Origin of the sequence: Micromonospora sp. NPDC049203, from assembly GCF_043197215.1 — a bacterium.
Classification (GTDB): Bacteria; Actinomycetota; Actinomycetes; order Mycobacteriales; family Micromonosporaceae; genus Micromonospora.
Genome location: NZ_JBICSV010000011.1, coordinates 110,943 through 166,567 on the forward strand (window position 1 = coordinate 110,943; position 55,625 = coordinate 166,567).

General features: G+C 72.9%; 53 protein-coding genes and 1 pseudogene (2 of these 54 cut by a window edge). 18 read left to right on the forward strand and 36 right to left on the reverse strand.

The genetic code is table 11. From position 1 onward, the window contains the following. Nucleotides 1–245, reverse strand: the beginning of a protein-coding gene (locus ACGFIA_RS24950; protein WP_393262375.1) for a PASTA domain-containing protein. The gene continues 532 nt to the left of window position 1, outside the view; the window shows 245 of its 777 coding nt (coding positions 1–245); the start codon lies at nt 243–245; its stop codon lies beyond the left edge, outside the window. Nucleotides 246–342: 97 nt separating this feature from the next. Beyond that, entirely contained in the window at nt 343–1,005 is a 663-nt protein-coding gene (locus ACGFIA_RS24955) for a PASTA domain-containing protein (RefSeq protein ID WP_357382262.1), read from the reverse strand. Between the two features lie 103 nt (nt 1,006–1,108). On the opposite strand from ACGFIA_RS24955, the gene ACGFIA_RS24960 reads away from it, so the two are divergent. Beyond that, on the forward strand, nt 1,109–2,494 hold the full coding sequence (locus tag ACGFIA_RS24960) for a hypothetical protein (protein WP_393262378.1): 1,386 nt from the start codon (nt 1,109–1,111) through the stop codon (nt 2,492–2,494). Between the two features lie 298 nt (nt 2,495–2,792). Here ACGFIA_RS24960 and ACGFIA_RS24965 read toward each other — a convergent pair whose 3' ends face one another. Both ACGFIA_RS24965 and ACGFIA_RS24970 read right to left on the reverse strand, forming a co-directional pair. Beyond that, a complete protein-coding gene (locus ACGFIA_RS24965; protein WP_357382258.1) occupies nt 2,793–4,271 on the reverse strand; it encodes a glutamate--cysteine ligase in 1,479 nt (492 codons plus the stop codon). Between the two features lie 254 nt (nt 4,272–4,525). Further along, on the reverse strand, nt 4,526–5,107 hold the full coding sequence (locus ACGFIA_RS24970) for a YceI family protein (RefSeq protein WP_357382256.1): 582 nt from the start codon (nt 5,105–5,107) through the stop codon (nt 4,526–4,528). A 101-nt stretch (nt 5,108–5,208) separates the two neighbouring features. Between ACGFIA_RS24970 and ACGFIA_RS24975 the strand changes: the two genes are divergently transcribed. Next, entirely contained in the window at nt 5,209–5,700 is a 492-nt protein-coding gene (locus ACGFIA_RS24975) for a MarR family transcriptional regulator (RefSeq protein ID WP_357382254.1), read from the forward strand. Between the two features lie 239 nt (nt 5,701–5,939). Here the strand turns inward: ACGFIA_RS24975 and ACGFIA_RS24980 are convergent, their stop codons facing one another. The 8 genes from ACGFIA_RS24980 to ACGFIA_RS25015 all read right to left on the reverse strand — a co-directional run bounded on the left by ACGFIA_RS24980 (nt 5,940) and on the right by ACGFIA_RS25015 (nt 19,290). Further along, nucleotides 5,940–8,474 (reverse strand): ATP-binding protein, encoded by a 2,535-nt coding sequence (locus tag ACGFIA_RS24980; RefSeq protein ID WP_393262382.1) that lies wholly within the window; start codon nt 8,472–8,474, stop codon nt 5,940–5,942. A 101-nt stretch (nt 8,475–8,575) separates the two neighbouring features. Further along, nucleotides 8,576–9,724: an acyl-CoA dehydrogenase family protein gene (locus tag ACGFIA_RS24985; RefSeq protein WP_357382250.1), complete on the reverse strand. Its 1,149-nt coding sequence runs from the start codon at nt 9,722–9,724 to the stop codon at nt 8,576–8,578. Nucleotides 9,725–9,842: 118 nt separating this feature from the next. Further along, nucleotides 9,843–11,375: an acyl-CoA carboxylase subunit beta gene (locus tag ACGFIA_RS24990; protein WP_393262385.1), complete on the reverse strand. Its 1,533-nt coding sequence runs from the start codon at nt 11,373–11,375 to the stop codon at nt 9,843–9,845. 194 nt (nt 11,376–11,569) lie between these two features. Then, complete coding sequence (locus ACGFIA_RS24995; protein ID WP_357468582.1) at nt 11,570–12,490, reverse strand: hydroxymethylglutaryl-CoA lyase; 921 nt, start codon at nt 12,488–12,490, stop codon at nt 11,570–11,572. A 42-nt stretch (nt 12,491–12,532) separates the two neighbouring features. Next, on the reverse strand, nt 12,533–13,897 hold the full coding sequence (locus ACGFIA_RS25000) for a biotin carboxylase N-terminal domain-containing protein (protein ID WP_357468687.1): 1,365 nt from the start codon (nt 13,895–13,897) through the stop codon (nt 12,533–12,535). 77 nt (nt 13,898–13,974) lie between these two features. Next, nucleotides 13,975–14,589, reverse strand: a complete 615-nt coding sequence (locus ACGFIA_RS25005; RefSeq protein ID WP_357382246.1) for a helix-turn-helix domain-containing protein — start codon at nt 14,587–14,589, stop codon at nt 13,975–13,977. Nucleotides 14,590–14,660: 71 nt separating this feature from the next. Continuing rightward, nucleotides 14,661–17,504, reverse strand: coding sequence for a hypothetical protein (locus ACGFIA_RS25010; RefSeq protein ID WP_357468586.1), 2,844 nt, complete (start codon nt 17,502–17,504; stop codon nt 14,661–14,663). Further along, the gene (locus tag ACGFIA_RS25015) at nt 17,497–19,290 is read right to left on the reverse strand and encodes an HSP90 family protein (protein WP_393262390.1); all 1,794 of its coding nucleotides are present in this window, start codon (nt 19,288–19,290) and stop codon (nt 17,497–17,499) included. Before ACGFIA_RS25015 ends, ACGFIA_RS25010 begins: the two co-directional genes overlap by 8 nt. A gap of 133 nt (nt 19,291–19,423) precedes the next feature. Here ACGFIA_RS25015 and ACGFIA_RS25020 point away from each other — a divergent pair, with 133 nt between their 5' ends. Next, entirely contained in the window at nt 19,424–19,942 is a 519-nt protein-coding gene (locus tag ACGFIA_RS25020) for a SigE family RNA polymerase sigma factor (protein WP_357478208.1), read from the forward strand. Beyond that, a complete protein-coding gene (locus ACGFIA_RS25025) occupies nt 19,939–21,132 on the forward strand; it encodes a hypothetical protein (protein WP_357478211.1) in 1,194 nt (397 codons plus the stop codon). Before ACGFIA_RS25020 ends, ACGFIA_RS25025 begins: the two co-directional genes overlap by 4 nt. Nucleotides 21,133–21,187: 55 nt before the next feature. On the opposite strand, the gene ACGFIA_RS25030 is transcribed toward ACGFIA_RS25025, so the two are convergent. The 4 genes from ACGFIA_RS25030 to ACGFIA_RS25045 all read right to left on the reverse strand — a co-directional run bounded on the left by ACGFIA_RS25030 (nt 21,188) and on the right by ACGFIA_RS25045 (nt 26,491). Further along, nucleotides 21,188–22,090: a sulfurtransferase gene (locus tag ACGFIA_RS25030; protein WP_393262393.1), complete on the reverse strand. Its 903-nt coding sequence runs from the start codon at nt 22,088–22,090 to the stop codon at nt 21,188–21,190. 89 nt (nt 22,091–22,179) lie between these two features. After that, nucleotides 22,180–25,113 carry a hypothetical protein gene (locus ACGFIA_RS25035; protein WP_393262396.1) on the reverse strand — a complete coding sequence of 978 codons (2,934 nt, stop codon included), beginning with the start codon at nt 25,111–25,113 and terminating at the stop codon, nt 22,180–22,182. Nucleotides 25,114–25,271: 158 nt separating this feature from the next. Continuing rightward, nucleotides 25,272–25,718 carry a hypothetical protein gene (locus ACGFIA_RS25040; protein WP_357382232.1) on the reverse strand — a complete coding sequence of 149 codons (447 nt, stop codon included), beginning with the start codon at nt 25,716–25,718 and terminating at the stop codon, nt 25,272–25,274. A 2-nt stretch (nt 25,719–25,720) separates the two neighbouring features. After that, the gene (locus ACGFIA_RS25045) at nt 25,721–26,491 is read right to left on the reverse strand and encodes an SGNH/GDSL hydrolase family protein (RefSeq protein ID WP_357382230.1); all 771 of its coding nucleotides are present in this window, start codon (nt 26,489–26,491) and stop codon (nt 25,721–25,723) included. Nucleotides 26,492–26,744: 253 nt separating this feature from the next. Here ACGFIA_RS25045 and ACGFIA_RS25050 point away from each other — a divergent pair, with 253 nt between their 5' ends. Beyond that, on the forward strand, nt 26,745–28,229 hold the full coding sequence (locus tag ACGFIA_RS25050; protein WP_357474924.1) for a hypothetical protein: 1,485 nt from the start codon (nt 26,745–26,747) through the stop codon (nt 28,227–28,229). A 19-nt stretch (nt 28,230–28,248) separates the two neighbouring features. Continuing rightward, complete coding sequence (locus tag ACGFIA_RS25055; protein WP_357478215.1) at nt 28,249–29,652, forward strand: PQQ-like beta-propeller repeat protein; 1,404 nt, start codon at nt 28,249–28,251, stop codon at nt 29,650–29,652. 50 nt (nt 29,653–29,702) lie between these two features. Here ACGFIA_RS25055 and ACGFIA_RS25060 read toward each other — a convergent pair whose 3' ends face one another. From ACGFIA_RS25060 to ACGFIA_RS25080, 5 genes are all read right to left on the reverse strand, one after another. Further along, nucleotides 29,703–30,812 (reverse strand): hypothetical protein, encoded by a 1,110-nt coding sequence (locus ACGFIA_RS25060; RefSeq protein WP_357474919.1) that lies wholly within the window; start codon nt 30,810–30,812, stop codon nt 29,703–29,705. Further along, complete coding sequence (locus ACGFIA_RS25065; protein WP_357382221.1) at nt 30,809–31,339, reverse strand: SigE family RNA polymerase sigma factor; 531 nt, start codon at nt 31,337–31,339, stop codon at nt 30,809–30,811. Before ACGFIA_RS25065 ends, ACGFIA_RS25060 begins: the two co-directional genes overlap by 4 nt. A gap of 111 nt (nt 31,340–31,450) precedes the next feature. Further along, on the reverse strand, nt 31,451–31,966 hold the full coding sequence (locus tag ACGFIA_RS25070; protein ID WP_393262402.1) for a putative immunity protein: 516 nt from the start codon (nt 31,964–31,966) through the stop codon (nt 31,451–31,453). Beyond that, a complete protein-coding gene (locus tag ACGFIA_RS25075) occupies nt 31,963–32,514 on the reverse strand; it encodes a putative immunity protein (RefSeq protein ID WP_357382217.1) in 552 nt (183 codons plus the stop codon). Before ACGFIA_RS25075 ends, ACGFIA_RS25070 begins: the two co-directional genes overlap by 4 nt. Then, nucleotides 32,511–32,846, reverse strand: coding sequence for a hypothetical protein (locus ACGFIA_RS25080; protein ID WP_357474910.1), 336 nt, complete (start codon nt 32,844–32,846; stop codon nt 32,511–32,513). The genes ACGFIA_RS25075 and ACGFIA_RS25080 overlap by 4 nt, the downstream gene beginning before the upstream one ends. A gap of 95 nt (nt 32,847–32,941) precedes the next feature. Between ACGFIA_RS25080 and ACGFIA_RS25085 the strand changes: the two genes are divergently transcribed. Further along, nucleotides 32,942–33,745 carry a DUF5753 domain-containing protein gene (locus ACGFIA_RS25085; RefSeq protein ID WP_393262406.1) on the forward strand — a complete coding sequence of 268 codons (804 nt, stop codon included), beginning with the start codon at nt 32,942–32,944 and terminating at the stop codon, nt 33,743–33,745. Beyond that, nucleotides 33,736–33,930, forward strand: coding sequence for a DUF397 domain-containing protein (locus tag ACGFIA_RS25090; RefSeq protein WP_357382213.1), 195 nt, complete (start codon nt 33,736–33,738; stop codon nt 33,928–33,930). Before ACGFIA_RS25085 ends, ACGFIA_RS25090 begins: the two co-directional genes overlap by 10 nt. Here the strand turns inward: ACGFIA_RS25090 and ACGFIA_RS25095 are convergent. Together ACGFIA_RS25095 and ACGFIA_RS25100 are read right to left on the reverse strand one after the other, a co-directional pair. Next, nucleotides 33,905–34,678, reverse strand: a complete 774-nt coding sequence (locus tag ACGFIA_RS25095) for a class I SAM-dependent methyltransferase (RefSeq protein WP_393262409.1) — start codon at nt 34,676–34,678, stop codon at nt 33,905–33,907. The two genes, ACGFIA_RS25090 and ACGFIA_RS25095, sit on opposite strands and share 26 nt — an antisense overlap. After that, nucleotides 34,678–35,052 carry a VOC family protein gene (locus ACGFIA_RS25100; RefSeq protein ID WP_357474898.1) on the reverse strand — a complete coding sequence of 125 codons (375 nt, stop codon included), beginning with the start codon at nt 35,050–35,052 and terminating at the stop codon, nt 34,678–34,680. Before ACGFIA_RS25100 ends, ACGFIA_RS25095 begins: the two co-directional genes overlap by 1 nt. A 173-nt stretch (nt 35,053–35,225) precedes the next feature. Between ACGFIA_RS25100 and ACGFIA_RS25105 the strand changes: the two genes are divergently transcribed. The 4 genes from ACGFIA_RS25105 to ACGFIA_RS25120 all read left to right on the forward strand — a co-directional run bounded on the left by ACGFIA_RS25105 (nt 35,226) and on the right by ACGFIA_RS25120 (nt 38,615). Beyond that, the gene (locus ACGFIA_RS25105) at nt 35,226–36,995 is read left to right on the forward strand and encodes a proline--tRNA ligase (protein WP_393262413.1); all 1,770 of its coding nucleotides are present in this window, start codon (nt 35,226–35,228) and stop codon (nt 36,993–36,995) included. A gap of 55 nt (nt 36,996–37,050) precedes the next feature. After that, nucleotides 37,051–37,470, forward strand: coding sequence for a CBS domain-containing protein (locus ACGFIA_RS25110; RefSeq protein ID WP_357382205.1), 420 nt, complete (start codon nt 37,051–37,053; stop codon nt 37,468–37,470). 66 nt (nt 37,471–37,536) lie between these two features. Continuing rightward, nucleotides 37,537–37,962: a SufE family protein gene (locus tag ACGFIA_RS25115; protein WP_357382203.1), complete on the forward strand. Its 426-nt coding sequence runs from the start codon at nt 37,537–37,539 to the stop codon at nt 37,960–37,962. 20 nt (nt 37,963–37,982) lie between these two features. Then, complete coding sequence (locus ACGFIA_RS25120; RefSeq protein WP_393262418.1) at nt 37,983–38,615, forward strand: DsbA family protein; 633 nt, start codon at nt 37,983–37,985, stop codon at nt 38,613–38,615. A 36-nt stretch (nt 38,616–38,651) separates the two neighbouring features. On the opposite strand, the gene ACGFIA_RS25125 is transcribed toward ACGFIA_RS25120, so the two are convergent. The 4 genes from ACGFIA_RS25125 to ACGFIA_RS25140 form a co-directional block, all read right to left on the reverse strand. Then, nucleotides 38,652–39,200 carry a YbaK/EbsC family protein gene (locus tag ACGFIA_RS25125; RefSeq protein ID WP_357382314.1) on the reverse strand — a complete coding sequence of 183 codons (549 nt, stop codon included), beginning with the start codon at nt 39,198–39,200 and terminating at the stop codon, nt 38,652–38,654. Between the two features lie 59 nt (nt 39,201–39,259). After that, a complete protein-coding gene (locus ACGFIA_RS25130; protein WP_355509530.1) occupies nt 39,260–39,457 on the reverse strand; it encodes a hypothetical protein in 198 nt (65 codons plus the stop codon). Between the two features lie 36 nt (nt 39,458–39,493). Continuing rightward, the gene (locus ACGFIA_RS25135; RefSeq protein WP_393262421.1) at nt 39,494–40,273 is read right to left on the reverse strand and encodes an SDR family oxidoreductase; all 780 of its coding nucleotides are present in this window, start codon (nt 40,271–40,273) and stop codon (nt 39,494–39,496) included. 287 nt (nt 40,274–40,560) lie between these two features. Next, the gene (locus ACGFIA_RS25140) at nt 40,561–41,937 is read right to left on the reverse strand and encodes an MFS transporter (protein ID WP_393262424.1); all 1,377 of its coding nucleotides are present in this window, start codon (nt 41,935–41,937) and stop codon (nt 40,561–40,563) included. A gap of 193 nt (nt 41,938–42,130) precedes the next feature. On the opposite strand from ACGFIA_RS25140, the gene ACGFIA_RS25145 reads away from it, so the two are divergent. Then, nucleotides 42,131–46,600: an HAD-IC family P-type ATPase gene (locus ACGFIA_RS25145; RefSeq protein ID WP_357474883.1), complete on the forward strand. Its 4,470-nt coding sequence runs from the start codon at nt 42,131–42,133 to the stop codon at nt 46,598–46,600. Here the strand turns inward: ACGFIA_RS25145 and ACGFIA_RS25150 are convergent. Together ACGFIA_RS25150 and ACGFIA_RS25155 are read right to left on the reverse strand one after the other, a co-directional pair. Then, nucleotides 46,597–47,544, reverse strand: a complete 948-nt coding sequence (locus ACGFIA_RS25150; protein ID WP_357474927.1) for an L-threonylcarbamoyladenylate synthase — start codon at nt 47,542–47,544, stop codon at nt 46,597–46,599. The two genes, ACGFIA_RS25145 and ACGFIA_RS25150, sit on opposite strands and share 4 nt — an antisense overlap. A gap of 114 nt (nt 47,545–47,658) precedes the next feature. Next, the gene (locus ACGFIA_RS25155; RefSeq protein WP_393262428.1) at nt 47,659–48,255 is read right to left on the reverse strand and encodes a helix-turn-helix domain-containing protein; all 597 of its coding nucleotides are present in this window, start codon (nt 48,253–48,255) and stop codon (nt 47,659–47,661) included. Nucleotides 48,256–48,320: 65 nt separating this feature from the next. Between ACGFIA_RS25155 and ACGFIA_RS25160 the strand changes: the two genes are divergently transcribed. Next, entirely contained in the window at nt 48,321–48,911 is a 591-nt protein-coding gene (locus ACGFIA_RS25160) for a dienelactone hydrolase family protein (RefSeq protein ID WP_357474877.1), read from the forward strand. 3 nt (nt 48,912–48,914) lie between these two features. Here the strand turns inward: ACGFIA_RS25160 and ACGFIA_RS25165 are convergent, their stop codons facing one another. The 4 genes from ACGFIA_RS25165 to ACGFIA_RS25180 are packed head-to-tail and all read right to left on the reverse strand — an operon-like array spanning nt 48,915 to nt 50,884. Further along, on the reverse strand, nt 48,915–49,595 hold the full coding sequence (locus ACGFIA_RS25165; RefSeq protein ID WP_357474874.1) for a hypothetical protein: 681 nt from the start codon (nt 49,593–49,595) through the stop codon (nt 48,915–48,917). 41 nt (nt 49,596–49,636) lie between these two features. Continuing rightward, on the reverse strand, nt 49,637–50,212 hold the full coding sequence (locus ACGFIA_RS25170; RefSeq protein WP_357500333.1) for a hypothetical protein: 576 nt from the start codon (nt 50,210–50,212) through the stop codon (nt 49,637–49,639). Next, complete coding sequence (locus ACGFIA_RS25175; RefSeq protein ID WP_120572498.1) at nt 50,196–50,582, reverse strand: VOC family protein; 387 nt, start codon at nt 50,580–50,582, stop codon at nt 50,196–50,198. The genes ACGFIA_RS25170 and ACGFIA_RS25175 overlap by 17 nt, the downstream gene beginning before the upstream one ends. Further along, a complete protein-coding gene (locus tag ACGFIA_RS25180; protein ID WP_357382310.1) occupies nt 50,579–50,884 on the reverse strand; it encodes a helix-turn-helix domain-containing protein in 306 nt (101 codons plus the stop codon). The genes ACGFIA_RS25175 and ACGFIA_RS25180 overlap by 4 nt, the downstream gene beginning before the upstream one ends. Nucleotides 50,885–50,935: 51 nt before the next feature. Between ACGFIA_RS25180 and ACGFIA_RS25185 the strand changes: the two genes are divergently transcribed. Beyond that, entirely contained in the window at nt 50,936–51,472 is a 537-nt protein-coding gene (locus ACGFIA_RS25185; protein ID WP_357478243.1) for an ATP-binding protein, read from the forward strand. Between the two features lie 162 nt (nt 51,473–51,634). After that, nucleotides 51,635–52,006, forward strand: a pseudogene (locus tag ACGFIA_RS25190) (LPXTG cell wall anchor domain-containing protein); the annotation flags it as partial. Nucleotides 52,007–52,089: 83 nt separating this feature from the next. Here the strand turns inward: ACGFIA_RS25190 and ACGFIA_RS25195 are convergent. Next, on the reverse strand, nt 52,090–52,509 hold the full coding sequence (locus ACGFIA_RS25195; RefSeq protein WP_393262432.1) for an ester cyclase: 420 nt from the start codon (nt 52,507–52,509) through the stop codon (nt 52,090–52,092). Between the two features lie 374 nt (nt 52,510–52,883). Between ACGFIA_RS25195 and ACGFIA_RS25200 the strand changes: the two genes are divergently transcribed. Next, nucleotides 52,884–53,243: a hypothetical protein gene (locus tag ACGFIA_RS25200; RefSeq protein ID WP_357382179.1), complete on the forward strand. Its 360-nt coding sequence runs from the start codon at nt 52,884–52,886 to the stop codon at nt 53,241–53,243. 51 nt (nt 53,244–53,294) lie between these two features. Here the strand turns inward: ACGFIA_RS25200 and ACGFIA_RS25205 are convergent, their stop codons facing one another. Next, a complete protein-coding gene (locus ACGFIA_RS25205) occupies nt 53,295–53,522 on the reverse strand; it encodes a hypothetical protein (RefSeq protein WP_357382177.1) in 228 nt (75 codons plus the stop codon). 851 nt (nt 53,523–54,373) lie between these two features. Beyond that, nucleotides 54,374–55,390 carry an HNH endonuclease gene (locus tag ACGFIA_RS25210; RefSeq protein ID WP_197494956.1) on the reverse strand — a complete coding sequence of 339 codons (1,017 nt, stop codon included), beginning with the start codon at nt 55,388–55,390 and terminating at the stop codon, nt 54,374–54,376. A gap of 154 nt (nt 55,391–55,544) precedes the next feature. On the opposite strand from ACGFIA_RS25210, the gene ACGFIA_RS25215 reads away from it, so the two are divergent. Then, nucleotides 55,545–55,625: the 5' end (the start) of a hypothetical protein gene (locus ACGFIA_RS25215; RefSeq protein WP_157539151.1), read on the forward strand. 513 nt of this gene lie beyond the right edge of the window; 81 of the gene's 594 nt are visible here — the first part of the coding sequence; the start codon lies at nt 55,545–55,547; the stop codon falls past the right edge of the window.

Consider the following 55,625-nt stretch of genomic DNA (forward strand, 5'->3'; position numbering starts at 1 on the left):
GCCGGCCGTGGTGGCGGCACCCCGGCCCGGCCGGACCAGGCACCCACCGGTTCCTGCGGAGTGGTGGCGTCGAGCGGACGGCCCGGCGCCGGTGGCCCGCCCGGTCCGGCCGGGCCGCCGGGCAGCGGGCGGGTGGCGTCGCCCGCGTCCTGGGGCAGCGGGCGGGTGGCATCGCCCGCATCCCGGGGCAACGCCCGGGTCGCGTCCGCGTCACCGGCGGGTGGTTCCTGACGGTCGTCGCTCATGGCACGTCCTTTCCCCACCGGGACGGGGCGCACGGCCCTCGATCGTCCACCGTAGCGGGCCCCGGCCCGCCCGGCCGGGATCAGCGCGCCGCGCTCGTCAGGGAGTCGGCGACGGGGACGCCGTCGGCGACGTGGACGCCGTGCCGCCGCAGGTGAGCGTGACCTGGTCGTTCCACCGGGCGGCGCCGCCCGCCACCGGATCCTGGGCCGTGACCGGACCCTCGCGGCCGGTGGCGTACCGGGGATAGAGCCCGGCGTCCACCAGATCGTCTGCGGCGTCGGAGCAGGACAGCGCGCCCACGTCGGGCACGGCGACAGCCGGCGCCGGGCCGGAGACCCACACCGTGACGGTGATGCCGCGCTTCACCGGGGTGCCGGGCGCCGGTGAGGCGCGCTCCACCGTTCGTCCGGTGCCCGTACCGAAGACCAGTCGCCAGCCGAGCCGGCGCTCGCGCAGGTCCCGGCGGGCCTGCTCGAAGTCGGCACCCACCACCTCGGGCACCGTGAGCCCGGCCGGTGCGCTCGTGCGCGTACCGGTGGGCGAGGCGGTGGCGGTCGGCGACGCTGAGGCCGACGTGGGCGTGGCACCGACCGGTGGTGTGGTGCCGGGCGCGGCCTGGCGCTCCGGTTCGCCGGCCAGGATCCACCCGACGCTGGCGCCGATCACCGCCAGCAGGACCACGGCCAGGCCACCGCCGAGGAGCAGCCTGGGCCGCCCCGGCCGGGTGCCGTCGTCTGCCGGTTGCCGCTCGTCCGTCATGTTCCCCCGCCCGATCATCGACGACCGTATCCGTTGCCGCCAAGCGGTCACGGTCCGTCGCTACGACTCGCCGCGCCGACCTCGGGACGTTACGCTCCCCGGCATGGTCAGACGGGGCTGGGGAGGATCGACAGCCGCCGCGCTCGGCGTCGCCGCCGGCGCGGGCGCCGCGCAGCTCGGTTTCGGGTACGGGCTGGGCATCATCGACTGGTCGCCGGCCGGTGCGGTACGGGACGAGGCGGCGTGGGTGGCGAGCCTCGCGTGGGCGACCTGGATCGCGGCGACCTCGGTCATCGTCGGTGCGGTCTGCGCCCAGCGCCTGCGCGGCCACGACGAGGAGCCCCAGGGCGCGCTGCCCCGGCTCGGCCTGGCGCTCGCCGCGGGTGCCGGCGCGCTCGTCACCGTACTGCTGGTGGCGGTTCCGGCGCGGGCGGCCCGGGTGCCGGACGTCTCCTCGCCGCAGGCCGTCGCCGCCGCGTACGCGGGCGCCGGGCTGGTGCTCGGCGTGCTGCTGGCCGTCTGGGCACTGCACACCCGTGCCGCCGCCACCAACCTGATCGCCACCACCGGCTGGCTCTGGCTGCTCGCCGTGGTGTCCGTGGTGGACGGTGTGGTGGCCGGCCGTGGCCTGACCACCGCCCAGCTCGGCATCTGGCAGATCAGCGCGGACCGTGGCGCGTTCTGGATCCGCGACTACTTCTACTGGCCCGGTGCGCTGCTGTCGGTGCTCTCCGCCCTGGTGATCGGCCTCGTGGCGGCGCGGCGAGCCGCCCGCGCGCCGGAGATCCGGGTCGGCGCGGCGGCCTCCGGGGCGGCCGGACCACTGCTCGTCGCGCTGGCGTACCTGCTTGCCGTACCGCGCCTGGCCGGGATCGCCGCGGAGCAGTTGTCGGCCCATCTGATCGCCCCGTACGCGGTGATCGCCGGTGTCGGCGGCTCGATGGTGATGGCCGCGCTGGCCCAGCGCTCCGAGCGTCGTGGCACCGAGCGGACGGCCGTGCCCCGCCAGCGCACCGGCGAGCCGGACCCGATCAGCGCGGAGGCCGAGCCGGTCAGCGCGGACCCGGCCGCGCCGGACGCGCCGCCGGACAGGTCGGCATTGGCGTCGGCCAGGTCGGCACCGGACCGCTCAACGTCGGCCACGTTGACGTCGGACCGGTCGACGTCGCCGCCCTCGGACGAGGCGGCCGGGCCGGCACCCGACCCGTCGCCCGTTCCGAGCCGGGATGCGGCGGCGCAGGACGGACCGGACGTGACGTCCGCCCGGACCGAGTCGGAGCGGGGTCGCGTGACCCGGTCCACCAGCACCGGCCGCCGCAGCCGAGCCGTCCCGCCGCAACGGCAACCCGAGACACCGCTCGGCCCCACCCGGTCACGCGACGAACCGTCCACCGACGAGCCGGACCCGACCGGCCCGTCCCCGTCGGCCTCACCCGGCCCGACCGACCCACCCCCTGCCACCGGAACCCCCCGCCGCCGGGGCCGTTGACCCTCACCGCGATCTTGGAGTTGTGGTACCTCACAGACCTCGCATTCGGGAGGTTCGAGGCGTCACAAGTCCAAGATCGACGCACCCAGTCCCCGCCCGCCGAGATCTTGGTATGAAACGGCCCCCATAGGGGCGCTCTTCTACCAAGATCTCCACCGATCCCAGCCGCACCGACGTCACCCCACCACTCCCGGCGATCTTGCAGTTCCGGCCCTCGTCAACTGCGCGAATCGGGCAACACGAGGGCCGCAAGTGCAACATCGCGGGCTGCGGGGGACGCGCGGCGGGGCGGGGGGAGTCAGTCGACCGGCCAGGTGTGGACGGGCTCGTTGCCGCGCTGGAGTTCGGCGTACCGCTTGACCATGTGGTGCAGCGCGGCCTCCCGGTCCAGGCCCCGGTGCCGCTCGGCCGTCCACACCGTCTCGGTCTGCCAGACCGCACCGTTGCGGCCGGTACGGCAGCGGCCCTCGATCACGCCGAGCAGGCGGTCCCGCTCGGCCGGGGCGACACCGAACCGGTCCAGCCCTTCGGCGGCCACCGGGAGCAGCGTGTCCAGGACGAGCTTGGTGACCGGCACGTCGCCGAGCCGGGGCCAGTGCAGGACCGCCTCGATGCCGCGCCGGGCGGCGGCGTGGAAGTTCTCCTCCGCCGAGCTGAACGTCAACTGGCTCCAGATCGGACGGTCCGACTCGGCGAGACCCCGGGCCAGCCCGAAGTAGAACGCCGCGTTGGCGAGCATGTCGACAACTGTCGGCCCGGCGGGCAGCACCCGGTTCTCCACCCGCAGGTGCGGGCGGTCGTTCATGATGTCGTACACCGGGCGGTTCCAGCGGTAGACGGTGCCGTTGTGCAGTCTCAGCTCACCGAGCTGGGGCACGCCACCGGCGTGCAGCACCTCGACCGGGTCCTCCTCCTCGCAGATGGGCAGCAGCGGGGGGAAGTAGCGGACGTTCTCCTCGAACAGGTCGAAGATCGAGGTGATCCAGCGCTCGCCGAACCACACCCGGGGGCGTACGCCCTGGGCCTTCAGCTCGTCCGGGCGGGTGTCGGTGGCCTGCTGGAACAGCGCGATCCGGGTTTCCGCCCAGAGCTGCCGGCCGTAGAGGAACGGCGAGTTGGCGCCGACGGCGACCTGCACGCCGGCGATGGCCTGGGACGCGTTCCAGTAGTCGGCGAAGCTGTCCGGCGCGACCTGGAGGTGGAACTGGAGACTGGTGCAGGCGGCCTCCGGCGCGATCGAGTCGGTGTGCGTACGCAGTCGCTCGACGCCGTTGATGTCCAGCTCGATGTCCTCGCCCCGGGCGCCGACGATCTGGTCGTTGAGGACGTGGTACCGCTCGTTCGTGGAGAGGTTGTCGGCGACCAGGTGGCGCTCGGTGAGCGTGGGGAGGATGCCGACCATCATGATCGTCGCGTCGGACTTGGCGGCCCGCTCGTCGGCGCGGCTGAGGCTGCTGCGCAGGTCCTGCTCGTAGTCGGCGAAGCCACTGCCCTCGATCAGCCGGGGCGAGGCGTTCAGTTCGAGGTTGAACTGTCCCAGCTCCGTCTGGAACAGCGGGTCGGCGATGTCGGCCAGGATCTGGTCGTTGCGCATGGCCGGTTCGGCGGCGGCGTCGATGAGGTTCAGCTCGATCTCCAGCCCGGTCATCGGGCGGTCGGCGTCGAAGCCGAAGTCGTCGAGCATCAGCGCGAAGACGTCCAGGCACCGCCGCACCTTCTGCCGGTAGCGGACCCGATCCTCGCGGGAGAAGGCGCCCTGCTCGACGTCTCTGCCCATGTGTCCTCCCGGCGCCGGTGCGACGGAACCGTACCGTTCCGCAACGCATTGTGAACCATTCGCGTGATGGGCGTAAGTGCGCCCGTGCCGTCGTCCTGCTGGACGGGCGACAGGTCTGCACCTGTACCCCGTCAACGCCGTCACCAGCACATCCGTCCGGAGAACTTCACGTGACGATTCGCACCGCCGGGGCGTACGCGGGAAGGGCCCGCACCGTCGGCGGACGGTGCGGGCCCCACGGGCCGGTGCCGGGCTCAGCCCTGGCGGATGGCCTCACCCTCGATCTCGATCTTGATCTTGCGGCCGACCAGGACGCCGCCGGTCTCCAGCGCCACGTTCCAGGTCAGACCGAAGTCCTCCCGGTCGATCTCGGTGGAGGCGGAGAAGCCGAAGATGTCCTGCCCGAAGGGGCTGCGGCCGACGCCCTCGAACTCCACCTCCAGCTCGACCTGGCGGGTCACGCCCTTGATGGTCAGCTCGCCGGCGAGCACGAACTCGTTGCCCTCGCGGGACTTCACAGCGGTGCTGCGGAACTCCAGCGTCGGGTACTGCTCGGCGTCGAGGAACTCCGGGCTGCGCAGGTGCGCGTCACGGTCCGCCTGGGCGGTGTTGATGCTGGCCGCCTGGATGCTGGCGGTGACCGAGGACTGCATCGGGTCGTCGGCGACGGTGATGGTGGCGGTGGCGTCCGCGAACTCACCGCGTACCTTGCTGACCATCATGTGCCGCGCGACGAAGCCGACGCGCTTGTGCGCGGCGTCCAGCACGTAGGTGCCGGGGGTGGGGATGGTGAGACCTTCCCAGTCGCGGGTAGTCGCCTCGGTGCTGCTGGTCATGATGCTCTCCTCCGGAGAAGAATGTTTAGGTGCCCAACGACTGACTAAGCAACTATAGTCTAGGCAATATTCCCTGTGTCAAGTGTTGCTAGGATGGTGGCGTGGACCAGAACGTGTTCGACGACCCCCGGATCACTGCCGTCGGCCTGCTCGTCGAGGCGCACGCCGGGCTCGCCGCCCGGTTCGCCGCCCAGTTCGAGGAGCACGGCCTCTCACCGGTCGAGTTCGAGGTGCTGACCCGACTCGCCCGCTCACCAAACAACCAGTTGCGGATGACCGACCTGGCCGCACAGACCTCGCTCTCCACCAGCGGTGTCACCCGCGTGGTGGACCGGATGGAACGGGACGGGCTGATCCGCCGGCGGGCCTGCCCGTCGGACCGGCGCAGCTCCTTCGCGGTGGTGACCGCCGCGGGGCTGAGCAGGCTGGACGCCGTCCTTCCCGGCCATCTGCGGATCATCGAGCAGTGGTTCACCAGCCAGCTCGATCCGGAGCAGCTCGACGGGCTGCTGGACGGGCTGCGCCGGGTACGCGACGCGGTCCATCCGGGCGCCACCGCCGGCAGCACCGAGCTCGCCCAGGACGTCGCCTGACCGCCTGCGGCCGTTCGACGGCTACCCGTCGGTCACCGGCAGAATGACCGGCAGAATCAGCCGAGCGGACGGACAAAGCAGCACAAGGTATCGCGAATCGGCGGTCAGACCTCGATAGTCTTCCCGCAGCGCGGGGGGCACCGGGGGGTGCTGGCGCGAGCGTGGAGCGAGGGGCAGCACCAGGGGGCTACTTCGCTCGTGCCACCCCCGCGCCCTCCACCGCCCCACGCCGGCAGCGCTCATCGCCCCCGGCGGGCCATCAGGGAGAACAGCAACTCCTCCTCCTGCGGCAGCAGGCTCACGCCGGTGACCCGCCGTGCCGCGTCCAACCGGTCAAGCACACCAGGGTCGGCGGTGCTGACCGCCAGCCCCACGAGCGCCTCGACCAGATCCCGCCGGTCGGCGACACCCTCGGCCGCGTCGGCCGCCGCGGCGAACCACTCCGCCGCCAGCTCCCGATCCCCCCGGCGCAACGCCACATGTCCCTCGATCAACCCGCGCAGCGCGTCGCCGGTGCGGGCGTCCCCGGCCGAGCCGGGCGCGTCGAGCGTCTCCACCGCCGGTGGCCGGCGACGGTCCGGCACCGCGCCCGACGGCCACAGCTCGGCCACGGTGGCCAGCGCCTCGTCCGCCCGCCCGGCATGAGCCAGGGCCAACCCGACCGCGCCGATCGTCCGGCGCCGCCGCCCGGGATCGCCCAGCTCCGCGAGCGCGGCAGCCACCCGGCGCCCCTGCTCGACCGCCTCGGCGTACCGGCCCTCCAGGCGGGTCAGCTCGGCCTGATCGGCCCGCGCCAGCACCCGCAGGCGCTGGTCACCGCACTGCGCCGCCAGGCGGTCCACGGTGGCCAGCCGCCGCCGGGCGCCGGCCAGCCTCGCTTCGCGTACGTCGTGCCAGGTGAGGTGCGCCTGGGCCACAGCCATCTCGCGTACCCGGTGGTGCCGGGTGGCCGCCGCCAGCGCGGCCTCGGCCTGCGCGCGGGCCTCGTCGTGCGCGCCGAGCCGGGGCAGGAGCGCGCAGAGCACCGACCGGGCGGACAGCTCGCCGGTCACGTCGCCCGCCTCGGTGAAGATGACCAGGGCGGCCCGGGTCGCGGCCAGTTCCTCCGCGCCCGCGCCGTGCTCGACTGCGAGCCGGGCCGCGCCGAGCATGGCCCAGGCCCGCAGCGTGGGCCGGGCGTCCGCGGTACGCGGATCGGCGAGCAGCCCGCGCAGCCGCTGCCGGCCGGCGACGTCCCGCCCGCGCAACCGCCACCATCGTGGCAGTGAGGCGGCGAGCAGGAGAGCCGTCTCCGGCGCGTGCTCCGCGGCGTACGCCAGCGCGGCGGTGATGTCGCTCGTCGCCTCGTCGAGGACGTGCACCGCGCCGGCCATCCGTGGGCCCACCAGCCCCGGCGCGGTGCGGTTGACCAGACCGGCGATCACCGAGGCGTGGCGCGACCGGATGCGGTGGGTCTCACCCTCGACATCGGCCTGCTCGGCGGCGAAGTCACGGACGGCGTCCAGCAGGCGGAACCGGAACCGGCCGGTGCCCCGGACGCTCAGCAGGCCCAGCTCGCGCAGCCGGTCCAGCATGGGCGCGGCGTCCCACCGCCGGCCGCCGTCGGCGAGCAGTTCCTCGGCCAGCTCGACCGACCAGCGGTTACGGAACGCGGACAGCCGCCGCAGCGCCGCCCGGTCGGCGGACGCGAGCAGGTGATAGCTGGTCGCCACCGCGTCGCGCAGCGTCACCGTGCCGGTGGACGGGCCGGCGGGCTCCCAGCCGGGGCGCACGCCGGTGAGGTCCAGGACGCGGTCGCCGTAGCGGTCGAGCAGCTCGGTGACGTCCAGGATGCGTCCCCGTGCCGCCATCAGCTCGATGGCCAGCGGCAGTCCGCCGAGCCGGCGCACGAGCGCGGCGAGCGCCGGCAGCTCGGCCGCTGTGGGTGGTTCCCGGCGGACCTGGGCGAGCCGGGCGGCGAACAGCGCCGCCGCCGGCCAGCCGTCCAGGTCGGTGGCGTGCTCGGGATCCACGCCGGTCGGCGGCACGTCGAGCGGCGCGACCGGCCGGACCATCTCGCCGGGCAGGCCGACCGGGCGACGGCCGGTCGCCAGCACCCGCAGCGTCGGCGCGGCGGCGGTCAGCGCGCGCAGTGCCCCGGCCACCGCAGCCGGTGCCCGGTCCACCGCGTCGACGACCAGCAACGCCCGCCGGTCGCCGATCCGGCAGGCGAGGTCGGCCAGCCGGTTCACGCCGAACATCGAGGTCGACGCGGCGAGCACGTCGGCGGTGTCCGAGCCCTCGCCCACGAGCACTCCGGCCACGCCCGCCGGATGCCGGGCCGCCACCGCGTGCGCGACCGAGACGGCCAGCGCGGTCTTGCCCACCCCGGCGAGACCCACCAGGCTCACCACCGGGTACGCGTCGAGCAGGCCGGACACCTCCGCCGCGTCCCGCTCGCGCCCCAGCAGGGGTACGGGTTGGGGCAGCGCGACCGGCGGATCGTCCGAGGCACCGGTGGCGGGTGGGCGGGACGCCGCGGGCCGGGCGGTGTCCACGAACTCCCGCCGCCGCTCACCGGTCAGACCGAGCGCGTCGGCCAGCAGGTCGACTGTGGTGCGCTGCGGCCGGGTGGCGCGGCCCCGTTCCAGATCGCGGACCGTCCGTACGCCGACGCCGGCCCGGTCCGCCAGCTCGGCCTGGGTCAGGCCGACGGCGAGCCGGTGCCCGCGTAACAGTTCGGACAGACCGGCGCGACCGCCCGGGCCCCGCGCACGGTCATGATCCGGAGTCATGGGCACGAAGAGTACGGATGGACTCCGACGCTCCACAGCCCATCGTCAACCACCCGACCGTCCATCGCCGTTATCCGACAGGACGAGGACGCGGGTGAATGTCACATGCCGAGGTCGCGCGCGATGATCATGCGCTGCACCTCGCTGGTGCCCTCACCGATCTCCAGGATCTTGGAGTCGCGCCAGAAGCGGGCCACCGGGTACTCGTTCATGAAGCCGTACCCGCCGTGGATCTGCGTCGCCTCGCGTGCGTTGTCCACGGCCACGGTGCTGGCGTGCAGCTTGGCGATGGCCGCCTGGCGCTTGAACGGCTCACCGGCGAGCATCCGGGCCGCCGCGTCGTAGTAGGCCAGCCGGGCCGTGTGCGCCTTCATCTCCATATCCGCGATCTTGAACTGGATGGCCTGGTAGTTGCCGATCGGCTGACCGAACGCCTGGCGCTCCTTGGCGTACTTGATCGACTCGTCGACGCAGCCCTGGGCCAGGCCGACGGCGAGCGCCGCGATGGCGATCCGGCCCTCGTCCAGGATGCGCAGGAACTGGGCGAAGCCCCGGCCGCGCTCGCCGAGCAGGTTGGCCGCCGGCACCCGGCAGTCGTCGAACGTCAGCTCGTGGGTGTCCGAGGCGTTCCAGCCGACCTTCGAGTAGCCGGGCGCGACGGTGAAGCCGGGCGTACCCGACGGCACGATGATCGTGGACAGCTCCTTGCCGCCGTCGGGCCGTGTACCGGTGACGGCGGTGACGGTGACCAGCGCGGTGATGTCGGTGCCGGAGTTGGTGATGAACGCCTTCGAGCCGTTTATGACCCACTCGTCGCCGTCCAGGACCGCGCGCGTCCGGGTGCCGCCCGCGTCCGAGCCGGTGCCCGGCTCGGTGAGCCCGAACCCGGCCAGCGCCTCACCGCTGAGCAGCCTCGGCAACCACTGTGCCTTCTGCTCCTCGGTGCCGAACCGGTAGATCGGCATCGCGCCGAGCGACACCGCCGCCTCCAGCGTGATCGCCACGCTGGAGTCCACCCGGGCCAGCTCCTCAAGCGCCAGGCAGAGCGCGAAGTAGTCGCCGCCCATGCCGCCGTGCTCCTCCGCGAAGGGCAGCCCGAACAGGCCCATCTTCCCCATCTGACGGACGATCTCGTACGGGAAGGTGTGCCGCTCGTAGTGCTCGGCGATGGTGGGCGCGACCACCTCGCGGGCGAATTCCCGGACGCTCTCCCGCAGCGCCTGCTGCTCCTCGTCGAGCCGGAAGTCCATGTCGATCCTCCTGGAAAGGGCGGGCCGCCGGGCGCTCGTGACGCCGGGAGCGGCTGAAGCGTTAGGAGGGGCCCCTTTACATGCACCAGGCGTTAAGAGGGGGCCCTTCCTTGCCGGGTCAGACGGGGGTGACGCCGTGGCGGCGCCGGGAGAAGTGCCGCTCCTTGCCGCGCGCGGCGGCGAACCGGCGTACCAGCTCGGCGCGCAGCTCGTGCGGCTCGACGATCGCGTCCACCACCAGCTCGCTGGCGAGGCGGACCACGTCGATGTCGCGCTCGTACTCCTCGCGCTTCGCGGCCACGAAGGCGGCCCGCTCGGCCTCGTCGGAGATGGCGGCGATCTTGTTGGCGTAGACCGCGTTGACGGCGGCCTCCGCGCCCATCACCGCGATCTTCGCGGTGGGCAGCGCGATAGTGGCGTCCGGCTCGAAGCCGGGACCGGCCATCGCGTAGAGACCCGCGCCGTACGCCTTGCGGACCACCACACAGATCTTGGGTACGGTCGCCTCGGAGATCGCCGTGATCATCTTCGCGCCGTGCCGGATGATGCCCTGCTTCTCCACCGCGCTGCCGACCATGAAGCCGGGCACGTCGGACAGGAACAGCAGCGGCACGTTGAACGCGTCGCAGAGCTGCACGAACCGGGTCGCCTTGTCGGCCGAGTCGACGAAGAGCACGCCGCCCTTGAACATCGAGTTGTTGCCGACCACGCCGACGACCTCGCCGTTGAGCCGGCCGAACCCGATGGTCAGCTCCTTGGCCCACAGCGCCTGGATCTCGAAGAAGCTGCCGGAGTCGAGCAGGCCCTTGACGTACCGGCGCATGTCGAACGCCTGCCGCTCGCTGGCCGGGACCAGCGCGGCCAGGTCGACCTTCTCCGGTGCGCCCACCGCTTCGGCGGCGGGTGGGTCCTGCTTCCAGTTCGACGGCAGGTACGACAGGTAGGTCCGCACCACGTCGAGCGCGTCGTTCTCGGTCTTGCAGAGGAAGTGCCCCACGCCGGACTCGGCGCAGTGCACCTTGGCGCCGCCCATCGCCTCCAGCGTGGTCTTCTCGCCGGTGACCATCTCGACCATCCGGTCGGAGCCGAGGTACATGCTGGCGTTGCCGTCCACCATGGCCACCACGTCGCAGAACGCCGGGATGTACGCCCCGCCGGCCGCGCTCGGCCCGAACAGCGCGCACACCTGCGGGATCGAGCCGGAGGCGCGGACCTGGTTCCAGAAGATCTTGCCGGCGCCGCGCCGGCCCGGGAACAGGTCGACCTGGTCGGTGATCCGGGCACCGGCCGAGTCGACCAGGTAGACCATCGGGACGCCGGTCGCGTACGCCCGCTCGATGATCCGGATGATCTTCTCGACGGTACGCGCGCCCCAGCTGCCGGCCTTGACCGTGGAGTCGTTCGCCATCAGGCAGACCTGGCGGCCGTCGATGGTGGCGGTGCCGGTGACCACGCCGTCGGCGGGCAGCCCGTCGACCATGGCGTTCGCGTAGAGCCCGTCCTCGACGAAGGAGCCCTCGTCGACCAGGTAGGCCACACGCTCGCGGGCGAACAGCTTGCCCTTGGCGGCGTTTGCCGCGTGGTACTTGTCCGCGCCGCCGGCGCGGGCGCGCTTGCGTAGCTGCTCCAGAGCCTCACCGTCGAGCGTCACGCCGACTCCCCGTTGCCACCGCCCGCGCAGGGCGCCACCGACCTGAACGATCGTTAGGCTACCCCACCGGCCCGGCTCCCGGCGACCCTGCCACGCCCCCGACGTTCCCCCGTGATCAAGGAGTTCGTGTCCTCATCCGGGCTCCCGGAGGACGCGAACTCCTTGATCAACGAGAGGCAGGGGCAGGGTCGGGGTCAGGTGGGGAGGGGGGTCAGGCGGGAGCGAGGACCGGCTCGGAGGACTCCGGACGGGAGCTGCTTGCCCACCAGGGCCTCGGCCAGCTCGGCGGCCTCGATCAGGGCGTCCAGGTCGATGCCGGTGTCGATGCCCATGTCGTGCAGCATGTGCACCGCCTCCTCGGTGGCCAGGTTGCCGCTGGCACCCGGGGCGTACGGGCAGCCGCCCAGGCCGCCGACGCTGGCGTCGAACTCGGTGACGCCCAACTCCATCGCGGTGAGCATGTTCGCCAGCGCGGTACCCCGGGTGTTGTGGAAGTGCAGCAGCACCGGCAGGTGGGCGTTACGGTCCCGGACCGCCGTGACCAGTTCGCGGACGCGCCGGGGCGTACCCATGCCGGTGGTGTCGCCGAAGGCGACGCGGTCCGCGCCGTCGCGGGCGACGCGGTCGACGATCGCGGCGACCCGGCGGGGGTCCACGTCGCCCTCGTAGGGGCAGCCGAAGCTGGTCGCCACGATCACCTCGGCGGTGGCGCCCGCGCCGTGCAGCAGGTCGATCAGCTCGGCGATGTCGTCGAGCGACTCGTCGGTGGAGCGGTTCACGTTGCGGCGGTTGTGCGTGTCGCTGGCCGAGACCACCACCTCGATCTCGGTGAAGCCGGCCGCCAGCGCCCGCTGCGCGCCACGGGTGTTCGGCACCAGCGCGGAGTAACGCACGCCGTCGGCCTTCTCCGCCCGCTGCCACACCTCGTCGGCGTCGGCCATCTGCGGGATCGCCTTCGGGTGGACGAAGGAGACGGCCTCGATGCGCCGCACGCCGGTGCGGGACAACGCGTCGAGCAGCCGCACCTTGGCGTCGGTGGGAATGGGCTCCTCGTTCTGGAGGCCGTCGCGGGGGCCGACCTCACGGATGCTGACGGAGTCCGGAAGTTGCGCCATCAGGTTCACCTCACTTCAGTCGAGCGTGACACCGAGATGGCGTCAGCGCATCCGGGAGACGATGCCGGTGTCGTAGTCGCCGGAGAGGAACTCCGGGTTCTCCAGCAGCTCGGCGAAGAACGGCAGGTTGCACTTCGGGCCGGCGATCTCGAACTGGGCGACCGCCGCCCGGGCCCGCTCGACCGCCTCCTCGCGGGTAGCGCCACTGACGATCAGCTTGGCCATCAGGCTGTCGTAGAACGGCGTGACGGTGTTGCCGGCGACGTAGCCGGAGTCGACACGTACGCCGGTGCCGGCCGGCTCGTTCCAGGTGGTGATCGCGCCCGGGCCGGGCAGGAACCGCTTCGGGTCCTCGGCGTTGATCCGCAGCTCGATGGCGTGGCCGCGCGGGGTGAGCGCGTCCGGGTCGAACGTCGGCGCCAGGCCGGACGCCACCCGCAACTGCTCCTCGACCAGGTCGACGCCGTAGACGTACTCGGTGACCGGGTGCTCGACCTGAAGCCGCGTGTTCATCTCCAGGAAGAAAAATTCTTCGGAGAGGGGGCTGCCGTCCTTGAGATCCCGCTGACGCGGGACCAGCAAGCACTCGACGGTGCCGGCGTTGCGGTAGCCCACCGCCTCGCCCGCCCGTACCGCCGCGGCCAGGAACCGCTCGCGCAACTCGGGCGAGACCGCCGGGGACGGCGACTCCTCGACCAGCTTCTGGTTGCGCCGCTGCACCGAGCACTCCCGCTCGCCGAGCGCCACCACCCGGCCGTCGGCCAGGCCGAGGATCTGCACCTCGACGTGGCGCACCCGGGGGAAGTACCGCTCGATCAGCACCGACCCGTCGCCGAACATCCGCTCGGCGAACGCACGGACCTTGTCGTACTCGGTGCGCAGCGCCGTCTCGTCGGCGGCCACGCCCATGCCCATGCCGCCGCCACCGGCGGCGGCCTTGACCATCACCGGGTAGCCGATCTCCGCGGCGGCCACCGCCGCGGCCAGGTCGGTCGCCGGTTCGGTGGTGCCGGGCGCGACCGGGACCCCGGCCGCCGCCATCAGGTTCCGAGCGTTGATCTTGTCGCCCATCGCGCTGATCGCGTCCGCGCCGGGCCCGACCCAGATCAGGCCGGCCCCTTCGACGGTACGGGCGAAGTCCGCGTTCTCGGACAGGAAGCCGTAGCCGGGGTGGATCGCCTGCGCGCCGGTGCTACGGGCGGCGTCGAGGATCGCCTCCACGTTGCGGTAGCTCTGCGCCGGGTTCGCCGGGCCGACACAGACCGCCTCGTCCGCCTCGGTCACGAACGGCAGCCCGCCGTCGGCCTCCGAGTGGACGGCGATCGTCCGGATCCCGAGCCGCCTGCCGGTACGGATGATCCGCCGCGCGATCTCCCCCCGATTCGCGACCAACAACGATTCGATCATCTTCTGCACGGACGTGACCCCTTCTCGACGCAAAGCCGGGGTCTCTTCTTAACACGCGTTAAGGTGCGCGCGGCGTGTCAGGCCGGATCGGTGGGCGCGAGCAGGGCCGCGAGGGTCGCGCCGCGCAGCAGTTCGGCCCGGCGCCGGCGGTCCACCTCGCCGCCGAGGAACGGCGTCGAGTTCATCAGGCCGAACGCCGCGTGGGCGAGCACCCGGGCCGCCCCGTCGGGCAGGCCGGGGTGCAGCGCGGTCAGCACGGTCACCCACTCCTCGACGTACATCCGCTGGAGCCGGCGGATCCGGCGGCGCGGCTCGTCCGGCAGGCGGTCCAGCTCGTGCAGGTGCAACGCGATCACCGCCGGATGGGCCAGCGCGAACTCGACATGGAAGTCGATCAGCGACTCCAGCGCGGCACGCGGATCACCCGGGTGGCCGGCGGCGCGGTCCCGCCCGCCCGCGAGCAACCCCTCGCTCACCGGGATCAGCGCGGCGGCGAGCATCGCCTCCTTGCCGGCGAAGTGGTGGTAGAGCGCCGGCCCGGTGACCCCGGCCGCCGCGCCGATGTCGTCCATCGACACCCCGTGGTAGCCGCGCGCCGCGAAGAGGCCGACCGCGATCTCCAGGATCTCGTCCCGCCGGGACCGCCGCCGGGCCGCACCCGCCGCCCCCCGTGCCTGCTGTTCCACCGCCACCGGCCCAGCCTAGACCTCGCGTACGAGCCGGGGCAGCCGCGGTTGACCCACCGTTGCCCCGGCTCGCCGTCTCAGTCCTCCTCGATGCCGTGGTCGGCGCGGACCTTCGCCGCCTCGGCCTCCCGGCCCTGCTCGTCGAGCGCGCGGGCCAGCAGCCAGGCGGCCTGCGTGGCCGGGCGGGAACCGGCGGGCAGCCCGGCGAGGACCGGGCGCAGCAGCCCCTCGGCCTGCTCCGGCCGCCCGTCGCGCAGCAGCAGCTCACCGGTCAGCACCTCGACCTGCGCCGCCTCGCCGAACGCCTCGATCGACCGCAGGCGCTCCGGCACGCCGTCCACCCGGTCCAGCGCGGCGGTGAGGCGGTCCTCGCCGATCAGCACCCGGGCCACCGCGTCGGCGGCCATCGCCCGCTCGTACGTGACCACCGGCGGCTCGTCGGCCTCGCCCTGGAGCGCGGCCACCGCCTCGTCCACCCGCTCGATCGCGGCCACCGCCGCCGGCAGGTCGCCGGACCAGTGCAGGGCGAGCAGTTCCCGCCGCCGGGCCCGCAGCTCGTCCACCTGATACCCGGCCAGCCGCCAGGCGGTCGCCGCCGCCGCGAACCGCTGCGCGGCCAGGGCGTCCCGGTCGGCGTCGTAGAGCAGGCCACCGGATTCCTCCAGCACCTGCGCCCGATGGGGGAGATTGTCCGGCCCGTCCAGGTTCTCGGCCAGCTTGTCGAGCACCGTGAGCGCCAGGTCCGTCTCGCCCAGCCCCGCGTAGATGCCGGCCAGCAGGTGCCGGCACCGGTCCGCCTCGGCCTGCGCGCCGGCCCGGTCCAGCCCGAGCACCGCCTCCTCGGCCACCTCGGCGGCCTCGGCCAGCCGCCCGGCCGCCCGGTACGCGTCGGCCAGCTCCCAGCGCAGCAGCGCGTCGCCGTCGAGCCCCTGCTCGACGCAGAGGGTGACCGCCTCGGCCAGATCCTCCACCGCCTCGGCGGCCCGGTCGGCGGCCATCAGCGCCCGGCCCCGGGTCACCCGCAGCGGCAGGTGGACGCCGGGCGGGGCGACCGACAGCGCCTCGTCACAGGCGGCCACCGCGTCGGCCGGGTCGTCGGTGGCACGCGCGTACGCCAGGCAGGCGCCGATGAGCATGTCGGCGTCGCCCAGCTCGCCCGCCAGCCGGCGGGACCGCGCCGCCGCGTCCCGGAACTCGTCGGCCCGCTCCAACTGTTCCAGCACGTGCGTGCGGTGCAGCGCGACCCGGCCGGCCAGCCACGGATCGGCGTCGGCGTCCGGCTCGGCCCGGTCGAGCGCGTCGAGCGCCTCCGCCCACCGCCCGCGGTGCACATGGGCCAGGGCGAGCCGGTCCCAGCCCGCGGCCCGGTCACGCGGCTCGCCGTTCTCGGCCAGGTAGTCGGCCGACTCCCGGGCCAGGGCCAGCCCTTCGTCCGCGCTCTCGTCGACCATGCTGAGCAGCACACCGAGCCGCCCCGCCACCACCTGCGCGCGCAGCGGATCCGGCACCTCCCGCCACGCGGCGAGCGCCTCCTGGTTGACGGCGATCGCCGCCGGCACGCCGTCGTCGTCCTGGGACAGCTCACCGGCTCGCAGTTCCAGCCGCCAGGCCCGGGTGTTCGCGGGCACGTCGGCGTCACCGAACCGCTCGTCGTACGCGCGCAGCGCCGCCGCCAGGCCGTCCCGGCGGTTGGTGCGCCAGGACTCCTCGGCCAGCCCCAGCAGCTCGTCGGTACCGGCGTCGGCGGGCACGGTGACCGGCTGCGCGGCGGCCACCGGAGCATCCGGGCCGGTACGCGGCGCGGGCACCGCCGGGCGGCGCAGGCTCGCGGAGAGCGGCAGGTGCTCGCCGACCGGCCCGGCCGCCAGCTTGCGGGCGATCAACCCGGACTGGTGCGTGGTGCCGTTGCGCGCGTCGAAGCGTTCGGCCAGGGCGGTCGCCGTACCGGCCAGCTCGTCGGCGAGCGCGCCCGCCGGCACGTCCGCGGCCGGCCGGTCGCCTGCGGCGCGGCGGTGCACTGTCAGCTCGGCCGGCACCTGACGCAGCGCCGCCGAGGCGGCGGCCGCGAAGTGCATCGCGGCGGCCGGCGTGGGTGCCCGGTCCAGCCAGTCCAGATGCCGCTCGACCAGCTCCAACGCGCGCGCCTCGTTGCCGGTGACGGTGCAGAAGTCGACGTGGTCGGCGATGTCCCACAGGTCGGCGAGGTGCCCGCGCACCCGCCGGTACGCCTCCCGGTGCGCGTCCCGCGCGGCGTCGGTCCGGCCGGTCTCCCGGTACGGCGTGAGCAGCGCGGTGAGGATCCCCTGTGGCTGCTCGCTACAGGTCAGCCGGCCGGCGAGCACCGGCTCGGCCAGCGCCACCGCCTCCTCGTGACGACCAAGCCGCACCAGGTGCGTGACCTGCGTGGTCGGGTCGCAGCCGGCGCAGTCGGAGAGCGTGTCGCGGGGCGTTGTCATCCACTTGCGGTACCACCCGTCCGCCGCCTCCTCGTCACCCAGGTGCGCGGCCACCAGGTAGCGGTGCTTGTAGACCGCCTGGAGCGAGTGCCCGGAGTCGCGGTAGCGCCGTTCCATGTCGTCGAGGACCGCGTACGTCCGGTCCAGCGGCAGCTCCGGGAACTTCACCATGGCGTTGACCATGTACTTGAAGAACCACAGCAGCTGGTGCGTGTAGCGCTGGTGGTAGGGCTGCGGATCCTTGTCGTACTCGGACAGGCACCAGGAGAACGTGACGAAGGACTTCGCCGGCTCGCCGCCGTAGACGTACGCGGTGGTGCCGATGATCCGGGCGGCGAAGGCGAGGTGCCGGTCGTCGCCCGCGTCGGCGCGGCGCAGCAGCTGCTCCAGCGCGGCGATCTGCCCCGGGCCGTACGGCATGGATTCGATCTCGCGGTGCATGCGCCAGAGGTCGTCGTCAGTCACGGATCTCTCCCGGTACGGCCCGGCCGAGCAGGCCGAGGAAGGAACTGTTCAGCAGTGCGGCGTCGGCCGCCCGGATGGGGTGGTGCCCGAGCAGCAGCGCCTGCCCGTAGAGCGCCTCGACGGCCAGGCCGACCAGCTCCGGGTCGGCGAGCGTGGTGACCCGGCGGACCAGCGGGTTGCGGTGGTTGAGCACCAGTTGCGGGCGGTCCGGCGGGGCGGTGGCGGCGAGCGCGTCGAGCACGCCGCCCCACAGCTCGTCGGCCTTGTCCCGGCTGGCGGCGAGCTGGTCGTGGAACGCCGCCGAGCGGGACAGCAGGTAGAGCGCGGGGAGCGAGACCGGGTCGTACGCCCGGATCACCACCTCGCAGCCGAGCCGTTCCAGGGCCCGCTGCGCGGCGGTGCGGAACGGCCGCAGGGCCAGCTCGGTCGCCGGGTCGAGGATCTCGAACCGGGTGGTCAGGTCGCTCGGCTCCAGCCGCTCGATCAGCACCGACCGATCCACACTGGGCAGGCGTTCGATCAGCTCGGTGTCGTACGTGTAGCCGCCGTTGACCACGGCCAGATCCTGCGCGGCGGCCACGGCGGCGAGCTGGCGGAACTCGTCCAGGCTGGCGGCGTACCGGAGCACGCCGTGGCGCTCCCGGAACTCGGCGAGCGTCATCGTGCCGACGTTTGTGTCCATCGGCCACCACTGGTCGACCAGCCGCAGCATCTCGTCGTCGTGCATGGCGAGCGCCTTGACCCCCAGGTGGTGCACCTGGAGGAACTCGCCGAGCCGGCGCGGATCGTGCTTCGCGAGCCGGACCAGCCAGCCCCGGATCTGGTCGCCGAGCGCCTCCCGGACGGAGGTGAGCAGCGCGTCCTCGTAGAGCGCCTCGCGGCTGGCGGTGGGACGCAGCTCGCCGGCGTCGACCACGCAGTGGGCGAAGAAGGCCCACTCGGGCAGCAGCCCGTCGGCGTGCTCGCTGAGCAGCATCCGCTTCAGGTAGACCCGGTGCCCGGCCCGGGCGGCCGGGTTCACCGCTGTGGGCAGGATGAACGCCACGCCGGTCAGGCCGGCCTCCGGCACCGACAGCGGCACCACGTCGAACGGGACGACCCCGAGCAGGTCCTGCGCGTACCGCTGGAGGGCGGCGCGGTCGACCGGCGCTCCCGGCGTGGTCGGCCACGGCGGCGGGCCGGCGGTGGTCGGCGTGTCACCGACCCGGACGTCGACCGGCAGCAGGCTGCCGTAGAGGCGGGCCAGCTCGGTGACTGTGGGTACGCCGAGCCACTGGTCGGCGTCGCGCCGGGGCACCAGCGTGACTGTGGTGCCGGGCTCGTCCCGGGCCTGCTCCGGATCGGCGAGGCGCACCGCGTACCGCCCGTCGGACCAGCCCGTCCAGAGCACAGTGGGCTCGTCGGCGTGCCGGGTGACCACCCGGATCTCGTCCGCGACCAGGAAGCAGGAGAGCAGGCCGATGCCGAACTGGCCGAGGAACTCGTGCCGGGAGAAGCCCAGCTCGTCGCGCTTGGAGCTGCGGCCGATGGTGGCGAGCAGCTCGTGCACCTGCGCCTCGGTCAGCCCGATGCCGGTGTCGTGCACGCGCAGTGTGCCGTCGCCGGTCAGCTCCGGCGGCTCGATGCGGACCCGCGCCGGGGCTTTCGGCTCGGCGGCCCGCCGCGCGGTGATCGCGTCGACGGCGTTCTGGAGCAGCTCGCGCACGTACACCCGCGGACTGCCGTAGAGGTGATGACTGAGCAGGTCGACCACGCCACGGAGGTCGACCTGGAAGGTGCGGTCCAATCGCGCTCCCGGTTCGGATTTTCGGCGCTCACCGTACCGGTCAGCGCCGACAGTGTCCGTCCCGTCAACCCCGCCAACCTTTTGCGTGTGCGGGGGCGTCTGGGGGGTGGAACGCGCGGGAGAGGGAGGCCGGATGGACGACGGGCGGGCGGACTACCTCGCCTTCGTCGAGTCGCACCAGCACCGGCTGCTGCGCGCCGCGTACCTGATCTGCGGGAACCGCCACCAGGCCGAGGACCTGCTCCAGGACGCGCTGCTCAAGCTGGCGCTGCGCTGGTCGTCGGTGCGTGACGGCGACCCGGCCGCGTACGTGCGCGCCATCCTCTACCGCGACGCCGTCTCGTGGTGGCGACGCCGACGGCGGGAATGGCTCAGCGCGTATCCGCCGGACCGGCCGGGCGCGGACGCCGACGCCGCGCTGCGGCTCACCGTGCGCGCGGCGCTGGACCGGCTGCCGCCACGCCAGCGGGCGGTCGTGGTGCTGCGCTACTTCGAGGACCTGACCGAGGTCGCCACCGCCGAGGCGCTCGGCGTCACCGTCGGCACCGTCAAGAGCCAGTGCCACGACGCGCTGCGCAAGCTGCGCGACGTCGTACCCGCCCCGGGCGCGCCCGGAGACGGCCTGATGACCGGGATGGAGGCGAACCCGTGACCGAGACCGAGCTGACCCGGCTGCTGACCCGGGCCGCCGAGGAGATCCGGCCGGCTCGTCCGGCCGCCGCCGGATGGGACCGGGCCCGCCGGGTCCGTCGCGCCCGCCGGGCCGCCGGCGCCGCGGCCGTCGCCGTGGTCCTGCTCGGCGGCGGTACGACGGCGCTCCTGCACCGCTCCGGCCCGCCACCGGCCGCACCGCCCCGCCCGACTGTGACGTCGGCACCGAGCGCGCCGGTGGTGCAGCGGCCCCCGGACCGGCTCGGACAGGCCGGCGGCCCGCTGGCCCGGCTCGGCGACCGGGTCGCCTCCGGCCTCTCCGAACGCCCGGTGCGCCGGGCTCAGGCGCTCTACCAGCCGGTCGACCCGGAGACCGGCGAGGCCGGCCCGGTCCGGGTGCTCGGTGACGACGGCATCGTCCGGGAACTCGACGTCGTCACGCTCGCGCCCACCCGCGACGCCGGGGGCAACCAGGCCGCTCCGCTCAAGCCGGGCAGTCTGTCGCCGGACGGCCGGATCGCCGCGTTCGCGCAGACCGGCGAGGTGGTCGTGGTCGGCCTGACCGACGGCGCGGTCCGCCGCTACCCGCTCGCCGGCTACCTGGAACACGTGCTCTGGGCCGGGGACCGGCTGCTGGTCGGGGACAACGACACCGCGTACGAGCTGGACCGGCGCACCGGAGCGGCACGGAAGCTGCCGGTCGATCCCTGGACGCTCGTCGTGCCCGAGCCGGCCCGTTCCGGTGACCTGTTCACAGTCGGCGGCTGGTCCGGGGACGGCGGCCTGGCCGTACGCCGGTTCCCCGCCTCCGGTGGCGAGCCGGAGCGGCGGCCGGTGACCACCGGGGAACTGCCGCCCGGCTACCGGCTGGACGAGGTCTACGGACGGGGCTGGCAGCGCGGCGACCGGATCGGCCAGGCCGGGTGGACCACCACAGCGGGCGCCGCCGGCACGACGAGCGGCGCCGAGGGCGTGGCGGTGCTCGACGCCCGTACCGGCGCGGTGACCCGCCTGCTCGACCTCGGACGCGAGGGCCGGTCCAAGGGCTGCTGCGAGGTGTACGGCTGGACCGCCGACGGCGCGCTGCTGTTCCGCTACGACGCCGGGCTGGCCCGGTGGCGACCGGAGACCGGCGGAGTCGACTGGGTGGCGGGCGACGTCCCCGGCCTGCTGTCGATCGCCGCCCGCTGACCGGTACAAAACCGGCCGGTCCCGCCGCGACCACGGCGGGACCGGCCGGGACGGCTCAGCGGATCAGGCCGCCGGGCTGGTCGCCCTTCACGACGGGGGCCCGGACCAGGTTGCCCCACTCGGTCCACGAGCCGTCGTAGTTGCGCACCTGCGGGTACCCGAGCAGGTGGTGCAGCACGAACCAGGTGTGGCTGGACCGCTCACCGATCCGGCAGTAGGCCACCACGTCGTCGGACGGGCTCAGCCCGAGCTGGTCGGCGTAGATGGCGCGCAGCTCGTCGGCGGACTTGAACGTGCCGTCGTCGTTCGCGGCGGACTTCCACGGCTTGCTCACCGCGCCCGGGATGTGCCCGCCGCGCAGCGCGCCCTCCTGCGGGTAGTCCGGCATGTGCAGCATCTCGCCGGTGTACTCGCCCGGCGAACGCACGTCCACCAGCGGCCGGCCGGCCGCCACGTGGTCCATGACCTGCTCCCGGTACGCGCGGATCGGCGCGTCGTCGCGTTCCGGCACCGGGTACGAGGCGCGGGGCCGGCTCACCCTGTCCCGGGTCAGTTCCCGTCCCTCGGCGACCCACTTCTGCCGGCCGCCGTCGAGCAGCCGCACGTCCTGGTGACCGAAGAGGGAGAAGACCCAGAGGGCGTACGCGGCCCACCAGTTGAAGTTGTCGCCGTAGAAGACGACTGTGTCGTCCCGCCCGATGCCCTTGGCGGCGCACAGCTCGGCGAAGCTCGCGGCGTCCAGGTAGTCGCGGGTGACCTGGTCGTTGAGTTCGGTGTGCCAGTCGACCTTGACGGCGCCGGGGATGTGGCCGGTGTCGTAGAGGAGCACGTCCTCGTCGGACTCGACCACCACGAGCCCTTCGTCGCCCAGGTGCTCGGCCAGCCACTCGGTGGTGACCAGGCGCTGCGGGTCGGCGTACGACTGGAGGTGTGGATGCGGATCACTCGGCACAGGCATGAGCCCCAAGGTACGCCCGATCCGGAGCCGCGGATGTGACACCGGCCCCACCACCTCGGAAAGGTGGTGGGGCCGGTGCGATCAGACGATCAGCCCTCGACGATGAACCACTGGTACGCGAGGTCCGACCGGTTGCCGGCCTTGTCGATCGCGTACACCGTCACGGTGTGCCAGCCGGCCTCGGCCGGCGTGAGGGTGACCGAGGCGGAGCCGTCCGCGCCGGCCGGCACGGTGACCTCAGGGGCGTAGTCGAACTGGTAGACGTACCTGTCGACGTCGGGCATCCCGGGGGTGAACGTGAAGACACCGGGCACGCCCGGACCGCCACCCGACCCGCCGAGCGGGTAGGTGGTCGAGCTGACGCCCGGCACGCTGCTGACCAGGAACGAGTAGCTGGTCTCCGGGGACAGCTCGCCGGACGCCGAGCGGGCCCGGACGGTGAGCGTGTTCCGGAAGGCCCGGTCCGGGGTGACCGTCAGCTCGGCGGCGGTGCCGTCGGTGACGTCGACGGTCTGCTCCGGCCCGTCGTTGAGCCGGTAGACGAACGCCACCGTGTCCGGCAGGTCGGAGTCGAAACGGAAGCCACCGGGTACGCCGATGCCACCGCTCGAACCCCACTCGCTGTACAGGTACGAGATGACCCGCGGCTTGGGATCGCGGACGGTGAACTGGTACTCGCGCTGCCCGGTGCGCGTGCCGTCAGCGGTCTCCGCGATCACCGTCAACTGGTGCCAGCCGGCCTGCTCCGGGGTCCAGGTGACGGTGGCGGTGCCGTCGGCCGCCGCGTCGACTGTCGTCGGCTCCGCGCCCTGGAACGAGTAGTGGTACCGGACCACGTTCGACCGCTGCGGCGTGAAGGTGAAGGTCCCGGCGACTCCGGGCAGGCCGCTGCTGCCGCCCTCCGGATATTCCGCCGACCGGACCAGCGGGGCGTCGTCGACCAGGAACGTCCAGACGGTCTCGGGCGAGCGGGTGCCGTCCGCGGTGACCCCGCGAACGGTGACCGTGTGCTGCCCGCCCTCGGTGGGCGTCCAGCTCACCGTCGCCCGGGCGCCGCTCTCGACGCGCTGTTCGGCGCCGTCGTCGAACCGGTAGAGGAAGGCCACCGTCTCCGGGACCTCCGAGGTGAACCGGAACTCGCCCGGCTGGCCCGGACCACCGGCGGGCCAGTCGGCCCGGTAGGGGTCGGCGGAGACGGCGGGACGCAGGTCCCACACCCGGAAGAACCAGGTCGCCGGCTCGGACTCGGTGCCGTCCCGGCTCACGCTCCACACGGCCAGGTTGACCCATCCCTCACCGGTCGGCGTCCAGGTCACCGACGCGGTGCCGTCGGCCTTCGCGGCCACCGTGCCCGGCTCGTCGTCGAAGCGGTAGCGGTAGCTGACCGTGTCCGGCATACGCGGGGTGAAGGTGAAGACACCCGGTATGCCCTGTCCGCCGCCGCCGGTCCACTCCTCGTAGACGGTGGCCGAGATCACCGGCTCGGTCGGCAGGTGGAACTCCCGGATGCCGCTGACCTCCACGCCGCCCGCCGTGACGCTGGTGACGGTGAGGGTGCGGAAGCCACCACGGGTCGCGGTGACGGTGATCGCGGCGGAGCCGTCGGCGGCGGCGTCGACCGTCCGCTCCGGGTCGCCGTCCAGGGCGTAGCGGTAGCGCACCACCCCGTCCATCTGCGGACGGAGCTGGAACGTCGCCGGCACGCCGATCTCGTTCAGCCGTCCCTCGATGACCGGCGACACGTCCTCGGCGAGGAACTCGTACGCGGTGGTCGTCGAGCGGTTGCCGACCGCGTCCAGGCTCCACACCCGCAGCGTGTTCAGGCCGCGGTCCGGCGTGAGCGTGACGGTGGCCGCACCGCCCGTCCGGTCGGCGTCGACCGTCTTCTCGACGCCGGAGTCCAACGAGTAGCCGTACCGCACCACGTCGGCGGCGCCGTTGGCGGTGAAGGTGAACTCGCCGGGCAGAGCCGGGTGCCACTCACGGTCGTCCGGGAAGTCGGTGGACGTGACGGTGGGCGGGGTGGCCGGGCCACGGATGTCGAGGCGGAAGTAGCAGACCGGGCTCCACTCGCCGGTGGCCCGGCTGTCCGCCGCACGCATCTGCCAGGCGTACGTCCGGTCGTGCTCGAACGGCGACGGATAGATGTGGTCGAAGCGGCCGACGACGCGCTGGCCGTCGCGCGCGTTGTTGGTCTGCTCGATGCGCGCCTCCGGCTCGTCGACCGGCCAGACCGCGAAGGAGACGGTGAGATGGTCAGTGCCGCCGCCGTCGTTGCGGTCCCGGTCGTGCACCACCCCGGAGAGGGCGGGGAAGCGGATCACCTGGTACGGCTCGGCCGTGGTGCACGCCGTTCCGTCGGTGGTCCGCAGGTCGGTCGGCACGCCGGGGCGGAAGTTGTAGTCGATCGAGATGCCGACCTTGGTGGCGTACTTCCGGGCCAGCGCCGGATCCCGCTCGACGTCGGCGGGCAGCCGAAGCGAGAGGGTCAGCGTCGACCGGCCCTCGGCGAGCGCCTGGCGCAGCCCCTCGACCGCGTCGAACTCCACCCGGGGCGCCGGGCAGACGGTCCGGTCGGTGAGCTGGCGGCTGTCGACGAGGGCCAGGTCGGCCGGTGGCTTGAGCCAGCTCGACCGGGCGGTGTAGGCGGCGGTGCGCCACAGCTCGATCTTCGGGCGCTTGGTGCAGTCCGCCCCGGCCGTCTCCGTGACGTCGAGCTTGGCCGTCTCGATCTCCGCTCCCCGGTACCGGGAGATGTCGAACGTGAAGTAGGCACGCGACGTGTGCGGGCGACCCTTCGCGTCCGTCCAGGTGCCGACCGGCACGTCGCCGGGCTGATCGATATTGATCTTGGCGGGTGAGCGCGAGTCGGTCCAGGCCCAGGAGGTGTTCGTCTCGTAGCGGATGTCGTACGCGGCGGCCGGCGCCGCGGTGGCGGTCACCGTCCCGGCCACGACCACTGTCGCCAGCGCGGCGGCGAGCAGACCTCGCCGGCCGGTCCGACGTGGATTTCTGTCAGGCATGAGGGTCAAACCCCATCCACCTTTCCCCTGTGTCACCCCGTACTTGATCGACGGGGGCAGCGGATGCTACCCAGGCGGGCGGACATCGGGCGATCCCAATAGGCGAGGCGCGGGACACATAGGACGTCCGGTGGACGCCGTCGAGCCGTCCGGCTGGGTCAGGCGCGGCGGTGCACCAGCCGCCCGGCGACCACAGTGGCGCGGCAGGAGCCGTCCGGATCGAAGACGGCGAGGTCGGCCCGCCCGCCGGCCACCAGCGCGGGCGGCCTGGCGGCGGGCAGCACCGCCACGTCGTTGCGGGCCGCGGCGGACCGCAGCGCCGGATCGGTGACGTGTTTCCCGACCACGGCGGCGACGCCGAGCCGGAACAACGCGTGCACCCGCTCGCGGGGCGTGGGCGCGGGAGGCAGCGGGCCGTCGTGCACCAGCGCCGGCCCGAGCGTGCCGGCCCACCGCCGCACCCGCACACCGGGGTACGCGCCGGGCAGCTCGGCCGTCGGCACGATCGCCTCGACCCGGTCACCGGCGACCACGACGGCCAACCCCGCGCGGGGCGGGTCGTCGGGTGTCAGCCGCAGCAGGTCGGCGGCGTGGACGGTACGCACGCTCAGTCGGCGTCGACCGGGCCGAGCACCGGCCGCTTGGCGGTGACGAAGTCCCCGGAGGACCGCCCGGTCAACCGTCGCTTGATCCACGGCGCGAGGTGCTTGCCCGCCCAGCGCAGATCGGCGGCGCGGGCTGCCAGCCACGGGCTGGGTGCCGGGTGCGGCGGAACCAGCAGCCACTCCTCGTCGCAGCCGACGCCGAGCGCGGCGAGCACCTGGGCGGCGACCCGGCGGTGCCCGGCGGCCGACAGGTGCAGCCGGTCGGTGCTCCACAGCAGCGGGTTGAGGTAGGTGTCGTCGGCGTACAGGTCGACCAGGATCGCGCCGTGCCGCTCGGCCACCTCGCCGACCGCGCGGTTGAGCACTGCCACCCGGGGGGCCACCAGTCGCTGGCCGGGCAGCCGGGCCATCACGTCGGCGAACCGGAACAGCACCACGTCGCTGCCGCCGCCCCGGAGCCGCTGGACCACGGCGTCGTAGCGCGGCACGAACACGTCCGGGTCGAAGCTGCGGCGCAGCACGTCGTTGCCGCCGGCCGCGAAGCTGATCAGGTCGGGCTTCATGGCCAGCGCGGACGGCACCTGCTCGGCCACCACGTTCGGGAACAGGCGGCCCCGGATGGCCAGGTTGGCATAGCCGAAGTCCGGACCGGCCTCGGCGGCGAGGCGGGTGGCGACCAGGTCGGCCCAGCCCCGGTAGCTGCCGTCCGGATACGCGTCGTCCATGCCCTCGGTGAAGCTGTCGCCCACCGCCACGTAGCTGCGCCAGCGCACGGCGCCTCCCTCAGACGTCCCGGCAGAAGTGCGTCGCACAGTCTGTCACCGCGCGGACCGGTCCCGCTGGCCCTGCACGCCGGACGTGGCGGATGTCTCGACGTCCTGTTCCCGAGCGGCACCTCGGGGACGAATCGACCAGACACGCCTGCCGGGGCAGAATCCGTCATCCGGACCGGAGATGATGACTGCCGTCACCTGGCCGCGCGGAAACGTCCGGCCGGTCCCGCACACGGCACGAGCGAGGAACCAGATGACGCAGGGGCACCCTCCGGCGGCGGGCTGGCCGCCGCCCGGCAACGCCGACTCCCGGCACGGCGGAACACCGCCGCCCGCGCAGCCGGTCCCGTGGGGGCCGCCGCCCCCGGCACCGAGGTCCCGCCGTGGGCTCTGGATCGGGCTCGCGGCCGGCGCGCTCGCGCTCGCGGTCTGCGCCGGCACCGCGGTCGGCGTCGGGCTGGGCCTGCGCGGCGACGACGAGGACGGCCCGGCGCCGAAGGCGGCAGCCGGCGCGAACGGTGTCACAGTCACGAACGCCGAATTGTCCGCCCTGCTCGACCGGCACACCAAGGCGCTGGCGGCGAAGGACCTGGACGGCTACCTGGCCGCGTTCGACCCGGCCCGCGAGGAGCTGATCGCCGGGCAGACCCAGCTCTTCCGCAACCTGGCGAAGTTGCCGCTGTCGGTGGCCCGCTACGAGACGGTCGAGAAGCAGGGCCGCGCCAGCGACGCGTTCGGACAGGGCGTCACGTTCCAGCTCGACGTCTCGTTCGTGCACCAGTTGGACGGCTTCGACCTGGCCCCGGTCGCCGAGTGGTACCGCTGGACGATCGTCCGCGCCGGCAAGGACGCGCCGATCCGGGTCACCGCTGTGACCGGCGCACCTGCCGGCGGCAACGGCGACTCGAAGACCGTCTACTACCCCGGGCCGTGGGACAAGTGGCAGGAGATCCATGTCGAGCGGACCGCGTACGCCCTGATCATCACCGACGCGGCCCGGGCCGACCTGGCGGTGCGGTACGCCCTGGCCGTCGACAGGTCGGTGACGGACAACCTGGCCGTGTGGCGGGCCAACGCGCCGCCCGAACCGATGACGGACAAGTTCGTCGTCACGTTCGCCGCGGGCAAGGACGAGATGACCTCGCTCTACCGGATCGGCACCGAGAAGGCCACCGCGGCGGGCTTCTCGGTGGGCATGGTCGCGGCCGAGCGCAAGGACGGCAAGGCCACGATCGGCGGCACCCGCATCGTGGTGGACACCACCGATCGCTACTTCACCCGCTCCGGCGGCGACAACGACGCCCGCATGGTGTTGCGGCACGAAATCGCGCACTCGCTGATGACGCTCCGCACCGACCTGTCCGCCGTGGACGAGTTCAGCAAGCTCGACGAGTGGGTGGTCGAGGGCTTCGCCGAGTACATCGCCTTCAGCGGCCTTCCGCTGACCGCCAGCGAACGCACCGCGCCGGCCCGGCAGTTGGTCCGCAACGGGTGGAACGGGAAGCTGCCCGGCAACGGCGAGTGGGACAACCCCGACCGGCTGAGCTTCCACTACTGGCTCGGGCACACCGCGATGAGCCACCTCGCCGAAAAGCATGGCGAGCCGAAGCTGTTCCGCTTCGTCGAGGCCGTCTACGCCGGCGCCCCGACCGACCGCGCCGCCCGGGACGTGCTCGGCGTGTCGCTCGACGAGTTCCAGGCCGGCTGGGCCGACTACGTCCGCGAACTGGACGGCTGACGGAAACGGGAGACGACCGATGACGTATCAGCACCAGCAGTACCCGCCGCCCGCGTACCCACCGGCGGGCCCGCCGGGTCCGGTCGGTGCGCCGCCGGCGGCGCCGAAGCGGCGCGGGCGCGTGGCGTTACTGGTGGCCGGCGGCCTGGTGGCGGTGCTCGCGGTCGCCGCCGGCACCGCCTACGGCGTGTCCCGGCTGGTCGGCGGCGGTGACGGCGACGGGCGGAAGCTGCGTACCGCGTGGGTGCTCGACTTCCCGGAACTGCAGCGCAACGGGCTGAAGACGTACGACGGGCAGGACATGTTCGGTGCCTGGCTGGTCGGCGACGCGGTGGTCCGGGCCCAGCCGGACGGCATCATCGCCTACCGGCTCGACGACGGCGCCCAGGCGTGGGGTGTGCCCGCGCCACAGGCGACGTCGCTGTGCGCGGCCGCGCAGACGCTGGCCGAGGGGCGGGGTGTGGTGGCGCTCGGATCCGCCGAATCCTGCGACACGCTCGTCGGGTTCGACGCGGCCGGCGGCAGCCAGACCTGGCGGGCGACGTTCCCCGTCGAACGCCGCAAGGGCCGGTCCACTGTCACCGCGCCGGACCTGTCGGTGGCGAACGGGCAGGTCGTCGTGCGCAGCGGCGAGAGCGTCCTCGGATACTCGCTGGCCGACGGCAAGCGGCTGTGGCAGACCGACGCGGACCGGCTGCTGCCCGGCCGCGACTGCCGCGTGGCCGACGCGCAGGCCGCCGGGGACCAGGCCGTGGTCACCGCGCTCTGCGACGGCGACCGGGGGGCGCTGCTCGGCCTGGACCCGGCCACCGGCAAGCCGCGCTGGCAGCAACAACTGCCGGCCGCACAGCAGAGCGGCGGCGTGCTGAGCGTCGACCCGCTGGTCAGCCTGCCCGGCCTGAGCACCGAGACGTTCGTCGCGCGCGACGCCACCGGCAAGGAGCGGGCCACGTTCGGCAACCCCGTCGACGGTACGCGGTTCAGCGACCTGCCCGTCAACCGATCCAACACGGTCGAGGGGCCGGAGATCCGGCCGTACCTGGCCGACACGGAAACGCTCTACCTGCCCACCGAGCCTTCACCGGTCGGCGACGACATGCGCCAGGCCGATCAGGTGGTGGCGATCGACCTGGCCACCGGGAAGCGGCGCTGGGTGTCGGCCGGGCACACCGACAGCGAGGTGGAACTGATCCGCCTCGACGATCAGGGTGTGCTGGCGTGGGAGGTGGGCGACCGGCGGGATCTCGCCCCCCGGCTGGTCCGCATCGACCCGGCCACCGGAGAGGTGGATGTGCTGGCCGAGGCGCCGCGTTCGGCCGGCACCGAGGGCAGCGACGCGAAGGTGCTGGAACGCGACGGCACCGTGGTGCTGGTGCCGTGGAAACAGGTCAGCGCGGACGCGGCGATCACCGTCCTGCGCTGAACGACGCGGGGCGGGCCACCCGTCGGTGACCCGCCCCGCGTCGCCCGTCATCAGGCGGGCACGTACGCCAGCAGTGCCCGGTTCCGGGTCGGTGCCGGCTCGGTCACCGTGCCGAGCGGCTTGAACTCACTGTCGAGGACCGTGATGCCGGTACCGCGCCGCAGCAACACCCTGCCGTCGGCGCTGAACAGGATGCCGCGGACCTCGCCCGTGCCGGGCAGGTCGACGACCTTGCTGGTCCTGGTGTCGACCACCGCGAAGCTGCCGTCCCGGCGGGACGGGTCGGTGCCGATCCAGCCCACTGCCACGTAGTGGCCGTCGGCGGACACGCTGCGGGCCTCCCAGCCGCCCCACTTCGTGGCCTCCTGCTGAGGTGGCGTGTAGGTGTACTGCCGGGTGCTCTCACCGTCCGTGACGTAGGGTTTGCCGTCCGACTCGGCGGCCAGCCAGGTGCCGTCGGCGGACCAGCAGCGCTTGACCTCCTGGCCCGGGTCGCCGACGACCTGCTTGTTGGCCGTCACGTCGTAGAGCACGGACTGGCGGTTCTTCCGCTGCACCATGAGATGGTCGTCGCCCTTCCACCGCAGCGGCCGGGCGCCGAGGCAACTGATCCCCTCCGCGAGGGTCGTCGCCCCCTCGTCTCCGACGGTGGCGATCAGCAGCACCCCGTTGGCGTTGTCGGCGCTGTCCTGCACCCACACCACCCGCTTGCCGTCCGGGGAGATGCTGACGCTGTTGGCCTCGCAGCGAGAGGCTGCCTCGTGGACGACCTCGTGGACCACCCGGTCCCGCGTGCCGCGGACCTCGTGGATCCGGGATCGGGTAGACGTGTGCTCCAGGTAGTAGCGGGTACCGGTGAGCGCCGGCTGCGACTGGCCGGTGGCGGTGCTCGCGTCGGTGGAGGGCGTACGGGACGGCTCGACCGGCGGGGCGGTGACGGTCACCGACGGCCCGGCGGGTTCGGGCGCCTGGCTGTTCGGCCGGATCGCCAGCGCGGTTCCGGTCGCGGCGGCCAGCACCACGAGCGCGGCGGCGGAGGTGGCGACGGCCCGCTGGATGCCGAGTCGCCGCGAGGTACGCAGCGCGCGGTCCCGCAGGTCGACCGGGGTGACCTCCTCGGCCAGGTCGGACAGGTCGAAACGCAGTCGGTCCTGGTTCATCGGGCGGTTCCTTCCGTGACGTACAGCTCGGCGAGCTCCGGGGCCACGCTGCGCAGCTTCGCCAGCGCCTTGGACGTCTGGCTCTTGACGGTGCCGACTGTCACGCCGAGCAGGTCGGCGGCCTCGGCTTCGGTGCGGTCCTCGAAGAACCGCAGGACCAGGACGGCCCGTTGTTTGGCGGACAACCGTGCCAGCGCGACCCGGAGGGTCAGCCGGAGCGTGGTCTGCTGGGCGTGGTCGGGGGCCGAGTCGCCTCCGCGCGGCTCGGGCATGTCGCCCGGCATCGACTCGGCCACCCGGCGGCGCCGCCACCAGGAGACCTGCAGGTGGTACATGATCTTCCGGGTGTACGCCTCCGCGTTGCCGGTCTCGTGCAACCGGTTCCAGGCGCGGTGGGTACGGGCCAGGGCGGACTGGACGAGATCCTCGGCCAGATGCTGGTCGCCGGTGAGCAGGTATGCGGATCGCAGTAAGGCGGGGGTGCGAGTTCGGACGAACAAGTCGAACTCATTCAGGAGAGGGTCCACACGAGCCGGTCCTTGGGGTCAGGTGGTGCATCAGCGTGACGCCTTCCGAGACGCCACCTGCCCGCGCCATGGTTGCCGCCGGCGGTGACTCTTTCGCCGGGCCGGCCGGCGTCAGCAGTCGAAGACCGACCAGCAGATGTCGTTGCGCAGGCGCTGGTCGTCCAGGACCAGCTCGCGGATCTCCACCGGGAGCCGGTCGCGCTGCCACCGGCACTCGTCGCGCCCGGCCACCTCGCCGAGACCGTCGGGCGCCGCCGCGCGTACCGCCTTTATCGCGTACGCGGCGGCGCCGAGTTCGTGGGCGGCGACGTGAGCCACGACGGCGGCCTGACCGGCGGCGTACGCGGCGTTGCGTGCCGCCCCGCGCAGGTCCCGGGCCGCGCCCATGGCGTGCCCGCCCGCCGCCCGTGCCCGCATCATCCCGACCTCGCCGCGCACCCAGGCGCGGGCGTGCTCGATCGCCTCGCGCGGACGGCTGTCGTCCGGCCGGACCGCCTCGAACAGGCCGAGGACGTGCTCGGCGCAGGTGGCGGCCCAGAGCGCCAGCAGGTGGTGGTGCTCGTCGGTGAGCGTGCCGCCCCGGCGGATCGTGATGAACCGGGGATCCCGGATCTTCGGCAGGATCACGACGCGGCCTCCGGTCCGGCGTGGCGCAGGTCGTGGTCCAGAGTGCTCATCAGCCGGGCGACCCGGCTGCCGCCACCGGTCACCGGCGGGTAGCGGCGGAGCACGTCGACCAGCACGGGTGTGGCGAGCCGCCGGTACCGGTCCAGCGCCGCCTCGCCCACGGTCTCGTCGCCGCCGGCCTCCAGTTCGGCGACGCGCGCCGCGTTGGCGGCGGCCCGCAGGATGTGGCCGACCTGGGTGGCCTTCGCGATCGGGTGCAGGTACGCGGCCGCCGCGGCGTCACCGGCAGCCCGGGCGGCCAGGCGCGCGGCCTCGGTGGGCGCGGACCGGGCGGCCCGGTGCGCGTCGAGGGACGTGACCCGCTGGAGTTTCGTCCGGGCGGCTCCGCGTGCGAACGTCCAGGCCGCGTCGACAGCCGCGCGGGGACGCCCGTCACCGGGAACCGCCCGCTCGTAGACCGGGAGGACGTCCTCCGCGTGCCGCACCGCGTACCGCGCCACCTCGCGCAGCTCGTCCACGGTCAGGTCGAAGTCCCCCGGTGCTGTCATGTCGCGGGCATCGTATCGGCGTTGCCCCGCCGGTAAGGGCCCCAGCCGACGAACCGCTCGAACAGCTCACGCGGCGTCGGCCCGTCCTGCGGGTTGAGGCGGAACAGGTCGTGGGTGGCCTCGTGGTAGAGCCCGGACAGGTAGACGGCCAGGTCGACCGGGTGGTCCGCGTACTCGGCCTTGAGCAGCAGGCGGGCCTGCGCGCAGGGCCACGGCCCGCCGCAGGCGCGGCAGAGCCAGAGCGGCCGGATCGGCAGGTGGGCCGGCTGGCCCGGCGGGCAGGGGCGGGGCCGATCGGGGTACGGCCCGAGCCGGGGTACGGGAAGGTTCATGCGTGACAGTCTGCTAAGGACACCACTACGCTCGGAAGTCGTCCCGGCGAGTCCGGGGAGAGTCCGGGAGACCGGCGGCCGACCGGGGAGGGCGTGTGGAGAACGAGCCGACCGCCGAGCTGATCCGCGCCCAACTGCGGCGGCTGCGGCTGCGGGCCGAGCTGAGCCAGGAGGAGTTCGGGAAGCTGGTGCACTTCTCCGGCTCCCAGGTGTCGGCGGTCGAGCTGGGCCACCGGCCGCTCGACCGGTTCTTCCTCGGCCGGGCCGACGACGTGCTCGGCACCGGCGGGCTGTTGATGTCGCTGCTCAAGCTCGCCGAGCGCGACGGCCAGCCGAGCTGGTTCCGCCCCTGGCTCGAAGCCGAACGCCAGGCGCAGCAGTTGCGCACCTACCAGCCGACCCTGGTACCTGGCTTGCTCCAGACCGAGAACTACGCCCGCGCGATGATCCGCACAGATGACCTCATCAGCGATGACGAAGTGGAACGGCGTCTCGCAGTGCGGCTGGACCGGCAGTCGATTCTCTCCGACGCCGGTCACCCGAAGTACATCGCCGTCATCGAGGAGTCCGTCCTGCGCCGCGCCGACGAGGGCTATCGCGGACTCATGGCCGAGCAGATCGCACACCTCGCCGAATGGGCCGAGCGCCCGCACATCGACATCCACATCGTGCCGGCCTCGGTCACCATGCACGTCGGCCTGGTCGGACCGTTCGCACTGGCCCGGGATACAGACGGCGGCTGGGTCGGTCACCTGGAGAACCAACTCGGCGGAGTCGTGGTCGACAAGGACGAGGACGTGGCTATCCTGCTGTCCAGATGGGAGAGTGTCCGCAGCGAGGCACTACCACGCCGACAGTCGGTCGAGCTGATGAAGGACGTGATGACCTCGTGGAGCTGACCGGAGCGGTCTGGCGAAAGTCCACCCGCAGCGGCACCCAGGGCGACTGTGTCGAGGTGGCGGACAACCTGGCCGGGGTGGTCGGGGTGCGGGACAGCAAGGACCCGGCCGGGCCGGTACTCACCTTCACACCTGACGCCTGGCGTGCCTTCGTCCGCCTCAGCGGGAGCCACGCGTCGCGCTGATCAGCACCGTGTGCTTGCGTACCCGGAAGGTGCCCTCGGCGTCGATGCGGGCCTCGATCGCGGTGCGGGCGGCCGACTCCTGCGCGGCCGTGAGCGGCCCGATCATGCTGGCGATGTACGCCAGGATCGGCTCCGCGGCCGGCACTGCCAGCTCGTCCGGGTAGCGCTCGACCGTCACATCGGTGAAGTGGGCGGCGACCCGGGCCGGTGTCGTCTCGGCGGTGACGTCGTTCTGATCGTGGAACCGGACCGCCAGGTCCGGGCACCCGATCACCGGGCCGAGCGTGTTCAGCTCGGCCATGTGGTCGCGGCCGTTCACGGCGACAGCCAGCCGCCCGCCCGGGCGCAGCACCCGGGCGAAGTCGCGCAGTGCGGCGTCCGGGTCATCCAGGTGGTAGAGCATGCTGTTGGCGATCACCGCGTCGACCGCTCCGGCACGGAACGGCAGGCGGGCGGCGTCGCAGCGCAGCACCCCGGCGCCGGGCACCTCGCGCAGCCGCGCGCACATGGCGGGTGAGAAGTCGGTGAGGATCAGCCGGCCACGATGGCTCACCCTCTGCCACAGCTCGTCGGTGCCGGCACCGACCTCCAGCACGTCCCCGCCCAGTGGAAGCCGCTCGCCCAGCCAGCCGAACCAGCCGTGCGGGTTGGTGCCGTACGAGTGCAATGCCATCCGGGCGGTCAGATTGCCCGTCGTCGTCGCGTACTGGCTGGTCGCGCGAGCCGACGCGGTGACGCCACCCGTCATCAGAGGTAGAAGCAGAACGGATGACCCACCGGGTCGAGGAGCACCCGGACGTCGTCCTGCGGCTGGAAGTCGGGCAGCGTCGCGCCCACCGACACCGCGTACGCCACGGCCGACTCCAGGTCGTCGACCTTGATGTCCAGGTGGACCGACATCTGCTGGTCACCGGGACCCGCCGGCCACACGGGCCGCACGTAGGCCGACTCGTCCTGGAACGCCAGCCAGTGGCCGCCCTCCGGCGGAGCGAGCACCACCCACTCGGGTTCCTGCTCGCGCCGGGTCCAGCCGAGCAGCCGCTCGTAGAACGCGGCCAGGTCCTCTGCGGACGGTGCGTCCAGCACCGTGGTCGTCAGCTTCATCAGCGGTCGCTCAGCCATGCCGCATTCCTACCCGACCCCCGCGACATTTTCCGGCCCGTCCGCGCCACCTCGGCGGGGTGGCGGCATCCCGCTGGTGTCGATACCGCCACCTCGCCGAGCTTGCGACGATCGGCCGGCACGGACACCGAAAGGGGTCGCCCGGCCGTCCGCTCGCGCCATAAGCTGCGGCAATGCTGCTACGCATGTCGACCCTGCTGCTCCGGACCCTCCGCGAGGACCCGGCCGACGCGGAGGTGCCGAGCCACCGGCTGCTGCTGCGCGCCGGATACGTCCGCCGGGCCGCGCCGGGTGGCTACACGTGGCTGCCGCTGGGCAAGCTCGTGCTGGACCGGATCACCGCGATCGTGCGGGACGAGATGACAGCGATCGGCGACCAGGAGGTGCACTTCCCGGCGCTGCTCCCGGCCGAGCCCTACCGGACCAGCGGGCGGTGGACCGAGTACGGGGACGACATCTTCACGCTCGCCGACCGCAAGGGCGCCGACCATCTGCTCGCGCCGACCCACGAGGAGTTGGCCGCGCTACTGGTGAAGGACCTGTTCTCCTCGTACCGGGACTTCCCGGTGACGCTGTTCCAGATCCAGACCAAGTTCCGTGACGAGGCCCGGCCCCGGGCCGGTCTGCTGCGCGGGCGCGAGTTCCTGATGAAGGACGCCTACTCGTTCGACCTCGACGAGGCCGGGCTCCAGGCGGCCTACGACAGGCATCGGGCCGCCTACACGCGCGTCTTCACCCGGCTCGGGCTGGACTTCACCACCGTCCACGCGATGTCCGGCGCGATGGGTGGGTCAGCGTCGGAGGAGTTCCTGGCCGCCACGCCGGTCGGCGAGGACACGTTCGTCGGCTGCACCGCCTGCGACTACGCGGCGAACACCGAGGCGGTGGTGACCCGCGCCCCGGCCGCCGGTGACCCGGACGCCCACCCGCCCACCGAGGTGCACGACACCCCGGAGACGCCGACCATCGCCGCCCTGGTCGAGCTGGCCGAGGCACGGAAGCTGGGCGGGCGCACCGGCTGGACCGCCGCCGACACGTTGAAGAACGTCGTCCTCACCGTCCGCCGGCCCGGCGCCGAGCAGCACGAGCCGCTGGTGATCGGCCTGCCCGGCGACCGCGAGGTGGACCTCAAGCGCGTCGAGGCGGTGCTGGCCCCGGCCACCGTGACCGTCTTCGAGGACTGGGACGCCCACCCGGAGCTGGTCCGCGGCTACATCGGGCCGCAGATCCTGGCCAAGCACGGCATCCGCTATCTGGTCGACCCCCGCGTGGTGCCCGGCACCACCTGGCTGACCGGCGCGAACGAGCCGGGCCGGCACGCCACCGACGTGGTGTGCGGGCGCGACTTCGTACCGGACGGCACGATCGAGGCGGCCGAGGTGCGGCCCGGTGACAGCTGCCCGGCCTGCGCCGACGGCGAGCTGACCCTCCGGCGGGGCATCGAGGTCGGGCACATCTTCCAGCTCGGCCGCCGGTACACCGACGCGTTCACCGTCGACGTGCTCGGCCCTCAGGGCAAGCCGGTGCGACCCACGATGGGCTGCTACGGCATCGGCGTGTCCCGGGCGGTCGCCGCCGTTGCCGAACAGCACCACGACGACAGAGGGCTGGTCTGGCCGGCCGCTGTCGCGCCGTGCGACGTACACCTGATCGCCGCCGGGAAAGGGCCGCAGCTCGACGCGGCGCTCGACCTCGGCGGGCGTCTCGCCGCCGCCGGCCTGCGCGTGCTGGTCGACGACCGCACGCACGTCTCCGCCGGGGTGAAGTTCACCGACGCCGAGCTGATCGGCATCCCACGCGCCGTCGTGGTCGGCCGCCGCCTGGCCGAGGGGTACGTGGAACTGCGCGACCGGGCCACCGGTGAGCGCACCGAACTGCCGGTGGAGGCCATCGTGGAGCGACTGCGCGACGACGTACGCGCGACGCACCGCGACGGGGTGTAGCAATCGCGCCACCGGGTACCGCAGACGGATCGACCGAAGCATTTCGGAGGCTCTCATGTTCCGTGTCAGTGACGTCATGACCAGGCAGGTGGTCTACCTCCCGGCGGAGACCCCGTTGGACGAGGCGGCCCGGGTGATGAAGGAGTCGGACATCGGCGACGTGGTGGTGACCGACGGCGCCACGCTCGCCGGCATGCTGACCGACCGCGACATCGTGGTCCGGGCGGTGGCCGAGCGCGCCGACCCCGGCAGCACGACCATCGGTTCGATCATCACCCGCGAGGTGGTGATGATCGAGCAGAACTGCACGGCGAACGAGGCGGCGGCGCTGATGCGCGAGCGCAACATCCGCCGGGTCCTCGTGTGTGACAACGAGCGCAAGCTCGTCGGCATCGTCTCCCTCGGTGACCTCGCCATGCAGCTCGACCCCCAGTCGGCGCTCAGCGACATCAGCGAGGCCGCACCGAACGTGTGAGGGCGGGCCCCGCTCGCGTGGCGCGGGGCCCGCTCGGCACCGCCGGTTGGCGGATAGCCTCGACTCATGCCCGAGATGCCGACCAAGCTGGCCGAGATCGTCGACGAGTTCGCCGCCGCGCCCCGCGACGTCGTCCTGGAGATGCTGCTGGAGTTCGCCGACGTGATCCCGCCCCTCCCCGAGGGCGTGAGCCGGGAGGAGCTGGAGCAGGTCCCCGAGTGCCAGACCGCGTTCTTCCTGCGCGCCGAGGTGAACGCGGACAAGACCGTGAGCACCGTCTTCGACTGCCCGCCGGAGGCGCCCACCACCCGGGCGTTCGCCGGCATCCTCGCCGAAGGGCTGGCCGGGGCGAGCGCCGAGGAGGTGCTGGCCGTACCGGACGACCTCTACCAGCGGATGGGCCTGGCGCAGGCGATCAGCCCGTTGCGGGTACGCGGCGGCACCGCCATCCTGGCCCGGCTCAAGCGCCAGGTCCGGGAACAGATCTCCTGATCCGCGGGTTGTCGCTGGTCATGGACATCGAGATCTACGCCGACGTGGTCTGCCCCTGGTGCTGGATCGGCAAGCGCCGGCTGGAACAGGCACTGGAGTCGTACGACGGCGAGGTGAACGTCCGGTTCCGGCCGTTCCAGCTGGACCCGACGCCGGTCACCGAGCCGAAGCCGCTGCTGGAGGCGCTCGGCGACAAGTTCGGCGGGCGGGACAAGGCCGAGGGCATGGCCGCGCACGTCACCGGCGTCGCCGCGGGCGCGGGCCTCGACCTGCGATTCGACCGCGCGGTGGCGGCGAACACGTTCGACGCGCACCGGCTGGTGCGCTTCGCCACCGAGCAGGGCCGCTCCGCCGAGGTGGTCGAGCGGCTCTACCGTGCGCACTTCCACGACGGCGTCGACGTCGGCTCGATCGACGCGCTGGTCACGCTGGCCGGCGAGGCCGGGCTGGACGAGACCGAGGCGCGGCAGTACCTGGAGTCGAACCTGGGCCGCCGGGAGGTGGCCGCCGACCTGAGCACCGCCCACCAGCTCGGCGTCTCCAGCGTGCCGACGTTCGTGCTGGCCGGAAAGTACGCGGTCACCGGCGCCCAGGAGCCGGAGACGCTGCTCGCCGCGCTGCGCGAGGTGGCGCAGCGCGAAGCGGCAGCCTGATGTTTCACGTGGAACAAGATCGATGCGGATGACGACCTAGGCCGGCTTGGCCAGGTCCTCCACCACCCTCGCCCCGGGCAGTGCGCCGAGCGCCGGCCCGGGCAGGGCGATCTTGCTGTGCCGTACGCCCGATCCGATGATCACGTGCGGCGTGGCGATCACCCGGGAGTCGACGAGGATCGGCCAGTCCGCCGGCAGGCCGATCGGCGTGATCCCGCCGTACTCCATGCCGCTCGACTCGACCGCCTCGGCCATCGGCGCGAAGCTCGCCTTGCGTACGTCGAGCAGCTTGCGGACCACGCCGTTCACGTCGGCGCGGGTGGTGGCGAGTACGACGCAGGCCGCGTACCGGGTCTCGCCGCCCCGCTTACCGGCGACCACCACGCAGTTGGCCGACTCCGACAGCCCCACCTCGTACGCCTCGCAGAAGGCGGCGGTGTCGGCCAGGTCGGCGTCGATCGGGGCGACAAGCACGTCGTCCACGTCCACCGGGGCCTCGGCCGGCCACTCCCGCAGGGCTGCGGCGACCGGCGGGGCCAGCAGGTCGAGCCGGGTCCGGGCCGGCTCCGTCTTCAGCGTCCCCATCATGCCGCGATCCTCGCACCCGCCTCGCGGATCGACCGGCCGGACCCCGCCCGCGCCCTTCAGTTGGGATTGGTGAGGAAGGCGTTCTCCTGGGCGAAGTCCCGGCTCTCGGTGGTGGTGAGCTGCCGGCGGCGCAGCGCCTCGGGACGGTTCGCCTCGGCGTCCTCGATGCCGTGCCGGACGCCGACCCGGATCACGCCGTAGAGGAAGACGAAACCGAAGACGTAGAGGACCACTGTGGCGACGAAGACCAGCATGCGGTCACCGTAGGCCGGTGTGGACCCGACCGGTTCTCATCTTCCGCCGGTTCCCCCGTACGTGTCCGCCAGGTAGTCGGCCCAGGTCCGCTTGCCGGTCGGTGTGGCGGTGGTGGTGAGGCCGCCCGCGCGCAGCTCCCGCCCGAGCCGCCCGGGGATCCGGACCGGCAGCAGCGGACGCCGTACCCGGCGTGCCGCCAGCCAGGCGCGGGCCGCCTCGTCGAAGCGCAGCACCTGCGGTCCGCCGAAGTCCTCGACCCGGTTCGACGGCCCGGCCAGCAGCAGGACCGCGAGCCGGTCCGCCACGTCGACCGGGTCGACCGGCTGGGCGAGCACCGCGCGGTCCCCGACCACCGGGCCGAGCCGGCTCGCGCCGCTCAGCAGCCCGGCCAGGAACTCCGGGAACTGGGTGGCCCGCAGCACGCTCCACGGCACCGGCCCGGCGGCCACCACCTGCTCGGCCGCCAGCTTGTGCCGGTAGTAGCCGAGCGGCACCCGGTCGACGCCGACGATCGAGACGAAGACCAGGTGGCGCACCCCGGCGTGCCCGGCGGCCACGGCCAGACGGCGGGTGCCGAGCACGTCGACGTCGTGGGTACGCCGCTGCGGCGACGACGCCAGATGCAGCACCGCGTCCGTCCCGGCGACCGCCTCGGCCAGCCCGGCACCGGTGGCCAGGTCGGCGGTCACCCACTGGACCCCGTCCCCGGTACGCGGCCGGCGGCTGGCCGCCCGCAGCGTGAAGCCCTCGTCCCGCAGTCGCGGCACCGCCACCCGCCCGAGCCGTCCGGTCGCCCCGGTCACCAGCACCCGCATCGCCACTCCTCCCGCCCACGCGCAGCCGCCACACAGCGGCTCCACGGTGGGACGGAATGCCGACCCGGATCGTGACAGCCGCCCGCCCGGCAGCGCCCTCACCCGATCCTGCGCCATCCGGCGGCCCGCTCGGCCCGGATCACCCCGTCCGAGCCACCCACCCGCCCTCTCCCCGACCTCGTCCGCCTTGTTGACCAAGGAGTTGGTGTCGGATCTCGGCCCACCTTCTGACACAAACTCCTTGATCAACCGGTGAGGACGGATGAGGGGAGACGGTAGGCGGGGGGTCAGGGGGTGGGGTGGGGGGAGACTCGGCCGGCCACAGCCAGGCCGAGCAGGCCGCAGGCGGCGGCCACGGCCAGCGTGGTCGCGTAGCCGGCCGGGCCGGGGGACGAACCGGCGGCCAGGACCGCGCCCGTGAGCGCCAGCACGGTGGCGGCGGCGAGCGAGTCGCCCAGTTGCAGCGCGGAGCTGTTGCGGCCCTGCTCGGCCGGGGCGGACTGGGCCAGGGTGAGCACCGACAGCGACGGATAGAGCAGGCCCATGCCCAGCCCGGCCACCGACCAGCTCAGCACCGCCGGCAGCACCGGCAGTCCCGGGAGCAGCGCGGACGCCACGCCCGCCGTACCGATCGTGATGCAGGCCAGCCCCGCCCGGGGCAGCGTCGCCGCCGAGCGGGGTGAGCTGATCCGGCCCTGGATCCACGAGCCCACCGACCAGGACAGCGCCCCGACGGTCAGCACCAGGCCGGCCCCGGTGGGCGAGAAACCGCGCTCCCGGGACAACATCAGCGGGATCACCACCTCGGCGGCGACGAACGCCGCCGACGCCAGCGCGCGCAGCCCGATCACCGTCGGCAACCCCCGTGCCGCACGCAGGAACCCGGCCGGCAGCAGGTGCGGCACGCAGGCGAGCAGCCCGGCCAGCGCCACGGCGATCAGGCCGGCGGCGAGCACGCCGCGCTGCTGCCCCCCGTAGTGCAGCAGTGCGGCGCTCGCCCCCGCCCCGCAGGCCCAGCCGATCCGGGCCAGTGCGCCCGCCGGCGGGCGGGTCGCCACGGTTCCGGTCAGCGCCCGCAGCCCCGGCTGGACCAGCAGCGCCGCCGGGATCGCCACCGCCGGCACCGCGAGGAACACCCACCGCCAGCCCAGGTGTTCCACGATCAGCCCGGCCAGCGCCGGGCCGACGAGCGACGGCACCACCCACGCCGCGGCGAACGCGGCGAAGATCCGCCGTCGCAACTGCTCCGGGTACGCCTGACCGACGACCACGTAGAGCGCCACCGAGACCAGTCCGGAGCCGAAGCCCTGCACCACCCGCCCGACGACGAGCACCTCCATGGTCGTCGCGGCACCGGCCACCACCAGCCCGGCGACGAACCAGACGACCCCGTGCCACATGGCCGGACGTGGTCCGCGCGCGTCACACCAGATGCCGGAGGCGACCATCGCCACCACGCCGGAGGCGAACGGGCCGCCGAACGCCAGCGCGTACAGGCCGAGCCCGTCCAGGCTGCGCGCCACTGTCGGCATGGCGGTGCCCACCGCCAACGCCTCGAACGCGAGCAGGGACACCAGGGCCACGCTGCCCACAGTCATCGCCCGCAGGCGCGGCGACCAGAGGTCGACGGGTGGATCAGCCGGTACGGCGGCGGTGCTGGTCATGGCGTTCAGCCTCGGACCTCACCCCCGGTTGAGGTCAACTGTGTCGCGCGTCTCGTCCCCCGGGACGCCGGACACGGCGGGACACCCGGAACGGAGGGAGCGGCGGCGCACGACCGGAAACTTCTGCCGTCGGGGTGGCATGACGGACGCCGCGCCGGGAAGTCGGGCCGCCGGGACGAGACCGGGAGGCGAGATGGCGCTGGGACGGTTCGCCGGCCTCCTGCTGTCGCCGACGGCCGTACCGGGAGCGGCCGCGCGCGTCGCGCGTACCGTCGGGTCGGCCCTGCCCACCGACGCCGTGCCCGCCAAGGTCACCGAGGTCGCGGGCAGCGTCGGTACGGCGGCGGCCCGGCTGGCCCGCCTCACCGGGCTGACCAGTCGCCGGGTGTGGTCGCAGGACGGCCGGCACCACATCGAGGTGCACGGCGTCTGCCAGGACGGCGGTGACCGGCTGGCCCGCCAGGTCGAGGCGGCGCTGGAGTCGATGCCGGGTGTGACCTGGGCACGGGTCAACGCGCCGTCGGGCCGGGTGGTGGTGGCCACCGGGGATCCGGCGCCGAAGCTGCGCGACCTGATCGCCACGGTGGCGCGCGTCGAGCGGACCTGCCCGTACGAGCCGGACCCGGAGATCGAACCGCCGCAGCCGCCCGAGGACGGTCCGCGTACCGCGCGGACGTTCGGCGCGCTGCTGTCCGACGTGCTCGGGTTGAGCATCTCCGCGGCCACCCGTGTCCTGCCGCTCACTCCCATCCCCGCCGAGGTGGCCGGGCTGCTCGGCGCTGTCGACCTGCACCCGAAGCTGCACGCGCTGGCCGGCCTGGGGATCCGCGCCGACCCGCGCGCCGAGGTGCTGTTCCCGCTGGCCGAGGCGGTGGTGCAGGGTCTCACCGGCGGCTGGGCGGGCATCGTGCTCGACGGCGCGCAGCGCGTGGTGCAGTGGGGCGAGGGCGCCGCGCAACTGGCCGCGTGGCGGCGGGCCGAACCGCACCTGACCGGTGACCCGGAGCGGGCTGTGGCCCGGGTGCCTGACGGCGAGCGGCCCTGCCCGGTGCCGGACGGGCAGCCCGAGCGGTACGCCAAGCGCGTGCTCCCGGCCGGCGCGGTCGCCGGAGCGGCGGCGCTGCCGGTGCTGGGGCCGAAGCGGGCCGCCGCGCTGGCGCTGTCCTCGCTGCCGAAGGCGCCCGGCTCCGGCCGCGAGGGGTACGGCGCCCAGCTCGGCCGGATGCTCGCCCGGCGCGGCGTGATCGCGATGGACCGTAGCGTGCTGCGGGAGCTGGACCGGATCGACACGGTGGTGCTCGACGCGGCGGTGCTCGGTTCGGACCGTGGTGTCCTGGCCGACCTCGCGCCGCTGGCCGACGCCGACACCGGGCAGGTCGCCGCCCGGGCGTTCGCGTTGTTCGACCCGGCCGAGCCGGACGCGGTACGCGCCGCCGAGGGCTGGCGGATCGGCCCGCTGGACCGCCTCGGCGCCGACGATCCCGGTGACACCCCGGACAGCGCCCGGCTGCGCGCCGACGGTGGACGGCTGCTCGGGCTCGCCGAGAACGGCCGGCTCGCCGCCGTGCTGCGGGTCGAGCCGGAGCCCGCGCCGGGTGTGGACGCGCTGGCGTCGGCCGCCCGGCAGGCGGGCCTGCGGCTCGTGGTCGGCGGCGCGGACGACGGCCGGTACGACTTCGCGGACCTGCTCGTACCCGGTGGTTCCCGGCTCGCCGACGCGGTGCACGACCTGCAACGCGAGGGCGCCGTGGTGATGGTGGTCTCCGGTGAGCGGTCGGCACTAGCCGCCTCGGACTGCGGCCTCGGCGTGTACGGCCCGGACGACCTGCCGCCGTGGGGCGCGCACCTGCTGGTCGGTGACGACCTGCGGATACCCGCCCTGCTCGTCGACGCCGCCGGGGTGGCCCGCCGGATGACAGCGCAGAACGTCCGGATCGCCATGGCCGGCAGTGGGCTCGGCGCACTCGGCGCGTTCACCGCGGACCGGCGGCGGCTGCCCCGCCCGACCCTGGCGGCGGTCAACGGCGCGGCGGCGCTCGCGTTCGCGCACGGCGTGCTCCGGGCGCACCGGCTGCCGGACCGTACCGGCGCCCCGATGCCCGCGCTCACCGCCTGGCATCTCATGCCGGCGCAGACCGTCCTGGACCAGCTCGCCACCGACCCGTCAGGGCTGGCCGAGGAGGAGGCGGTCCGTCGCCGCCGGGTCGAGGTCGGGGACGAGCGCGGCCCGGCCGGGCTGTTCCGCGCGTTCGTGGAGGAGCTGTCCAACCCGCTCACCCCGGTGCTGGCCGCCGGTGCGGTGCTCTCCGCCGCGTTCGGCTCGCTGGTCGACGCCGCCCTGGTCGGCGGCGTGGTGGGCGGGTCGGCGCTGGTCGGCGCGGTGCACCAGCGCAACACCGAACGGTCGCTGGCCGAGTTGCTGTCCCGTTCGGCGGTCACCGCCCGGGTGCTGCGCGACGGCGCCGAGCGGGTGGTGCCCGCCGAGGAACTGGTACGCGGTGACGTGATCACGGTCAGCTCCGGGGACGCCGTACCGGCGGACTGCCGGGTGCTGACGAGCGACGGACTGGAGGCGGACGAGTCGTCACTGACCGGCGAGTCGCTGCCGGTGCGCAAGAGCCCGGAACCCGTGGTGGCGGCGGCCGTCGCGGAACGGCACTCGATGCTGTTCGAGGGCACCACAGTGGCCGCCGGGCACGGCACCGCTGTGGTGGTGGCGACCGGCGCGGAGACCGAGGCCGGACGGAGTCTCGCCATGGCGCGGCAGGCCCCGCCCGCGAGTGGCGTGGAGGCGCGGCTGGGCAAGCTGACAAGCAGCGCCGTACCCCTGGCGGCCGCCTCGGCGATCGCTGTCGCCGGGGCGGGGCTGCTTCGGGGCGTACCCCTTGCCGAAACGGCGGCGACCGCCGCGAACCTGGCCGTGGCGTCGGTGCCGGAGGGGTTGCCGTTCCTGGTCAGCGCCGCGCAGCTGGCGGCGGCGCGGCGGCTGGCCGAGCACGGCGCCCTGGTCCGCAACCCCCGGACCATCGAGGCGCTGGGCCGGGTCGACGTGCTCTGCTTCGACAAGACCGGCACGCTCACCGAGGGGAAGCTGCTGCTGGCCGGGGTGGGCACTGGCGACGGCCGGTACGCCGTGCTCGACGAACTGGACGACCCGCTCCGGTCGACGCTGGCCGCCGCGGTGCGGGCCACCCCGGCCGCGGACGACCCGGACGAGTTGCCGCAGCAGACCGACCGGGCGGTACGCCACGGCGCGGACGCCGCCGGGGTCACCGAGCGGACCGGTGCGGCGGACTGGGCCGCCACGGCCGGGCTGCCGTTCGAGCCGTCCCGGGGCTACAGCGCCACCGTCGGCCGGACCGCCGGCGGGCTGCTGCTGAGCGTGAAGGGCGCACCCGAGTCGGTGCTGCCGCGCTGCGCGTCCCGGCGCACCGCCGAGGGTGACCGGCCGCTTGACGCGGCCGGGCGCGAGGAGGTGCAGGCGATGCTGGCCGGGCGGGCTGGTGCCGGGCACCGCGTCCTGGCCGTGGCCGAGTGCCCGGTCGCCACCGAGCAGGTCAGCGACGAGCAGGTCGACGGCCTGGTCTTCGTGGGTTTCCTGACCCTGGCCGACGGGGTGCGGGACAGCGCCCGGCCGGCGGTGGCCCGGATCCGCGCCGCGGGCGTGCACACCGTCATGATCACCGGCGACCACCCGGCCACGGCCGAGGCGATCGCCGCCACCATCAGCCCGGACGACGGCAGCCAGCGCGTCGTCACCGCCACCGACCTGGACCGGCTGGACGACGCCGCGCTCGCCGAGCGCCTGATGGCCACCGACGTGGTGGCGCGCTGCACGCCCGCGCACAAGGTACGCATCATCCAGGCGTTGCAGCGCCAGGACCGCACTGTCGCGATGACCGGTGACGGCGCCAACGACGCCCCGGCGATCCGCCTCGCCGACGTCGGCATCGCGCTCGGCCAGCGCGGCACTCCCGCCGCCCGCGCCGCCGCCGACCTGGTGGTCACCGACGACCGGCTGGAGACGATCATCGCCACGCTGGTCGAGGGCCGGGCCATGTGGTCGTCCGTCCGGCACGCGCTGAGCATCCTGGTCGGCGGCAACCTCGGCGAGATCGCGTTCAGCGTGCTCAGCGCCGCCGCGACCGGCCGGTCCGCCCTGGGCGGCCGGCAGTTGCTGCTGGTCAACCTGCTCACCGACCTGGCACCCGCGCTCGCCATCGCGGTCCGCCCACCCGCCGACGACAGCGCCGACCACCTGCTGCGGGAGGGGCCGGACTCCTCGCTCGGCGTCACCATGACCCGGGAGATCGGGCTACGCGCCGCGTCGACCACGCTGGGCGCGACGGCCGGCTGGACGATCGCCAGGTGGACCGGTACCCAGCGTCGCGCCAGCACCGTCGCGCTCGCCTCCCTGATCGGCACCCAGCTCGGGCAGACGGTGCTGGCCGGCGGCACCAGCCCCAGCGTGCTCGCCGCCACCGCCGCGTCGGTGGGCGTGCTGGTGGCGGTGGTGCAGACGCCGGGCGTCAGCCAGTTCTTCGGCTGCACCCCGCTCGGCCCGGTGGGCTGGACCATCGCCACCGGCTCGGCGCTCGGCGCGACGTTCGCCAACGGCACGCTGACCAAGTTGATGGACCGCCTGCCGCAGCCCGGTTCTTAGTGCCAGGTGGCGGCGGCCCGGCGCAGCCTGTCGTTCACCGCCCGACCCACGCCGGTCTCCGGCACCGCCTCGGCGACGATCTCGGTCACCCCGGCCGCGTCCAGCCGGTGCAGCGCGTCGAACAGGCGTGCCGCCGCCGCGGTCACGTCGCCGTCGGGCGACAGCACCTCCACCGCCGCCCAGTCACCCTCCGCCGGTGGCTCCCGGAAGGCCAGGAACCCCCGCCGGCCACCGCCGGGCTCGGCCGCCGCGCCCAACCGCAACGGGGTACGCGGGGCGTAGTGCGCGGCGAGCGTCCCGGGCGCGACCGGCTGACCGGAGCTGCCCTGGCGCACCTCGACCGGGCCGACCGCCTCGACGAGCGCCTCGATCGGCAGCGCCCCCAGCCGCAGCACCACCGGCCGCTCGCCCCGGGCGTCCACGATCGTCGACTCGATGCCGCACCGGGTGGGACCGCCGTCGAGCACCACGTCCACCGCGCCGCCCAGCCCGGCCACCACGTGCTCGGCGCGGGTGGGGCTGAGCTGGCCGAACCGGTTGGCGCTCGGCGCGGCCACCGGCACACCGGCCGCCGCGATCAGCGCCCGCGCCGACGGCTCGTCCGGCACCCGTACCGCCATGGTGTCCAGGCCGGAGGTGACGATCGGTGGGATGGTCTCCGGCCGGTCCACGATCAGGGTGAGCGGACCGGGCCAGAAGCGCTTCGCCAGCTCGGCCACCGCCGCCGGCACCTCGCCCACCAGCGCGGCCAGGTCGGCGGCGTCGGCGAGGTGGCTGATCAGCGGGTCGAAGCTGGGCCGGGCCTTCGCCTCGAAGATCCGCGCGGCGGCCCGGGCGTCGAGCGCGTTGGCGCCGAGCCCGTAGACCGTCTCGGTGGGGAAGGCGACCAGCCCGCCGGCGCGCAGGACGGCGGCTGCCTCGTCGATGCCGCTCTCGGCCGGCAGGACGCGCGGGGATCCGGTGCTCACGCTTCCGACGCTAGCCTGCCGGGTTCGCCGCCCCGGCAAGACCCCGTCGGCGGCCTCAGCCCGGCTCGGTGACAGCTCAACGGCTCGGGCTCAGTCGGTCCGGCCGCGGTCCGTGTCCGGGTCCGTGTCCGGCAGCGTGGGCGCGTCGGTCGGGTAGAGGCCGGCGGCGAAGCCGTACACCTGGTCGCCGGCCCGGGGGATCTGGGTGAACCGCCGGGCCAGCGCCTGGACCTCCGCCCAGAACTCCCGGACGTCCTCGATCGGGATACGGGCGTGCACGAGCGTGCAGCGCAGCTCGTCGGCGGCGTGCGCGGCGGCGGACTCGGCGGCCGCCTCGGCGAGCCCGTTGATTCCGGCGGCCACCCGTTTGTCCTCGGGCCGGCTGAGCGCGCCGACGTAGTAGGTGCGGGCGACACGCCCGTAGAACCGCTCCTCGATGGCGCGTACCCGGCGGGTCCGCACCACGCGCAGCAGACCGGCGTCCACCAGTTGGTTCACGTGGTAGGCCACGCTGCTCTTGGGCCGGCCGACGGCGACGGCCAGGTCGTTGACCGTGGCGGCACGCTCCAGGAGCAGCTCCAGCAGCGTGCTCCGCAGCGGGTCGGCGAGCGCGCGCAACTGCTCCGGTGCGGTGACCACGAGCAGGTCGTCGAGGTCGTAGTCCGGGATCCGCTGATTGACCGACATTTCTCGACCGTTCTAATATTCTGGTTCGTTCGACAACTCTGGTTCGACAATCCAGGAGTGTAGTGATGGCCGAGATCGTGCTCTTCCACCACATTCAAGGGCTCACGGACGGGGTACGCGCGCTCGCTGACTCGCTGCGCTCCGGTGGGCACACCGTCCACACCCCCGACCTGTTCGACGGCGAACAGCCGGCCACCATCGAGGACGGCGCCGCGCTGACCAAGCGGATCGGCGGCGACGTCCTCGACCAGCGCGCGGACGCGTTCGTCGCCGACCTGCCCGCCGGCCTCGTCTACGCGGGCGTGTCCTTCGGCGCCGCGACCGCCCAGCGGCTCGCCCAGACCCGGGCCGGGGCCCGGGCCGCGCTGCTCTACGAGGCCTGCCTGCCGGTGACCGGCGAGTGGGCGATCGGTCCGTGGCCCGACGGGGTGGCGGTACAGGTGCACGGCATGGAGCAGGATCCGTTCTTCGGGCTGGAAGGCGACGTGGACGCCGCCCGTGAGCTGGTGTCGATCGTCGGTCCCGAGCGCGGCGAGCTGTACGTCTACCCCGGCGACCGGCACCTGTTCACCGACAGTTCCCTGCCCTCGTACGACGCCGAGGCGACCGCTCTGGTGATCAGCCGTAGCCGCGAACTTCTCGACCGGCTCGGCTGACGCCTACCCGTCGCCCCGCAGCCGCGCCAACTGGGCCGCGTACTCGGCGTCGGTCAGCGCCCCACGCTCGTACTGCCGGGTCAGCGCGTGGATGTCGCGCCGCCGCCCGGCGCTCGGCGCGGGCGGGCGGGTCCGGCCCGGACGGTCGGCGCGGACCTGGTCCGGCGCCGGGCCCGCCGGCCCGCGCCGCTCCGGGGGCCGGGCGTTGCGGTGGCACTCCCGCAGGGTCGCGAGGATCTCGTCGTAGTGCTCCGGCCAGGTGACCAGCCGGGTCAGCTCCAGGCGGAACGGCCGGATGATGGCGCCGGACTGGATCGGCGTCTGCACCGGCGCGCCGTCGATCCGCTCGATGACGATCGCGTCGCGGCCCATGTCCAGGCCCACTATCGAACCCGTACCGCTGTGGATCTCCACGACCGACGCCCACGGCACTGTGGTCGTGTGGAACAGCGAGCGCGAGCGTACGCCGACGGGGCTCACCCAGACGCCGAGCATCGCGCGGCGGGCCCAGACGACCAGACCGGCGGCGGTCCAAGCCGCAGCGAACGCCGCCATCGGGACCGGATAGACGCCGCGAACGCCCGTGACCACGAAGAACACCAGGAAAGCGGCCGTCCCCACCACCGCGCACATCGCGCCGGAGGTGGTCAGGTCCAGCGAGTACGGGCGCCGCCACACCGTCATGCCGTCAGGGTGACCGACCGTGTCCAGCGGTTCCCGCCGAGTCAACGTCCTCTCGCCAGTTCCTCCACCTCGGCGAGGCTCGCGACCCGGTCACACTCGTCGGCGGTCAGCTTGTTGATCAGCGCCTTCGCCGCCTGGGCCTGGGGAGTCGTGGGCAGGGCGCCGGCCAGCAGGTCCGGCAGCACCAGCTCGTAGCCGGCCCGGGCCCGTGGCGAGTAGCGATGCCGGTTTCGGGTCACCGCCGTTGCCACCCGCAGCGCGTGCTCGTTGCCGGGCGGCACCTGCGGGCGGTCCCGCTCCCGGGCGCCGAACCGCATCCGGTCGCGGAACTCGCACGTCGCACACGTCACCGGTCCGGCGGCCAGTCGCGCCCCGCAGTCGGGACAGGTCAGCCGGTCCACCGCACCGTCAACGGTCCGCCAGTCGTACGCCCCGGGGTCGTCCACGACGAGCCAGGCCAGCTCGCGTTCCTCCGGTGAGCCCGCGGCGACGTCCAGCTCATCGCGCAGCCGTGCCCAGGCGTCCCGGATCTCGCCCTCCAGGCGGGTCACCGCGGCCGCCAACTCCGGGCTCCGCCACGAACCGGCCACCGTCGGCCCGCTACCGGTACTGTGCAATCTGGATCAGGTTGCCGCAGGTGTCGTCGAACACGGCGGTGGTCACCGGGCCCATGTCGACCGGCTCCTGGGTGAACAGCACGCCGAGGCCGCGCAGCCGGTCGTGCTCGGCGGCCACGTCGTCGACGGCGAACTGCGTCAGCGGGATTCCGTCGCCGGCGAGCGCCTCCTTGAACGCCTTGGCGGCCGGGTGCGCGTCGGGTTCCAGCAGCAACTCCACGCCGTCCGGGGCGTCCGGCGACACCACAGTCAGCCAGCGGTACTCCCCGGTCGGCACGTCCGTCTTTTTCACGAAACCGAGCACCTCGGTGTAGAAGCGCAGGGCCTTCGCCTGGTCGTCGACGTACACGCTGGTGAGGTTGATTCTCATGGGTTCTCCTGGGTGGGTGCGGCGGACCTGAGCCATCGCTCGGTGATCGATCGCAGCGGCCGGGTGTCGAGGTGGTGGAACTTGTAGCGGCCCTGCCGCCGCGTGACGAGCAGGCCGGCGGCCTCCAGGACGTCGAGGTGCTGGGAGATCGCCTGCCGGGACGAGGTGACCTGGTGCTTGGTGGCCAGCCGGCCGCAGATCTCGAACAGGGTCTGACCGTCGCGCTCGGTCAGCTCGTCGAGGATCAGGCGGCGGGTGGGATCGGCCAGCGCCTGGTACAGGTCGCCCACGGCACCCACGATAGGCAAGCAGCGGCTTGCCTATCAAGAGGTTTACCGCAATCGGAGGACGTCATGCCCGGATACATCCTCACCGGCGCTCCCGGCTCCGGTAAGACAGCGATCCTGCGCCACCTGGAGGTCGACGGGTACCACATCGTGGAGGAGGCCGCGACCGACGTGATCGCGCTGCGCCAGGCACTCGGGCGGCCGGAGCCGTGGCGTGAGCCGGACTTCGCCGAGCAGGTGCTGGATCTCCAGCGGGAGCGCTGCCGCCGAGCCGAGCTGTTTGGCGGCGACGTGGTGTTCCACGATCGCTCACCCGTTTGCACGCTCGCGTTGTGCCGTCACCTAGGGTTGACGCCGCCACCCGCCCTGCTCGACGAGATCGAGGGTATGACGACGGAGCGGACCGTCTTCTTCATACGGAATCAGGGTTTCGTCGAGGCGACCGCCGCGCGTCGGATCACCTTCGAGGAGTCGCTCGTCTTCGAACGCGTCCATGAACTGACGTACCGGGAGGCGGGATTCGACCTCGTCGACGTGCTGGCGGGCCCACTGGCGAACCGGATGGCGGCGATAAAAGAGGCAGTTGATCGGCTGTGCCCTTAGCGAATTCGCACACGATCGACCACGTCAATGCCCTTGCTTTCCGGACCGACGCCGGTAACATCTCCATGTTTTGATCTACACGGGGAGAAAAGTCCACATGCAATGGAAGATTCCGGCCGGTGCCCTGGTGGCGCTGGCCTTTTTGATTCCGGCGGCGCCGGCAGCGGCGCAAACCGCAGCGCCGCGCAGAAGGTACTCGACAACCCGTCGGTCGAGGTATACCTCGCGTACCTGAACAACGGCCTGTACGAGGCTCGTGCGCTCGACTGCGCGTCCCAGCCGACGCCGACTCCGACTCCGACGCCGTCTCGGCCCACGCCCACACCGACCGCGACGCCCAGCGCCACGTCGACCGTCGTACCGCCCGTCACTCCCTCCGCCAGCCTCGGCGCGCCCGGTGGTGGTGAGGGCGGCGGGCTACCCGTGACCGGCACCGACATCGCGACCGTGGCCGGCGTCGGCGGGGCGCTTCTGCTCCTCGGTGGCGCCAGCTACGTCATCGGACGCCGACGTCGTTCCCGCTTCGTCGCATAGTTGCCCGGGTGCGCCCAGCTCGATGCTTCATCGGCTGGGCGCACCGCGTTTCAGGATTCCCCGCCTGCTGGAGCCGCGAAGCGTCAGCCGGCGAGTTGACGCCGCACCGAGTCGGTGTCCATCAGGTACGACATGAACTTGAACTTGCCGTCCTGGACCCGGTAGAAGGCGGTCTCGGTGAACGACACCGATTTGCCGGTGGCCGTCAGACCGTTCCACTCCTTGACCGGGGTGCCCGTGTCGACGAGCCGAGCGGCGATTCGATCACCCTCGACGACGACGTCCTGGATCTCCCAGTGGAGGTCCGGCACCGCTTCCACGTGCTTGTAGAACTCGGCCACCATGTCGGCCATCTTGACCGAGGTGCCGTTCATGATGACCTCCTCGTGGGCGAAGTCCGCCATGCGGGCGAACTCCCGCTTGTTGGCCAGCTCGACGTACCGCAGGTAGAAGTCCCGCAGTTCCTGGGTGGACATGCCTGCATCCGTCGCGGTGGAGCTCATGATCGGTCTTCCTCATCTGTTGATGCCGGCCCGTGTCCCCGGGCCGATCACTGGAGCGAGTTTTTGTACCGCTCGGTTCTGCAACGACCGTACCAGGGTTCTGTACCGATCGGTCCATGATCAGGATCATGTTCTGTACCGATCGGTAGGGCACCGGCTCCGATTCCGTCCTCACCGGCAGTACGTGCGGAGAAACCCGTTGTCGTAGGTAGTGCCGCCCGTCGAGCATGGCCGCTGTGAGCCGAAGCCTCCGAACAGATTCCCGCTCCCGCCAGGCACTCCGGCGGGCGCCCCGGCTCGACCGGGTGCGGATCCACGTTCACGCACCGCGGCCCGGGTTCGCGCACCCGGCGAGCGGACAAGACGTTCGCGACGTGCTGGAGACCCTCGGGTCCTGGGCGTGGTACGGGTTGCGCGCTGTCGAGCTGCGGCAGACCGAGGACTTCCGGCCCGGATTCGTCGTCTACGGCAGGACCCGAGTGCCAGGCGAGATCGTCCTCTACGAGCAACCGCTATCGAAAGCCGCATCGTTGCGGGACTTCATGCGGTTCGACGTACTGCTGCACGAGCTCGGGCATCACGTGCTCCAACACCGCAGCCGGAAGGTCGGCCGGGTGCGACGCCGATCAGATCATGAACGGTTCGCCGAGGCTTTCGCTGATCGATGGAAGCCGACTGCCCAGGCGGCACTCGACACGGCCGCATCAACAGCCGCTGGTGATCAGACGACGTGATGTGGTGGAGCCCAGCGGACTGTCGTGTCTCTGTCCGTGCCCCGGCTGCTGTCAATCGTCTCGCCGATCTCGGCAATCGCAGCGGTTCATCAAGCCGGGGTACGTATCCAGCCGCCCATCGATCCGATGCACCAGGAGGCGGCCGTCTTCGATCCAGATCGTCTCGCCGGCGTTCAAGAGGACTGGGCGGTCCGGCACGAAGTGGCGCCAGCGGTCAATCAGCGTCAGGCGGTCGGCCCGCTCGCGCGATGCCGACGGCTCCCGCCTAGCCATGGTCATGCTCGACAGCCACCAACCGGGGAAAGTGCTGGTGGAGCCCAGGGGACTCGAACCCCTAACCCCTGCCTTGCAAAGATCAAGACTTCTGTCGGTCGGTGTCGGTGACTACTGCTGACGTGCTCGTCTTGTCGCCTGCCGTCGGCCCTAGGCTGGCTTCGTCGGCGGGCTTGGCTGTACTGATGGCTGTACAGCCAGACCTCTTCGTCTCGATCATCGAGTGTCATCCGGTGCCGTCTCGTGCAGCTGGCCATAGCTGCGCTGCCCCTGCTCGTGCGGTCCGCCGGCGCCCAGTGACGACGCGCCGGCCGCCTTCTGGCTGCTCTTCCCGCCCAGAGGCCAGGTTCGCTGGGTCCTGCCGTCCGCGCCGATCATCGCCGACAAGGTCCGTGTGACAGCGCAGGTAGAATGGAGAGCGAAGGGCTGCCTTGTACTCGATTCCCGAACCCCTTGGGGCGGCTGGTGCCTACCGGTCGCGAGAAGTTCGCCAAGATCATGAAGGCCGCGCTGCCCGCCCTTGCATTCGTGCTGCTGCTGACGGTCTCTGCTCTTGTGGGAGGAGTTGACGCGATGATCTGCAACCTACTCATCAACATCGCCTCGGCTCTCGTGACCGGGAGTCGGGTAGAGGGCAGCCCTTCCCTCTAAGCCCGGCCTGTTCGAGGCTCTGTACAGCCACCCTCTGATCCCTAGCTCCGGGCGATGGAGTCCGGTCGGGCTGCTCGTGCCGTTGACCGGTGGATGGCAGTCCCTCGCGGGATGCTGGGGGCCGCCCGGTTGCTGTACTTCGGTCGGATGGCTATACAGCCTTTCGTGCCAGTCGCCTCGACTACCCGCGAATGGTCAAGCCCATCTCACGGCCGGTGGTGGTTGATCAGCGCGATGAGCTCATCGGGAGTAAGCCAGGGCGAGGATCGGTGGATCATCCGGTGGCAGTTGGAGCACAGCAGCATGAGGTCTTCCGGCCGGGTGCGAGTGGGGCCGCTGGCATGCAGGGGTGTGCGGTGATGGCACTCGATGTAGTCGGCGCCGCGATCCCCGTACATCCTCTGAAAATCGAAACCGCAGGCTTCGCAGGCGACCGCCGCATGTCGGCGCTTGTATGCCTCAATGACCTTCCGGCGAAGCTTCGGGTCCCGCTCGCGCCGAAGGTGCAGCCGCTGGAGCACTCGCCCCTCGTCCGCACTGAGGCCGTCTAGGTCCACGTCTGCCACGTCCGCTGGTTCGGCTGACCCGTTCAGGATCGCTTGCCGGATTGCAAGGGCCTGCTGCTCCATCTCATCCGGTCGGTCCAGGAAGGCCATGAGCACCTCACGGTCGTGCCGGCCTCCATTGGTTGGCTTCCCGGTGTAGTCCGGATGCTGGGTAGCGATGTCAGCAGTCTTGCGGGCCACACCGTTAGGGTTGCGGAAGTCCTGCCTACGGTCCTCCATCGGGTGCGCTGTGTAGAGCTGGAGTAGCTCAGACAGTTCGCTCACCCGGGCATCGTTGCGCGTCAGCCACCGCCAGCCGTTGTCCCGCACAAGCGCGCAGGCCAGTACAACCTCGTCCCACGTCCACGGTGGGTTGCGGTGGGTTCGGGTGGCAAAGCCAAGCCGTCGGAGGTGATGGACGACGCTCGCCTCTCCTCCAGTAAAATCACCAGCGCGCAGGAACATCTCTTGGCTCACGCCGTGCGCATAGCCCATGATCGGCTTCGAGTCGTACGTGCGGCCGTTGACCTCTAGGAAGTACGTCCGGGCCGTCCCGAAGCCGTATCTATCCAGGAACGCATCTCGACCTAACCTGTCGAACTCATCGACGGCAGCGAGAACATCAGATCGCGTCACGTCACGAAGACCCACGGCGAGATGGTAGATGGTGGCCTCCACCTGGACCTTCCGCCGGTCCGTTTCGTCCCCTGCGGCTAGCGTACGCAGGGCCACCTGGGCCAGTCCGTCAGGTTCGCCAAGCGCCCGGCCAGACTTGGAAGCCACGTGGTTCCCCGACTAGCCCGAGGCTTCCGTGATCGGTACGCTACGAAACGTGTCGGGGGAAGAGACTCAAGCCAAGGGGGCAGATGGCGCCCGACGCGCGAAGTTCTGGCTAGAGTCAACCACGCGCGTA

Bases quoted from the DNA above. Each gene is read 5' to 3' on its own strand.
- ACGFIA_RS25080 (WP_357474910.1), bottom strand. From the start codon at position 32,846: ATGAACCTTCCCGTACCCCGGCTCGGGCCGTACCCCGATCGGCCCCGC.
- ACGFIA_RS25130 (WP_355509530.1), bottom strand. From the start codon at position 39,457: ATGCTGGTCTTCGTCGCCACAGTGGTCCTCTACGTCTTCGGTTTCGTC.
- ACGFIA_RS25175 (WP_120572498.1), bottom strand. From the start codon at position 50,582: ATGAGAATCAACCTCACCAGCGTGTACGTCGACGACCAGGCGAAGGCC.
- ACGFIA_RS25195 (WP_393262432.1), bottom strand. From the start codon at position 52,509: ATGAGCTCCACCGCGACGGATGCAGGCATGTCCACCCAGGAACTGCGG.
- ACGFIA_RS25060 (WP_357474919.1), bottom strand. From the start codon at position 30,812: ATGAACCAGGACCGACTGCGTTTCGACCTGTCCGACCTGGCCGAGGAG.
- ACGFIA_RS25020 (WP_357478208.1), top strand. From the start codon at position 19,424: ATGGACGACGGGCGGGCGGACTACCTCGCCTTCGTCGAGTCGCACCAG.
- ACGFIA_RS25160 (WP_357474877.1), top strand. From the start codon at position 48,321: ATGGCCGAGATCGTGCTCTTCCACCACATTCAAGGGCTCACGGACGGG.
- ACGFIA_RS25000 (WP_357468687.1), bottom strand. From the start codon at position 13,897: ATGATCGAATCGTTGTTGGTCGCGAATCGGGGGGAGATCGCGCGGCGG.
- ACGFIA_RS24955 (WP_357382262.1), bottom strand. From the start codon at position 1,005: ATGACGGACGAGCGGCAACCGGCAGACGACGGCACCCGGCCGGGGCGG.
- ACGFIA_RS25110 (WP_357382205.1), top strand. From the start codon at position 37,051: ATGTTCCGTGTCAGTGACGTCATGACCAGGCAGGTGGTCTACCTCCCG.
- ACGFIA_RS24965 (WP_357382258.1), bottom strand. From the start codon at position 4,271: ATGGGCAGAGACGTCGAGCAGGGCGCCTTCTCCCGCGAGGATCGGGTC.
- ACGFIA_RS25030 (WP_393262393.1), bottom strand. From the start codon at position 22,090: ATGCCTGTGCCGAGTGATCCGCATCCACACCTCCAGTCGTACGCCGAC.
- ACGFIA_RS24985 (WP_357382250.1), bottom strand. From the start codon at position 9,724: ATGGACTTCCGGCTCGACGAGGAGCAGCAGGCGCTGCGGGAGAGCGTC.
- ACGFIA_RS24970 (WP_357382256.1), bottom strand. From the start codon at position 5,107: ATGACCAGCAGCACCGAGGCGACTACCCGCGACTGGGAAGGTCTCACC.
- ACGFIA_RS25185 (WP_357478243.1), top strand. From the start codon at position 50,936: ATGCCCGGATACATCCTCACCGGCGCTCCCGGCTCCGGTAAGACAGCG.
- ACGFIA_RS25205 (WP_357382177.1), bottom strand. From the start codon at position 53,522: ATGACCATGGCTAGGCGGGAGCCGTCGGCATCGCGCGAGCGGGCCGAC.
- ACGFIA_RS25055 (WP_357478215.1), top strand. From the start codon at position 28,249: ATGACGTATCAGCACCAGCAGTACCCGCCGCCCGCGTACCCACCGGCG.
- ACGFIA_RS24980 (WP_393262382.1), bottom strand. From the start codon at position 8,474: ATGACTCCGGATCATGACCGTGCGCGGGGCCCGGGCGGTCGCGCCGGT.
- ACGFIA_RS25135 (WP_393262421.1), bottom strand. From the start codon at position 40,273: ATGCGGGTGCTGGTGACCGGGGCGACCGGACGGCTCGGGCGGGTGGCG.
- ACGFIA_RS25050 (WP_357474924.1), top strand. From the start codon at position 26,745: ATGACGCAGGGGCACCCTCCGGCGGCGGGCTGGCCGCCGCCCGGCAAC.
- ACGFIA_RS25075 (WP_357382217.1), bottom strand. From the start codon at position 32,514: ATGACAGCACCGGGGGACTTCGACCTGACCGTGGACGAGCTGCGCGAG.
- ACGFIA_RS25105 (WP_393262413.1), top strand. From the start codon at position 35,226: ATGCTGCTACGCATGTCGACCCTGCTGCTCCGGACCCTCCGCGAGGAC.
- ACGFIA_RS25140 (WP_393262424.1), bottom strand. From the start codon at position 41,937: ATGACCAGCACCGCCGCCGTACCGGCTGATCCACCCGTCGACCTCTGG.
- ACGFIA_RS24960 (WP_393262378.1), top strand. From the start codon at position 1,109: ATGGTCAGACGGGGCTGGGGAGGATCGACAGCCGCCGCGCTCGGCGTC.
- ACGFIA_RS25115 (WP_357382203.1), top strand. From the start codon at position 37,537: ATGCCCGAGATGCCGACCAAGCTGGCCGAGATCGTCGACGAGTTCGCC.
- ACGFIA_RS25100 (WP_357474898.1), bottom strand. From the start codon at position 35,052: ATGGCTGAGCGACCGCTGATGAAGCTGACGACCACGGTGCTGGACGCA.
- ACGFIA_RS25145 (WP_357474883.1), top strand. From the start codon at position 42,131: ATGGCGCTGGGACGGTTCGCCGGCCTCCTGCTGTCGCCGACGGCCGTA.
- ACGFIA_RS25155 (WP_393262428.1), bottom strand. From the start codon at position 48,255: ATGTCGGTCAATCAGCGGATCCCGGACTACGACCTCGACGACCTGCTC.
- ACGFIA_RS25165 (WP_357474874.1), bottom strand. From the start codon at position 49,595: ATGACGGTGTGGCGGCGCCCGTACTCGCTGGACCTGACCACCTCCGGC.
- ACGFIA_RS25095 (WP_393262409.1), bottom strand. From the start codon at position 34,678: ATGACGGGTGGCGTCACCGCGTCGGCTCGCGCGACCAGCCAGTACGCG.
- ACGFIA_RS24995 (WP_357468582.1), bottom strand. From the start codon at position 12,490: ATGGCGCAACTTCCGGACTCCGTCAGCATCCGTGAGGTCGGCCCCCGC.
- ACGFIA_RS25120 (WP_393262418.1), top strand. From the start codon at position 37,983: ATGGACATCGAGATCTACGCCGACGTGGTCTGCCCCTGGTGCTGGATC.
- ACGFIA_RS25125 (WP_357382314.1), bottom strand. From the start codon at position 39,200: ATGGGGACGCTGAAGACGGAGCCGGCCCGGACCCGGCTCGACCTGCTG.
- ACGFIA_RS25035 (WP_393262396.1), bottom strand. From the start codon at position 25,113: ATGCCTGACAGAAATCCACGTCGGACCGGCCGGCGAGGTCTGCTCGCC.